Origin of the sequence: Streptomyces sp. NPDC052396, assembly GCF_044593195.1 — a bacterium.
GTDB lineage: Bacteria > Actinomycetota > Actinomycetes > Streptomycetales > Streptomycetaceae > Streptomyces.
Map to the genome: position 1 here is coordinate 10,001 of NZ_JBIUAW010000022.1, position 52,597 is coordinate 62,597.

Annotated in this window: 35 protein-coding genes, 1 other RNA gene and 4 pseudogenes; 27 read left to right on the top strand and 13 right to left on the bottom strand. The window is 72.7% G+C overall.

Annotation, left to right across the window (positions count from 1 at the left end):
• Together ACIHFE_RS32545 and ACIHFE_RS32550 are read left to right on the top strand one after the other, a co-directional pair.
• A pseudogene (locus ACIHFE_RS32545) lies at positions 1–92 on the top strand (DNA-binding response regulator); the annotation flags it as partial.
• 65 nt (positions 93–157) lie between these two features.
• A pseudogene (locus ACIHFE_RS32550) lies at positions 158–274 on the top strand (response regulator transcription factor); the annotation flags it as partial.
• A gap of 17 nt (positions 275–291) precedes the next feature.
• Here the strand turns inward: ACIHFE_RS32550 and ACIHFE_RS32555 are convergent.
• Entirely contained in the window at positions 292–1,515 is a 1,224-nt protein-coding gene (locus ACIHFE_RS32555) for a winged helix-turn-helix domain-containing protein (protein WP_400112403.1), read from the bottom strand.
• 61 nt (positions 1,516–1,576) lie between these two features.
• Positions 1,577–2,161, bottom strand: a complete 585-nt coding sequence (locus ACIHFE_RS32560; RefSeq protein ID WP_400112405.1) for a GNAT family N-acetyltransferase — start codon at positions 2,159–2,161, stop codon at positions 1,577–1,579.
• Between the two features lie 382 nt (positions 2,162–2,543).
• Between ACIHFE_RS32560 and secA the strand changes: the two genes are divergently transcribed.
• Positions 2,544–5,342, top strand: a complete 2,799-nt coding sequence (secA, locus tag ACIHFE_RS32565; RefSeq protein ID WP_400112407.1) for a preprotein translocase subunit SecA — start codon at positions 2,544–2,546, stop codon at positions 5,340–5,342.
• 73 nt (positions 5,343–5,415) lie between these two features.
• Here the strand turns inward: secA and ACIHFE_RS32570 are convergent, their stop codons facing one another.
• Positions 5,416–5,850, bottom strand: coding sequence for an Rv3235 family protein (locus ACIHFE_RS32570; RefSeq protein ID WP_400112409.1), 435 nt, complete (start codon positions 5,848–5,850; stop codon positions 5,416–5,418).
• 239 nt (positions 5,851–6,089) lie between these two features.
• Between ACIHFE_RS32570 and ACIHFE_RS32575 the strand changes: the two genes are divergently transcribed.
• The 3 genes from ACIHFE_RS32575 (at position 6,090) to ACIHFE_RS32585 (ending at position 12,600) form a co-directional block, all read left to right on the top strand.
• On the top strand, positions 6,090–6,593 hold the full coding sequence (locus ACIHFE_RS32575; RefSeq protein WP_400112411.1) for a DUF6912 family protein: 504 nt from the start codon (positions 6,090–6,092) through the stop codon (positions 6,591–6,593).
• 61 nt (positions 6,594–6,654) lie between these two features.
• Positions 6,655–7,329 (top strand): HAD family hydrolase, encoded by a 675-nt coding sequence (locus tag ACIHFE_RS32580; RefSeq protein WP_400112413.1) that lies wholly within the window; start codon positions 6,655–6,657, stop codon positions 7,327–7,329.
• A gap of 318 nt (positions 7,330–7,647) precedes the next feature.
• On the top strand, positions 7,648–12,600 hold the full coding sequence (locus ACIHFE_RS32585) for an NAD-glutamate dehydrogenase (RefSeq protein WP_400112415.1): 4,953 nt from the start codon (positions 7,648–7,650) through the stop codon (positions 12,598–12,600).
• Positions 12,601–12,740: 140 nt separating this feature from the next.
• Here the strand turns inward: ACIHFE_RS32585 and ACIHFE_RS32590 are convergent, their stop codons facing one another.
• The gene (locus ACIHFE_RS32590; protein WP_400112417.1) at positions 12,741–13,289 is read right to left on the bottom strand and encodes a GtrA family protein; all 549 of its coding nucleotides are present in this window, start codon (positions 13,287–13,289) and stop codon (positions 12,741–12,743) included.
• Between the two features lie 118 nt (positions 13,290–13,407).
• Between ACIHFE_RS32590 and ACIHFE_RS32595 the strand changes: the two genes are divergently transcribed.
• From ACIHFE_RS32595 to ACIHFE_RS32620, 6 genes are read left to right on the top strand one after another with little or no spacing between them, the layout of a single operon-like run.
• Positions 13,408–14,487 (top strand): sugar phosphate nucleotidyltransferase, encoded by a 1,080-nt coding sequence (locus ACIHFE_RS32595; RefSeq protein ID WP_400112419.1) that lies wholly within the window; start codon positions 13,408–13,410, stop codon positions 14,485–14,487.
• Between the two features lie 52 nt (positions 14,488–14,539).
• Positions 14,540–15,370: a polyprenol monophosphomannose synthase gene (locus tag ACIHFE_RS32600; protein ID WP_400112421.1), complete on the top strand. Its 831-nt coding sequence runs from the start codon at positions 14,540–14,542 to the stop codon at positions 15,368–15,370.
• Positions 15,371–15,380: 10 nt separating this feature from the next.
• The gene (locus tag ACIHFE_RS32605; RefSeq protein WP_400112422.1) at positions 15,381–16,889 is read left to right on the top strand and encodes a hypothetical protein; all 1,509 of its coding nucleotides are present in this window, start codon (positions 15,381–15,383) and stop codon (positions 16,887–16,889) included.
• A complete protein-coding gene (locus tag ACIHFE_RS32610; RefSeq protein ID WP_400112424.1) occupies positions 16,886–18,112 on the top strand; it encodes a glycosyltransferase 87 family protein in 1,227 nt (408 codons plus the stop codon). The genes ACIHFE_RS32605 and ACIHFE_RS32610 overlap by 4 nt, the downstream gene beginning before the upstream one ends.
• Positions 18,113–18,115: 3 nt before the next feature.
• Complete coding sequence (locus ACIHFE_RS32615; protein WP_400112426.1) at positions 18,116–20,887, top strand: CDP-glycerol glycerophosphotransferase family protein; 2,772 nt, start codon at positions 18,116–18,118, stop codon at positions 20,885–20,887.
• Positions 20,884–22,020, top strand: a complete 1,137-nt coding sequence (locus ACIHFE_RS32620; protein ID WP_400112427.1) for a glycosyltransferase — start codon at positions 20,884–20,886, stop codon at positions 22,018–22,020. The genes ACIHFE_RS32615 and ACIHFE_RS32620 overlap by 4 nt, the downstream gene beginning before the upstream one ends.
• Positions 22,021–22,037: 17 nt before the next feature.
• On the opposite strand, the gene ACIHFE_RS32625 is transcribed toward ACIHFE_RS32620, so the two are convergent.
• The gene (locus ACIHFE_RS32625; RefSeq protein ID WP_400112428.1) at positions 22,038–23,624 is read right to left on the bottom strand and encodes a glycosyltransferase; all 1,587 of its coding nucleotides are present in this window, start codon (positions 23,622–23,624) and stop codon (positions 22,038–22,040) included.
• Positions 23,625–23,786: 162 nt separating this feature from the next.
• Between ACIHFE_RS32625 and ACIHFE_RS32630 the strand changes: the two genes are divergently transcribed.
• Positions 23,787–25,325 (top strand): glycosyltransferase family 39 protein, encoded by a 1,539-nt coding sequence (locus ACIHFE_RS32630; protein WP_400112430.1) that lies wholly within the window; start codon positions 23,787–23,789, stop codon positions 25,323–25,325.
• Here ACIHFE_RS32630 and ACIHFE_RS32635 read toward each other — a convergent pair.
• The 5 genes and pseudogenes from ACIHFE_RS32635 to ACIHFE_RS32655 all read right to left on the bottom strand — a co-directional run.
• On the bottom strand, positions 25,294–26,175 hold the full coding sequence (locus ACIHFE_RS32635) for a carbohydrate ABC transporter permease (protein ID WP_400112431.1): 882 nt from the start codon (positions 26,173–26,175) through the stop codon (positions 25,294–25,296). The genes ACIHFE_RS32630 and ACIHFE_RS32635 overlap by 32 nt on opposite strands.
• On the bottom strand, positions 26,172–27,521 hold the full coding sequence (locus ACIHFE_RS32640) for a carbohydrate ABC transporter permease (RefSeq protein WP_400112433.1): 1,350 nt from the start codon (positions 27,519–27,521) through the stop codon (positions 26,172–26,174). The genes ACIHFE_RS32635 and ACIHFE_RS32640 overlap by 4 nt, the downstream gene beginning before the upstream one ends.
• 13 nt (positions 27,522–27,534) lie before the next feature.
• A complete protein-coding gene (locus ACIHFE_RS32645; RefSeq protein ID WP_400112435.1) occupies positions 27,535–28,923 on the bottom strand; it encodes an ABC transporter substrate-binding protein in 1,389 nt (462 codons plus the stop codon).
• Between the two features lie 198 nt (positions 28,924–29,121).
• Positions 29,122–31,842: pseudogene (locus tag ACIHFE_RS32650) on the bottom strand (FtsK/SpoIIIE domain-containing protein); the annotation flags it as partial.
• A gap of 1,842 nt (positions 31,843–33,684) precedes the next feature.
• Positions 33,685–34,656, bottom strand: a pseudogene (locus tag ACIHFE_RS32655) (FHA domain-containing protein); the annotation flags it as partial.
• Between the two features lie 104 nt (positions 34,657–34,760).
• Here ACIHFE_RS32655 and ACIHFE_RS32660 point away from each other — a divergent pair.
• From ACIHFE_RS32660 to ACIHFE_RS32675, 4 genes are all read left to right on the top strand, one after another.
• Entirely contained in the window at positions 34,761–36,527 is a 1,767-nt protein-coding gene (locus ACIHFE_RS32660) for a protein kinase (RefSeq protein WP_400112437.1), read from the top strand.
• Positions 36,528–36,690: 163 nt separating this feature from the next.
• Positions 36,691–37,980: a serine/threonine-protein kinase gene (locus ACIHFE_RS32665; protein WP_400112439.1), complete on the top strand. Its 1,290-nt coding sequence runs from the start codon at positions 36,691–36,693 to the stop codon at positions 37,978–37,980.
• A gap of 84 nt (positions 37,981–38,064) precedes the next feature.
• A complete protein-coding gene (gene prfB, locus ACIHFE_RS32670) occupies positions 38,065–39,171 on the top strand; it encodes a peptide chain release factor 2 (protein ID WP_400112440.1) in 1,107 nt (368 codons plus the stop codon).
• Positions 39,172–39,394: 223 nt separating this feature from the next.
• Positions 39,395–40,141, top strand: a complete 747-nt coding sequence (locus ACIHFE_RS32675; RefSeq protein ID WP_400112441.1) for a PT domain-containing protein — start codon at positions 39,395–39,397, stop codon at positions 40,139–40,141.
• 84 nt (positions 40,142–40,225) lie between these two features.
• On the opposite strand, the gene ACIHFE_RS32680 is transcribed toward ACIHFE_RS32675, so the two are convergent.
• A complete protein-coding gene (locus ACIHFE_RS32680) occupies positions 40,226–40,417 on the bottom strand; it encodes a hypothetical protein (RefSeq protein WP_400112442.1) in 192 nt (63 codons plus the stop codon).
• A gap of 278 nt (positions 40,418–40,695) precedes the next feature.
• Between ACIHFE_RS32680 and ftsE the strand changes: the two genes are divergently transcribed.
• The 6 genes from ftsE to ACIHFE_RS32710 all read left to right on the top strand — a co-directional run bounded on the left by ftsE (position 40,696) and on the right by ACIHFE_RS32710 (position 45,848).
• The gene (gene ftsE, locus ACIHFE_RS32685; RefSeq protein ID WP_400112443.1) at positions 40,696–41,385 is read left to right on the top strand and encodes a cell division ATP-binding protein FtsE; all 690 of its coding nucleotides are present in this window, start codon (positions 40,696–40,698) and stop codon (positions 41,383–41,385) included.
• Positions 41,386–41,405: 20 nt separating this feature from the next.
• The gene (gene ftsX / locus ACIHFE_RS32690) at positions 41,406–42,317 is read left to right on the top strand and encodes a permease-like cell division protein FtsX (protein ID WP_400112445.1); all 912 of its coding nucleotides are present in this window, start codon (positions 41,406–41,408) and stop codon (positions 42,315–42,317) included.
• Positions 42,318–42,425: 108 nt separating this feature from the next.
• The gene (locus ACIHFE_RS32695; protein WP_400112447.1) at positions 42,426–43,553 is read left to right on the top strand and encodes a S41 family peptidase; all 1,128 of its coding nucleotides are present in this window, start codon (positions 42,426–42,428) and stop codon (positions 43,551–43,553) included.
• Positions 43,554–43,571: 18 nt separating this feature from the next.
• Positions 43,572–44,081, top strand: a complete 510-nt coding sequence (gene smpB / locus ACIHFE_RS32700) for an SsrA-binding protein SmpB (protein ID WP_400112449.1) — start codon at positions 43,572–43,574, stop codon at positions 44,079–44,081.
• A gap of 117 nt (positions 44,082–44,198) precedes the next feature.
• Positions 44,199–44,568: a transfer-messenger RNA gene (gene ssrA, locus ACIHFE_RS32705) on the top strand.
• Positions 44,569–44,690: 122 nt separating this feature from the next.
• Complete coding sequence (locus tag ACIHFE_RS32710; protein WP_400112450.1) at positions 44,691–45,848, top strand: hypothetical protein; 1,158 nt, start codon at positions 44,691–44,693, stop codon at positions 45,846–45,848.
• A gap of 40 nt (positions 45,849–45,888) precedes the next feature.
• On the opposite strand, the gene ACIHFE_RS32715 is transcribed toward ACIHFE_RS32710, so the two are convergent.
• Positions 45,889–46,479: a hypothetical protein gene (locus ACIHFE_RS32715; protein ID WP_400112451.1), complete on the bottom strand. Its 591-nt coding sequence runs from the start codon at positions 46,477–46,479 to the stop codon at positions 45,889–45,891.
• Positions 46,480–46,640: 161 nt separating this feature from the next.
• Here ACIHFE_RS32715 and ACIHFE_RS32720 point away from each other — a divergent pair, with 161 nt between their 5' ends.
• A complete protein-coding gene (locus ACIHFE_RS32720) occupies positions 46,641–47,234 on the top strand; it encodes a CGNR zinc finger domain-containing protein (RefSeq protein WP_400112453.1) in 594 nt (197 codons plus the stop codon).
• On the opposite strand, the gene ACIHFE_RS32725 is transcribed toward ACIHFE_RS32720, so the two are convergent.
• Positions 47,218–48,261 (bottom strand): CHRD domain-containing protein, encoded by a 1,044-nt coding sequence (locus ACIHFE_RS32725; RefSeq protein WP_400112454.1) that lies wholly within the window; start codon positions 48,259–48,261, stop codon positions 47,218–47,220. The genes ACIHFE_RS32720 and ACIHFE_RS32725 overlap by 17 nt on opposite strands.
• A gap of 210 nt (positions 48,262–48,471) precedes the next feature.
• Between ACIHFE_RS32725 and ACIHFE_RS32730 the strand changes: the two genes are divergently transcribed.
• The 3 genes from ACIHFE_RS32730 (at position 48,472) to ACIHFE_RS32740 (ending at position 52,133) form a co-directional block, all read left to right on the top strand.
• A complete protein-coding gene (locus tag ACIHFE_RS32730; protein WP_400112456.1) occupies positions 48,472–49,011 on the top strand; it encodes a sigma-70 family RNA polymerase sigma factor in 540 nt (179 codons plus the stop codon).
• The gene (locus ACIHFE_RS32735) at positions 49,008–49,706 is read left to right on the top strand and encodes an anti-sigma factor family protein (protein ID WP_400112458.1); all 699 of its coding nucleotides are present in this window, start codon (positions 49,008–49,010) and stop codon (positions 49,704–49,706) included. The genes ACIHFE_RS32730 and ACIHFE_RS32735 overlap by 4 nt, the downstream gene beginning before the upstream one ends.
• Before the next feature lie 96 nt (positions 49,707–49,802).
• Positions 49,803–52,133 (top strand): HelD family protein, encoded by a 2,331-nt coding sequence (locus ACIHFE_RS32740; protein ID WP_400112459.1) that lies wholly within the window; start codon positions 49,803–49,805, stop codon positions 52,131–52,133.
• Positions 52,134–52,597: the final 464 nt, after the last annotated feature.

Below are 52,597 nucleotides of genomic sequence, written 5' to 3' on the forward strand. Positions count from 1 at the left end.
ATGTGCGCAACATCCTGGAGAAGTTGCAGTTGCACTCCAGGATGGAGGCGGTGGTGTACGCGATGCGGGAGAAGATTCTGGAGATCCGCTGAGTCGGGCTTGCCCCGGTGCCGCCACCGGCTGGGGGTCCGGGGGTTATCCCCCGGGAGTTGGCAGTATCAGCGAGAACACGGTGAAGAACCATGTGCGCAACATCCTGGAGAAGTTGCAGTTGCACTCCAGGATGGAGGCGGTGGTGTACGCGATGCGGGAGAAGATTCTGGAGATCCGCTGAGTCGGGCCCGGACCGGCTCAGTCAAGGGCGTTGACCAGCGCGGCGGCCAGCCGGGCGTCGTCGCAGCGCTCGACGCGGACCGAGTCGCAGCCCACCCACTCGGCCGCCTCGCGCAGCGCCCGGGCCATCGGGGCCACGGCCTTGGCGCCGTCCAGCGAGACCTGGCGGGCGACCAGGGTGCCGCCCTCCCGTGCCGGATCCACCCGGCCGGCCAGCCGGCCGCCGGTCAGCAGTGGCATGGCGAAGTACCCGTGTATCCGCTTGGGCTTGGGCACATACGCCTCCAGGCGGTGGGTGAAGCCGAAGATCCGCTCGGTGCGCGGCCGGTCCCAGATCAGTGAGTCAAAGGGCGAGAGCAGGGTGGTGCGGTGCCGCCCCCGGGGCTCGTCCGCCAGTGCCGCCGGGTCCGCCCAGGCCGGCTTCTGCCAGCCCGCCACCCGCACCGGCACCAGCCCGGTGTCCCCGATGACCGCGTCCACCTGCTCTCCCTTGAGCCGGTGGTAGTCCGCGAGGTCGGCCCGGGTGGCCACGCCCAGCGCCGCTCCGGCCTGGGCCACCAGGCGCCGTATGCACTCGGTGTCGTCCAGGTCGTCATGGCAGAGAGGATCCGGCACGGCGCGCTCCGCCAGGTCGTACACCCGCTTCCAGCCGCGCCGTTCGGCGCAGACCACCTGGCCGGTGTCCAGCAGCCACTCCACCGCGATCTTGGTCTCGGACCAGTCGTACCAGGGGCCGCCGTTCTTGGCGCCGCCCAACTCCGTTGCGGTCAGCGGGCCTTCGGTGCGGAGCCGGTCCAGGACCGCGGCACACCAGCGCTCGGGGTCCGACAGCTGGTGCCAGCGGTAGCCGCGGGCCCGGAAGGCCCGTCTCCGGAAGGCGAACAGCGGCCACTCCTCGATGGGGAGCACACAGGCGGCGTGCGACCAGTACTCGAAGCCATGCGGCGCGCCCGTGCCGGACGGACTCCAGTACGCCGCCTCCACGGCGGAGCGGCCGACCGCGCCCAGCCGTGCGTAGGGCACCAGTTCATGGGAACGGGCCAGCACCGAGATGGTGTCCAGCTGCACCGCCCCCAGGCGCCGCAGCATCCCCCGCACCCCGGACCGCCGGTCGGGCGCGCCCAGCAGGCCCTGGGCGCGCAGCGCCAGGCGTCTGGCCTCGTCGGCGGAGAGCTCGACGGTGGGCGGGGCGGTGGGCGGGGCGGTGGCCGTACGGCCCCGGGCAGCGGCGGCGGTAGTCATGCCCGCACTCTAGGACCGGGCACTGACAACGCCCGGGCCCGTGGCGGAAGTTGTCCCGCGGTTATCCCGCGTACGGAACGTAGGGCGTCTTGGACGGCAGCCCGAGGTCCCCGGGCAGCAGTGCCGCCCGCCAGGCGTCGTGGCGGACGCCGCCGTGCACGATCAAGGCCCGTACCAGGCCCTCCATCCGGAAGCCGAGCCGGAGCGCGACCTGGCGGGAGGGCTCGTTGCCGGCCTGGGCCACCCACTCCAGCCGCTCCACGCCCAGGTCCTCGAACGCCCAGCGGGCCGCCTCCCGCGCCGCCTCCACCGTGTAGCCGTGGCCTCGGGCCTCACGGGCCGTCCAGTAGCCGATCTCGGCCTGCCGTTCGGGGGCTTCCAGCTGCAGCCGTACCAGGCACATCACCCCGGTGAGACGGTTGTCGTCCCGGGTGAAGACGCCAAAGGTGTAGGCGGTGTCCTCGCGCCAGTACCGGGGGCAGGTCTCCTCGATATAGACCCGGGCGTCCTCATGGGTGTAGGGCGAGGGCACCGGGGTGTACCGGGGGATCTCGGGATCCTGGCAGGCGGCGTGCACGGCGGGAATGTCGGCCGGGGTCAGCGGGCGCAGCAGCAGGCGTTCGGTACGGAGGGATATCGGTTCCATGCGCGGAGTCTGAACGGTCGGCCGGGCGGGAAGCGAACCGATAACGGCCCGGGCGGCCATTCCGGGGGAATCTCACAGCTCCGGGGAGCCGCACGGCGCCGGGGGAAACTCGCGGCGGCGCGGGAATGGCGGCGGGTGAATGACCCCGGCCGCGACAACAATGCGCCGTGGAATTACCCCGGTCGGGCACTTCAGCCGGGCCCGGCTCGTTGATCCGGCGGGTGATACCCGGTCTCCGGGACGACGGACCTCCCGGGGTGGCGGGGTCCTCGCTTACGATGGCCGTTGCGGCGGGGACTGTCCCGTCGTGCCCGCGCACCTTCTCCCCTGCCCGGGGCGGGGGAGCCCAGTGCCAGGCCCGACCGGCAAGGAGTCAGCCTACGTGTCCGTCTTCGGCAAGATCATGCGTGCAGGAGAAGGCAAGATCCTGCGCAAGCTGCACCGCATCGCGGACCAGGTCAATTCCATCGAAGAGGACTTCGTCAACCTCTCCGACGCCGAGCTGCGTGCCCTGACCGAGGAGTACAAGCAGCGCTACGCCGACGGCGAGAGCCTGGATGACCTGCTGCCCGAGGCATTCGCCACCGTCCGTGAGGCCGCCAAGCGCGTGCTGGGCCAGCGCCACTACGATGTGCAGCTGATGGGCGGTGCCGCGCTGCACCTGGGCTATGTGGCGGAGATGAAGACCGGTGAGGGCAAGACCCTGGTCGGCACCCTGCCCGCCTATCTGAACGCGCTGTCCGGCAAGGGCGTCCACCTGATCACGGTCAATGACTATCTCGCCGAGCGTGACTCGGAGTTGATGGGCCGGGTGCACCGCTTCCTGGGCCTGACGGTCGGCTGCATCCTCGCCAATATGACCCCGGCGCAGCGCCGTGAGCAGTACGGCTGCGACATCACCTATGGCACCAACAACGAGTTCGGCTTCGACTACCTGCGCGACAACATGGCGTGGTCGCAGGACGAGCTGGTGCAGCGAGGCCACAACTTCGCGGTGGTCGACGAGGTCGACTCCATCCTGGTGGACGAGGCCCGTACCCCGCTGATCATCTCCGGCCCGGCCGACCAGGCCACCAAGTGGTACGGCGACTTCGCCAAGCTGGTGCAGCGGCTCAAGCGCGGTGAGCCGGCCGAGCCGCAGAAGGGCATCGAGGAGACCGGCGACTACGACGTCGACGAGAAGAAGCGCACCGTGGCCATCCACGAGGCCGGCGTCGGCAAGGTCGAGGACTGGCTGGGCATCGACAACCTCTATGAGTCGGTCAACACCCCGCTGGTGGGCTACCTCAACAACGCCATCAAGGCCAAGGAGCTCTTCAAGAAGGACAAGGACTACGTCGTCATGGACGGCGAAGTCATGATCGTCGACGAGCACACCGGCCGCATCCTGGCCGGCCGCCGCTACAACGAGGGCATGCACCAGGCGATCGAGGCGAAGGAAGGGGTGGACATCAAGGACGAGAACCAGACCCTCGCCACCATCACCCTGCAGAACTTCTTCCGCCTCTACAGCAAGCTCTCCGGCATGACCGGTACGGCGATGACCGAGGCCGCCGAGTTCCACCAGATCTACAAGCTCGGTGTGGTGCCGATCCCCACCAACAAGCCGATGGTCCGCAAGGACCAGTCGGACCTGATCTACCGCACCGAGGTCGCCAAGTTCGACGCGGTGGTCGAGGACATCGCGGAGAAGCACGAGAAGGGCCAGCCGATCCTGGTCGGCACCACCTCGGTGGAGAAGTCGGAGTACCTCTCCCAGCAGCTGGCCAAGCGCGGCATTCCGCACGAGGTGCTCAACGCCAAGCACCATGAGCGCGAGGCACAGATCGTCGCCCAGGCCGGCCGCAGGGGCGCCGTCACGGTGGCCACCAACATGGCCGGCCGTGGTACGGACATCAAGCTCGGCGGCAACCCGGAGGACCTGGCCGAGGCCGAGCTGCGCCAGCGCGGCCTGGACCCGGAGGAGCACATCGAGGAGTGGGCGGCCGCGCTGCCCGCCGCCCTGGAGAAGGCCGAGGCCTCGGTCAAGGCGGAGAACGAGGAGGTCAAGTCGCTCGGCGGGCTCTATGTGCTGGGCACCGAGCGGCATGAGTCGCGGCGCATCGACAACCAGCTGCGCGGCCGCTCCGGCCGTCAGGGCGACCCGGGCGAGTCCCGCTTCTACCTGTCGCTGGGCGATGACCTGATGCGGCTGTTCAAGGCGCAGATGGTCGAGCGTGTGATGGCCATGGCCAACGTTCCCGACGATGTGCCGATCGAGAACAAGATGGTCACCCGGGCCATCGCCTCCGCCCAGTCGCAGGTCGAGCAGCAGAACTTCGAGACCCGTAAGAACGTCCTGAAGTACGACGAGGTCCTCAACCGGCAGCGCGAGGTCATCTACGGCGAGCGGCGCCGCGTCCTGGAGGGCGAGGACCTGCACGAGCAGGTCCAGCACTTCATGGACGACACCATCGACGCCTATGTCCAGGCGGAGACGGTCGAGGGCTTCGCCGAGGAGTGGGACCTGGAGCGGCTGTGGGGCGCCTTCAAGCAGCTCTACCCGGTGAAGGTCACCATCGAGGAGCTGGAGGAGGCGGCCGGCGACCGGGCCGGTCTGACCGCCGAGTTCATCAGCGAGTCCGTCAAGGACGACATCCGCGAGCAGTACGCCGCCCGCGAGGAGCAGCTCGGCTCGGACATCATGCGGGAGCTGGAGCGCCGGGTGGTGCTCTCGGTGCTGGACCGCAAGTGGCGTGAGCACCTCTATGAGATGGACTACCTCCAGGAGGGCATCGGCCTGCGGGCGATGGCCCAGAAGGACCCGCTGGTGGAGTACCAGCGCGAGGGCTTCGACATGTTCCAGGCCATGATGGAGGGCATCAAGGAGGAGTCGGTCGGCTACCTGTTCAACCTGGAGGTCCAGGTCGACCAGCAGCTGGAGGAGGTGCCGGTCGAGGACGAGGTCCCGGCCAAGGCGGACACCGTGCCGGCCGCCCGCCCGGAGATCCGCGCCAAGGGCCTGGACGCCCCGCAGCGGCCGGACCGGATGCACTTCTCCGCCCCCACCGTGGACGGCGAGGCCGGTCTGGACGAGCGTGACTTCGCCGACGCGGACGCGGTGTCCGGATCGGACGGGATGACCCGGGCCGAGCGCCGCAAGGCGCAGAAGAACGGCGGCGGCCGCCGCCGCAAGAAGTAGCCGGAGGCCGACTGGCCCTGACGGTGGCGGGACACCCCGGGTGTCCCGCCACCGTCGTTTTTCCCCGGGCGCCTCAGGCATGTACGCCGCCCAGTTCCACGGCGGCGCAGCGCCAGCGCTGGTCGGGGCAGCGCTCCAGGCGGAAGGCCAGGGCGTGCAGCCGGTCGCCGGCCAGGATCCGGGCGTAGGCCTCGATCACCCCGGGCCGGGGCTGGAACTCTCCGCACCGCTGCACCACCGGGGTGCGTCCGCCGGGCGGGGCCGGGCGCAGGGGCGCCCCGGGCGCCAGCGCGGCGAGGTGTTCATAGGCGGTGGGCAGGGTGTGGCCCAGCAGGCTGTGCACCGGGCGCTGTCCGCTGAGGGCGAGCAGCAGCTGGTCGGCGAACCAGTAGCGGGGGATCCGGGCGCGGGCCCGGTGCCGGGCGGTGGCGTCCGGGCCGGGACGGCGGGAATCGGTGCGCCGTGGTGGTGCCGTGCGGTGGCCGGTGGGTCCGGTGGTCCTGTGCAACGCTGATCGCCCCCTTGGAGTGGGCTGATCTTCTATCGGCGGTGCCGGGGGGCGACAAGGGTGTCCGGGGCGGCCGGGGTGGCGCCGGAGATTCACCTATCCGGGGGAAGCGGTGCTGTTCAGCGGGCGGGTGGCGGAGGCGCGCGGTGCGCCGCCGGTCCGGCCGGTGATCACTTCGAAGGGGGACTCGCCCCTTATCCTGGCAGCACATCAGGTCACTCCTCAGGAAAGCGGCGGTCATGCGCGTCTATGTCCCCCTGACCCTCCCCGGTCTCGCCGAGGCGCACCAGGCGGGTGAGCTGGGCCCCGCTCCGCTGGACGCCTATGCCGTCACCCCCGCGCTGCGCGAGTGGTACCTCTCGGACGATGTCGAGGAGCTGGAGTACGCGGCGCTGGGCCTCGCCGCCCAGGGCTCGCTGCGGCTGCTGGCCGGCGATGCGGCGGCGCCGCGCCGCCGGGTGGTGGTGGCGGTGGACGTGGCCGAGAGCGCCGTCACCCCGTGCCAGGACTCCGGTGCGGACCAGGCGGAGCCGGCCGCGGTCCGTCTCGCCGGTGCGGTGCGGCTGGCCAAGGCGGCGTCGGTGCATGTGGACGCGGATGACGCCGAGGCGGATGTGGCGGCGGCCGCGGCCGCGCTGGACGCCGCCGAACAGGGCGACGAGGACGCCCGGTTCACCGTGGACGGCGCCGACGACCATGAACTGATGTGGTTCGCGGTGCAGGAGATTCCCAACCTGATCTGACCGCGGAAGGCCGCCCGGTCCTGCCCGGGGCGTTGTCGGTGCCTGCCGCTACGGTCATGCCATGACACAGCACGGGGCGCACATCGTCTGGGACTGGAACGGCACACTGCTGCACGACGTCGACGCGGTGATGGCGGCGACCAATGCCTCCTTCGCGGAGATCGGCCTGCCGCCGATCACTCTGGAGCGCTACCGGGAGCTGTACTGCGTGCCGGTGCCCCGGTTCTACGAGCGGCTGCTGGGGCGGCTGCCCACCGGTGCCGAGTGGCAGCGGATGGACGAGGCGTTCCACCGCCACTACTGGGCGCACGCCGCCGATGCCGGTCTGGCCGAGGGGGCCAGAGCGCTGCTGGCCGAGTGGCAGGAGGCCGGGCGCACCCAGTCGCTGTGCTCGCTGGCCCCGCACGACCGGCTGCTCCCGCTGCTGCGCACCCATGGCATAGAGCGGCACTTCATACGGGTGGACGGACGCACCGGCCCCAGTGACACCGGCAAGGCCGAGCAGATGGCCCGCCATCTGGCCGCGCTCGCCGGGGTCCGTCCGGAGCGGGTGGTGGTCATCGGGGACGCGGTGGACGACGCGGTCGCGGCGGCCCACGCCGGCGCCCGGGCGGTGCTCTACACCGGCGGGTCGCACAGCCGGGCCAGCCTGGAGGCGGCGGGCGTGCCGGTGGTGGACAGTCTGGCCGCCGCCGTACGGGAGGCCGGCCGGCTGGTGGCCCGTACCGCCGGTTGATCTGGGGCGGACATCACACTCCCGGAGACCTCCGGGGCCGCGATTGGCGATAGCCTTACGGGGTGATCAGCGCAATACCCAGCAGGGGCGATGACGCCTCTGTCCCACACCCGCTGCGCCACAGCGCGCGGGCGGTCGCTGGTCCGTCTATGAACCGGGTGCGGCCGTTCCTCCTGACGCCGCCGCTGCTCCTGACGGAGAATTGCCCGGTGGAGATCCCTTCCGGCATGCCGTCGAAGACGACCGGTCGACCCGGGTCCCGGCGTGATGCCTTCACCACCTATGTCACGCAACGGCGCGCGACAGGAGCCAGAGGACATGCAGACCAAGCTGGACGAAGCCAAGGCCGAACTGCTCGAGCGGGCGGCCCGCGTCGCTGAGAACGAGAACGGGCTCGACCAGGAAACCCTGATCGCCTACCTCCAGCGCTACTACCTGCACACCGCGCCCGAGGACCTGGCCGGCCGCGATCCGGTCGACGTCTTCGGCGCCGCGCTCTCGCACTACCGCCTGGCCGAGCAGCGGCCGCAGGGCACCGCCAACGTACGGGTGCACACCCCCACCGTCGAGGAGAACGGCTGGACCTCCAGCCACTCGGTGGTCGAGGTGGTCACCGACGACATGCCCTTCCTGGTGGACTCGGTCACCAATGAGCTCTCCCGGCAGAACCGCGGCATCCACCTGGTGATCCACCCCCAGGTGGTGGTCCGCCGCGATGTCACCGGGCGGCTGCTGGAGGTCCTCGGCTCGTCCTGCAACGCCCATGGCGCCGGCAAGGACACCGAGCTGCCGCATGACGCGCTGGTCGAGTCCTGGATCCATGTGGAGACCGACCGGGAGACCGACCGCGAGGACCTCAAGCAGATCGCCGCCGACCTGCGCCGGGTGCTGTCCGACGTCCGCGAGGCGGTCGAGGACTGGGGCAAGATGCGCGATGCCGCGCTGCGCATCGCCGACGGCCTGCCCGCCGAGCCGGTCCCCGGCGACCTGCCGGCCAACGAGGTCGAAGAGGCCCGTGAGCTGCTGCGCTGGCTGTCCGCCGACCACTTCACCTTCCTCGGCTACCGCGAGTACGAGCTGACCAAGGTCCCGGTGGACGGCGGCGAGGAGGATGTGCTCACCGCGATGCCCGGCACCGGCCTGGGCATCCTGCGCTCCGACCCCACCCACACCGCGAACGGCCACCATGAGGGGCACCACGCCCCGCTGCCCCGCCCGGCCTCGTCGTCCTTCAGCCGGCTGCCGGCCGATGCCCGGGCCAAGGCCCGGGAGCACAAGCTGCTGGTGCTCACCAAGGCCAACAGCCGGGCCACCGTGCACCGCCCCTCCTACCTCGACTATGTAGGGGTCAAGAAGTTCGACGCCGAGGGCAATGTCACCGGCGAGCGCCGCTTCCTGGGCCTGTTCTCCTCGGCCGCCTACACCGAGTCGGTGCGCCGGGTCCCGGTGATCCGCCGCAAGGTCGCCAAGGTGCTGGCCGACGCCGGGTTCACCCCCGACAGCCACGACGGCCGCGACCTGCTCCAGATCCTGGAGACCTACCCGCGCGACGAGCTGTTCCAGATCCCGGCCGACCAGCTGCGGACCATCGCCACCAGCGTGCTCTACCTCCAGGAGCGCCGCCGGCTGCGGCTGTACCTGCGCCGTGACGAATACGGCCGCTACTACTCCGCCCTGGTCTACCTGCCGCGCGACCGCTACACCACGGCCGTCCGGCTGCGCCTGATCGACATCCTCAAGGAGGAACTGGGCGGCAGCAGCGTCGACTTCACCGCCTGGAACACCGAATCGGTGCTCTCCCGGCTGCACTTCGTGGTCCGGGTGGAGCCCGGCGCCACCCTGCGCGACCTCACCGACGCCGATATGGAGCGCATCGAGGTCCGTCTGGTGGAGGCCGCCCGCTCCTGGGCCGACGGCTTCGCCGAGACGCTCACCGCCGAGGTCGGCGAGGAGCGCGCCGCGGAGCTGCTGCGCCGCTACGCGCATGGCTTCCCGGAGGGCTACAAGGCCGACCACAGCCCCCGGGCCGCCGTCTCCGACCTGGGTCACCTGGAGAAGCTGACCACGGCCGGCGGCGACCGCGACTTCGACTTCAGCCTCTATGAGCCGGTCGGCGCGGCCCCCGGCGAGCGCCGCTTCAAGATCTACCGCACCGGTGAGCCGGTCTCCCTGTCCACCGTGCTGCCGGTGCTCCAGCGGCTGGGCGTGGAGGTCGTCGACGAGCGTCCCTACGAGCTGCGCTGCGCGGACCGGACCACCGCCTGGATCTACGACTTCGGCCTGCGGCTGCCCGAGCAGGTCATGGGCGAGGACGCCAGAGTCCGTTTCCAGGAGGCCTTCGCGGCCGTGTGGACCGGCCGGGCGGAGAACGACAACTTCAACAAGCTGGTGCTGCTGGCCGGTCTGGACTGGCGCCAGGCGATGGTGCTGCGGGCCTACGCCAAGTACCTGCGCCAGGCCGGCACCACCTTCAGCCAGGCGTATATGGAGGACACCCTCAGCGGCAATGTCCACATCACCCGGCTGCTGGTGAACCTCTTCGAGGCCCGGATGTCCCCGTCCCTGCAGCGGGCCGGCCTGGAGCTGATCGAGGGCCTGCTGGAGGAGCTGGACGGCGCCCTGGACCAGGTGGCCAGCCTGGACGAGGACCGCATCCTGCGCGCCTTCCTCACCGTCATCAAGGCCACCCTGCGCACCAATCACTTCCAGCGTGACGCGGCGGGCGAGCCCCACGGCTACCTGTCGATCAAGCTGGACCCGCAGGCCATCCCCGACCTGCCGGCGCCGCGCCCGGCCTTTGAGATCTGGGTCTACTCGCCGCGGGTGGAGGGTGTGCACCTGCGCTTCGGCAAGGTCGCCCGAGGCGGTCTGCGCTGGTCCGACCGGCGCGAGGACTTCCGCACCGAGATCCTGGGCCTGGTCAAGGCGCAGATGGTGAAGAACACGGTGATCGTGCCGGTGGGCGCCAAGGGCGGCTTCGTCGGCAAGCGGCTGCCCGACCCCTCGGTGGACCGGGACGCCTGGCTGGCCGAGGGCATCGCCTCCTACAAGACCTTTATCTCCGGTCTGCTGGACATCACCGACAACATGGTCGGCGGCGAGGTGGTGCCGCCCAAGGACGTGGTCCGCCACGACGAGGACGACACCTACCTGGTGGTCGCCGCGGACAAGGGCACCGCCACCTTCTCCGACATCGCCAACGAGGTCGCCGAGTCCTACGGCTTCTGGCTGGGCGACGCCTTCGCCTCCGGCGGCTCGGCCGGCTACGACCACAAGGGCATGGGCATCACCGCCCGCGGCGCCTGGGAGTCGGTCAAGCGGCACTTCCGCGAGCTGGGCCACAACACCCAGACCGAGGACTTCACCGTGGTCGGCGTCGGCGACATGTCCGGCGACGTCTTCGGCAACGGCATGCTGCTCTCCGAGCACATCCGCCTGGTCGCCGCCTTCGACCACCGGCACATCTTCCTGGACCCCACCCCGGACGCCGCCACCTCCTACGCCGAGCGCCGGCGCCTGTTCGAGCTGCCCCGCTCGTCCTGGGCCGACTACGACACCTCGCTGCTGTCGGCGGGCGGCGGTGTGCACCCGCGTACCGCCAAGTCCATCCCGGTCAACGCCCATGTGCGCAACGCGCTGGGCATCGAGCCGGGCATCACCAAGCTGACGCCCGCCGAGCTGATGAAGGCCATCCTGCGGGCCCCGGTGGACCTGCTGTGGAACGGCGGCATCGGCACCTATGTCAAGGCCGCCGGCGAGTCGCACGCCGACGTCGGTGACAAGGCCAATGACGCGATCCGGGTGGACGGCCAGGACCTGCGGGTCAAGGTGGTCGGCGAGGGCGGCAACCTGGGCCTGACCCAGCTCGGCCGGATCGAGTTCGCGCTCACGGGCGGCAAGGTCAACACCGACGCCATCGACAACAGCGCCGGTGTGGACACCTCCGACCACGAGGTGAACATCAAGATCCTGCTCAACGGCCTGGTCTCGGACGGCGATATGACCGTCAAGCAGCGCAACAAGCTGCTGGCCGAAATGACCGACGAGGTCGGCGAGTTGGTGCTGCGCAACAACTACGCGCAGAACGTGGCACTGACCAACGCCGTCGCCCAGGCGCCGAGTCTGCTGCACGCGCACCAGCGGATCATGCGCCGGCTGGTCCGTGAGGGACACCTGGACCGCGCCCTGGAGTTCCTGCCCACCGACCGGCAGATCCGGGAGCGGCTGAACGCCGGCCGCGGGCTGACCCAGCCCGAACTGGCCGTGCTGCTCGCCTACATCAAGATCACCACCAGCGAGGAGCTGCTCGCCACCGAGCTGCCGGACGACCCGTATCTGCAGCGGCTGCTGTACGCCTACTTCCCGCAGGCGCTGCGCCGTTCCTACGGCGAGCAGATCGACAACCACGCGCTGCGCCGCGAGATCGTCACCACCGTGCTGGTCAACGACACCGTCAACAGCGGTGGTTCGACCTTCCTGCACCGGCTCCGCGAGGAGACCGGGGCCTCGCTGGAGGAGATCGTCCGGGCGCAGGCCGCGTCCCGCGAGATCTTCGGCCTGTCCGAGGTCTGGGACGCCGTGGAGGCGCTGGACAACGAGGTCGCGGCCGATGTGCAGACCCGTATCCGGCTGCACTCGCGGCGCCTGGTCGAGCGCGGCACCCGCTGGCTGCTGAACAACCGCCCGCAGCCGCTGCAGCTGGCCGAGACCATCGAGTTCTTCCGGGATGGCGTGGCCGCGGTCTGGGCCGAGCTGCCCAAGCTGCTGCGCGGTGCGGACATCGAGTGGTGGCAGGCCATTCACGACGAGCTCACCGAGGCCGGGGTGCCCGGCGAACTGGCGGTGCGGGTGGCGGGCTTCTCGGCCGTCTTCCCGGCGCTGGACGTGGTGGCCATCGCCGACCGCACCGGCAAGGACCCGCTGTTCGTGGCGGAGGTCTACTACGACCTCGGCGACCGGCTGCACATCAGCCAGCTGATGGACAAGATCATCGAGCTGCCCCGGGCGGACCGCTGGCAGTCCATGGCCCGTGCCGCCATCCGCGAGGACCTCTACGCCTGCCACCAGGCGCTGACCGCCGACATCCTCTCGGTGGGCAATGGCACCTCGACACCCGAGCAGCGCTTCACCGCCTGGGAGGAGCGCAACGCCGCCATCCTGACCCGGGCCCGCACCACGCTGGACGACATCCGCAGCTCGGACTCGTTCGACCTGGCCAACCTGTCGGTGGCCATGCGGACCATGCGCACCCTGCTGCGCAGCCACGGCTGAGGGTGAGCTGAGCGGCGGCTGAAAGGCGGCCGAAAGGGGCGGTCCCACCGGGACCGCCCCTTTCTTCATGCTCCCGTTTCCCCGGCTTCCGCCGGCGTTGGCGAGCCGGCTGCCCATGGGTGCTGGGCTGGGGCCGGTCCCTACGGTGGAGGTGCGGTGGTCTCCGGTTGGTACGCGGCGGTGCCGGCTTCCGGCACGGGTGTGCCGTGCAGCGGGTGACCGGGCAGCGCCCGGAAGACCCAGGCCCGGTAGGACCAGAAGCGGAACAGGGTGGCCGTGCCGATGCCCAGGAACTTGAAGAGGTTGCTCTGGAACGGGGCGTCCCAGCCGAACCCGTAGGTGGCGATGTAGAGCACCCCGTTCTCGATCACCAGGCCGACGCAGCTGAACCCGGCGAACAGCAGCACCTCCCGGCTGCGGTGGCTGCGGTCGCGGTCCGGGTAAGTGAAGTAGCGCAGCCCCAGGTAGTTGAAGGCGATGGCGAAGCTGGTGGCGATCACGCTGCAGCGGACCACCGGCAGGCCGGTGATCCCCCGGCAGAGGTTGAAGAACCCCAGGTTGACGAAGATGCCCAGCACACCCACCGTGCCGAACTTCGCGAATTCCCGCCCCAGCGCCAGCAGCCTCGCCGGGCCGCGCGGACGCCTTCCCCCGGGCGTCCTCTTGGTCTTCACCGGTCGCAAGGGCATCTCCCGAAACGGTCGCCACGCATAGCGGACATTGCACGCAGACAGCCGATTGTAGTGTAATTTGCCGCGAAAACTAACGCAGTGCGACGGCGAGACGACCAAGCGCGAGGACAGTGGCATGACAGAGGCGGTACTGCTCGTCGGCGGCAAGGGAACCCGGCTCCAGCCGCTCACCCTCAACACCCCCAAGCCCATGGTCCCGGCCGCTGGAGTGCCCTTCCTCGCCCACCAGCTGGCCCGGGCCGCGGCGGCCGGGGTGGACCATGTGGTGCTGGCCACCTCCTACCTCGCCGAGGTCTTCGAGCCGTACTTCGGCGACGGCTCCGCGCACGGCCTGCGGCTGACCTATGTGACCGAGGACGTGCCGCTGGGCACCGGCGGAGCCATCCGGGGTGCCGCCCCGGCGCTGCGCTCCCGCCCCGGCGACCCGGTCCTGGTGTTCAACGGCGACATCCTCAGCGGCCTGGACATCCGCCGGCTGCTGCGGCGGCACCAACGAGCCCGGGCCGAAGTCACCCTGCATCTCACCCGGGTTCCCGACCCCCGGGGCTTCGGCCTGGTCCCCACCGACCCCGGCGGCCGGGTGCTGGCCTTCACCGAGAAGCCGCAGCACCCGGACCAGATCATCACCGACCAGATCAACGCCGGCGCCTATGTCTTCCGCCGCGAGATCATCGACGCCATCCCCGAGGGCCGGGAGGTCTCGGTGGAACGGGAGACCTTCCCCGGCCTGCTGGCCGCCGGTGCCCATCTGCACGGGGTGGTGGACGCCTCCTACTGGCTGGACCTGGGCCGCCCGGCCTCCTTTGTCCAGGCCTCCGCCGACCTGGTGCGCGGCGTGGTCCGCTCCCCGGCGGTGCCCGGCGAGCCCGGCGAACACCTGGTGCTGCCCGGCGCCCAGGTGGAGCCCGGCGCCCGGCTCGGCGGCGGCACCGTGGTGGGCCGGGGCGCCCATATCGCCGCCGGCACCGACATCGAGGGCTCGGTGGTGCTGGACGGCGCCCGGGTCGAGGAGGGCGCCCGGGTACGCGCCTCCATGATCGGCAACGGTGCCCGGGTCGGCCCGCGCACCGTGCTCGATGGTGCCGTGGTGGGCGACCATGCTCAGGTCGGGGCCGACAACGAATTGCGCGAGGGGGCCAGAGTGTGGTGCGCGACCGTCATCCCCGACGCCGCCATCCGCTTCTCCGCCGTCTGACCGCATCCGATGGCGCCACCACCTGCCGGACCACGATGACGAGGGACAGCCCATGAGCCTTCCGCACACCTCCGCCGTCAGCACACCACTGCCCACCGAGTGGGGCCGCACCGCGATGACCGTGGTGATGCCCACCTACAACGAGGCGGACAACCTGCCCCTGATGGCCGAGGCCCTGCTGGCCCTGCCGCTGGAGGGGCTGCGCCTGCTGGTGGTGGACGACAACAGCCCCGATGGCACCGGCGAGGTGGCGGAGCAACTGGCCGAGAAGTACGAGGAGTCCGGGCGCCGCCGGGTGAGCGTGCTGCACCGCACCACCAAGGAGGGCCTGGGCCGTGCCTACGCGGCCGGCATGGCCCGGGCGGTGGCCGACGGCGCCGCCTATGTGCTGCAGATGGACGCCGACGGCAGTCACCCGGTCGCCAAGGTGCCCGAACTGCTCGGCGTGGCCCTGGCCACCGGCGCCGATGTGGTGGTCGGCAGCCGCTATGTCCCCGGCGGCACCCTCTCCGCCTCCTGGGGCCTGCACCGCAGACTGCTCTCCCGCTGGGCCAATGTGTACGCGGGAACGATTCTCGGCACCCGGCTGCGCGACATCACCGGCGGCTTCAACCTGTGGAGCGCCGCCGCCCTGCGCGAACTGGACCTGGACACCGTGGACAGCGCGGGCTACAGCTTCCAGGTCGAGACCAAATACCGTGCGGTGCGGGCCGGTTGCACGGTGGTGGAGGTGCCCATCCACTTCGAGGACCGGACCGTGGGCGAGTCCAAGATGAACCTGGCGGTGCAACTGGAATCGGCCGCTGTCCCGCTGCGCCTGCGCGCGCGGCGGCTGCGCACCAAGGCCCCGGCCCGTACCCGCCATGGCAGAGGCCCGCGCTGACCGCCGCGCCATGAGCAGCGAAGCCGCCTCCCGCATCCCCGCCGCCGGCCTGTCGTACCGGGTGGTGCCGGTGGCCGCCGGAGCGGCGGTCGGGCTGCTGCTGCTGATGGCGCTGCGGCTGCCCTGGGCCGGGGACCTCGGCATGCATGCCGCCGTCCTGGAACGGCTGCGCACCGACCTGGCCCACCCGGGCAACCCACTGGTGGACGCGGACACCCCCAGCCCCTACTACTCGCCCTGGATGGTGCTGCTGGCCCTGCTCGCCGCGCTGACCGGCTGGGGCACCTTCACCGTGCTCCGCCTGGCCGCGCTGGCCGGTCTGCTGCTGCTGGTCACCGGGGTACGGGCGCTGGTGCGCACCCTCACCCCGCACCGCGCGGCGTTCCCGCTGGCGCTGTTGTGCCTGCTGCTGCTCCAGGGAGTGCGGCTGTTCGCCTGGAGCGGGGTGCCCTCCCTCACCTCGCTGGCGCTGACCCTCGCCTATCCCAGCACTCTCGCCCTGGGGCTGACCCTGCACCTGTGGGCCCTGACCCGCCGGGCGCTGCGGGCGAGCCGGCGGACGCCCGCGTTCGCCGGGCTGGGGCTGCTGTCGGCCGCCGTGCTGCTGTGTCACCAGTTCACCGGCGCGGTGGCCGCGCTGGGCCTGGCCGCCCTGCTGCTGGGCGAGCGGCCCCGGCCGACTCCACGGCTGTGGGCCCGGGTCGGCGTGGCGGCCGGGGTGGCGCTGCTGCCGCTGCTCGCCTGGCCCTACTACCCCTTCTTCGCGCTGACCGGCGCGCCGGGCCTGGACGGCATCCACCAGCCGCTCTACTCCCATCTCATCGGAAAGTTCGGCCTGTTGGCGCCGGGTGTGGCGGCGCTGGTGGCACGGCTGCGGCGGGACCGCCGCGACCCGCTGGTGCTGATGTTCGCCCTGGGCCTGGCCGCCTTCACGGCCGGCGGGCTGAGCGGCCACTGGGCCTGGGGCCGGGTGCTGCCCGCCGCACTGGTCCCCGCCCAGCTGGCGCTGGCCGTGGAGACCGCCGAGGCCACCGGCGCCCGGCGCCGGGTGCTGGGCGCGGTGACCGCGGCGGCCCTGCTGGCCGGCGCCTGGGCGCAGGCCGGGGTGCTGTCCTATGTGCTGCCCCGGCGGGCCGCGGCCGCGGTGCGCCACCGGGTGCCCACGGTGACCCTGTGGCCGGGCATGGGCTGGGCGGCGGACCGGGTACCGGCCGGGGCGACGGTGCTCACCGACGACTACTACGCGCTGCGGATGCTGCCCGCCTACGGCCCGTACACCGTCGCCCCCGCCTACCCCGATGTGTTCCTGCCCGACGAGCGGCGGCGCCGGGAGGCCACCCGCCGCTACTACGCCCCGGCCACCACCCGGGCCGGCCGGCTCGGCGTCCTCAGGGAGTACGGCGTGCGATGGGTGCTCCAGCGGAACGGCGGGCCCGGCCTGCCGGCCGGCGACCCGGCGCTGCGGACACGGGCCCACGGGCCCGGCGGGCTGGCGCTGCTGGAGGTGACCGGCCGGTGACCCAACCCCTCGCGGACCGGGACGAGTTCGGCCGCTGGCTCGGCGGGCGCGCCTCCTGGCCGGTGCTCTGCGGAGCGCTGCTGATCTATCTGCTGAGCGCGGGCCGGGTGCTGGGCGACGACCGCACCGGGATCGACAACGCGGTGGTGGTGCGCGCCGCCCACACCCTGCTGGACGGTGGATCGCCGTACGCGGACCGGCGGTTCCTCTATCCGCCGGGCGCGGTGTTCATGGCCGTCCCCCAAGTTCCGCTGGGTACCCGGACCTTGTTCTATGCGGCCCCCGCGGTCACCGCCCTGCTGGTGCTGGCCGGGGCGCTGCTGGCGCTGCGGATCTTCCAGGTGCGGGCGGACAGCAGGCTGGCCGCCGCGCTGGCCGTGGGACTGGCCTTCTCGCTGCCCTTCCAGAGCATGGTCCACCTGGGCAACTGGACCTGCGCCTCGGTGGTCGCCTTCCCCGGCGCCCTGCTGCTGGCCCGGAGCGGGCGCTGGACGGCGGCCGGCGCGGCGGTCGGCGCGGCGCTGGCGCTCAAACCGATGCTGGTGCCGCTGCTGCTGCTGTTCGCCTTCGCCCGGCGGTGGCGGGCACTGGCGGTGGCGTTGGCGGTGCCGGTCGCGGTGTCCCTGCCGGCCGCGCTGGCCATGCCCCGGCCGGGGCTGTTCCTCACCAAGACGCTGCCCTTCCTGCTGCACGGCCAGGACGCCTACGCCCGGCCCTTTGACGCCTCCTGGCCCGCCGTGCTGGCCCGCCTCGGCGTCGGACAGCCCTATGCGCTGCTGCTGGCGGTGCCGCCGGCGGCGGCCGCGCTCTGCTTCGCCCGGCTGCGCTGGCGGGGCCGGGGCGAGGAGGGCGTGCGGCTGGTGGAGTGCGCCGCGCTGCTGATGCTGGCCGCCTTCCTGGCCTCCCGGCCCGCCTTTCTGCACTACGCGCTGGTGGTGCTGCCCTCGCTGGCCGCCTCGGCGGTGGCCCGGGGGGCGGCGGTGCGCTCGGTGTGGTTCTGGATGGCGCTGCTGCCCCAGCTGTCCGGAGTGCCCTGGCCCGAGCTGGGCAGCGCCCGCCGGCACGCCTTCAAGGACATCGTGATGTACACCGGCCTGGCCGCGGTGCTGGCCCGTACGGCCTGGCGGACCCGCCCGCACCCCCTGGAATCCGTCACTGTCAGTGGTGGCACCTACTCTCTGAGTAGTGGCTCCGGACCCCGGAACCCACCCGGAACGAGGTGACCCATGACCGCTCAGCCCCGCCCCGATGTCAGCGTCGTCGTGATCGTCTACAACGACGCCGAACGGCTGCCGCGCGCGGTGCGGTCGGTGCTCGCCCAGTCGCTGCGCAACCTGGAGGTGCTGGTCGTCGACGACTGCTCCACCGACGACACCTTCACCACCCTGCGCATGCTCACCGAGGCCGATCCCCGGGTGCGCGGCCTGCGGCTGCCCGCCAACAGCGGCGGCTGCGGCACCCCGCGCAACGCGGGCATCGAGTCCGCCCGCGCCCCGTACCTGATGTTCCTGGACAGCGACGACGAACTGCCCTACCACGCCTGCAAGTCACTGCTGCTGGCCGCCGAGCGCACCGGGGCCGACCTGGTGGCCGGCGCGGTCACCCGGCTCTTCGAGCGCACCGGCGCCACCGCCCTGTGGTATCCGGAACTCTTCGCCGAGAACCGGGTGGTGGAGGGCATCCGGCAGGCCCCCGAGTACTTCCTGGACCACCTGTCCACCAACAAGCTCTACCGCGCCGCGTTCCTGGCCCGGCACGGCCTGCGCTTCGCCGAGCGGGTGCACTACGAGGACCAGCTCTTCAGCGCCCAGGCCTACACCCTGGCCCGGCGGTTCACGGTGGTCCCCTGGCCCGTCTACACCTGGCACCTGGCCGACGACCCGGACACCCCCTCCATCACCTCCCGCCGGGACGACATCCGCAATGTCACCGACCGCATCGCCGTCTCCCGGCTCACCGACGCCTTCCTGGCGGAGTCCGGCAACACCGACCTCAGGCCCGCCAAGGACACCGCCTTCCTCCGCCATGACCTCCGTCTCCATCTGGGCGACCTGCCCTTCCGGGACCGGCGGTGGACCGAGGAGTTCGCCGCCGCCGTCGCCCCCAGCCTGGCCGAGGCGGCCCCGGAGGCGCTGGCCGCGATCCCGCATGAGCAGCGGATCTGCCAGTACCTGCTGAGCGCCGGGCGGTTCGCCGAGGCCGCCGAGTGCGCCCGCACCCTGGACCGCCCGCGCATCGCCCCGCGCCGGGTCCTGCGGCAGGCCGGCCGCGTCTACTGGGGCGCCGGCCCGCCGGAGAGCGCCCGGGCCGCCGATGAACTGGACATCACCGACTGGCGCCTGGACGAACAGCCCTTCGCCACCGGCCCGTTGCGCCATGAGGTGGCCTCCCTCACCCCGGACGGCCCCCGGCTGCGGCTCACCCTGCACACCTATGACCCCGCCGGGCTGCTGTCCGGACCCGCCGCGCTGCGCGCCGAGCTGCGGGTCACCACCACCGGGCCGCCGCTGGCGGTGCGGTTCAGCTACGCCCCGGGCGGCGAACTGCGCACCGCCGAACTGCTGCTGGACCCCCGCCGGATCCCCACCGGCCTCAAGGGCTTCCGGGGCCGCCGCCACCCGGTGATCGTCCTGGAACGGCAGGGCCTGAGCCGCACCGATCCGCTGCTGGCCCCGGCGGAGCTGCCGGTGTTCACCGCCCGGCTCAACAGCCAGGTGCTGACCGTCCGTTGTGAGCGCACCGGCGCCGGCCGGCTGGAGCTCGGCTGGGAACGCACCGGGTTGCTGGGCTGTGCCGAGGCGGCGGCGCCCTGCCTGGAGCCGGTGCGGCACCGCGCCCAGCGGCTCACCCGCCGGGTCACCGGACTGCGCGCCAAGGGCCTGGTCTGCCATGAGCTGGGGCGGCTGCCCATCGACGAGCACCTGGTGGTCTTCGAGGCCCTGGAAGGCCGCGGCTATGCCGACAGCCCCCGCTATATCCACGAGGAACTGCTCCGGCGCGACCTGCCCTTGCGCGCCGTGTGGTCCTACGCCGACAGCCGCGAGGGCTATCCCGAGGGCGTGCCGCTGGTCCGGCGTGGCAGCTGGGAGTACGTCCGCACGGTGGCCCGCGCCCGCTACTGGGTGGACACCCATGGCTTCCCGATGCCCTTCCCCAAGCGGCCCGGCACCCGCTACCTGCAGACCTGGCACGGACAGACCCTCAAGCACATGGGCTTCGACGTGCCCGAGCTGCGGCTGGCCGGGCCCGGGCGGCGCCGGCGGCACCAGAGCATGGTGGACCGCTGGGACGCGCTGATCGCCCCCTGCCCGGATTTTGAGCACACCTTTGTCCGCGCCAATGAGTACACCGGCGAGCTGCTGCGCACCGGGCTGCCCCGCAATGACGTCCTGGTCCGCTGGAACGAGCCCGAGCAGCGCCGCCGGGCCGCCGTCACCCGGGAGCGGCTGCAGATCCCCGAGGGGCGCCAAGTCCTGCTCTACGCGCCGACGTTCCGGGACGGGGCGCGCCGCAGCGGCGAGTCCATCCGGGTCGACCTGGCGGAACTGGTGCGCACCGTGGGCGAGGAGTGGACGGTCGTGGTCCGCCCGCACTACTACGAGCGCTTCACGGTGCCCCGCGAGCTGGGCCACGCGGTGCGCGACGGACGGGAGTTCACCGATCCCAACGATCTGCTGCTGGCCTCGGACGCCCTGCTCACCGACTACTCCTCGGTGATGTTCGACTATGCCAATCTGGGGCGCCCGATCCTGCTCTACGCCGATGACTACCAGCACTACCGGAGTTCCCGGGGCACCTACTACGACCTGGCCGAGATCGCCCCCGGGCCGGTGTTCACCGACACCCGCCGGCTGGCGGCGGCGCTGGGCGAGCTCCCGGCGGTGCGGGAGGAGTGGGCGGGGGCCCATGAGCGCTTCCAGGCGCGGTTCAACCCGCTGGAGACCGGGCGGTCCAGCAAGGCCGTGGTCGATCTGTTCTTCGAGGGGGCCCTGCGGTGAGCCGGCGCAATCTCTTCCTGGTCGGCATCGATGTCGACTCCCTGGGCGGCTCCCAGCGGGTGCTGCACACCCTGGCCCAGGGCTTCGCCGAGCGCGGACACCGGGTGGAGCTGATCGGCATCCGGCCCAGCCCCGAGCCGCACACCTACCTGGCCCGGCCCGCCTACCGGCATGCCACCCTCTACCGCTCGCTGCCGCCACCGCCCTGGGAGGCCCGCTCGCTGCGGGAGCGGCTGGACCCGGTGCGGCTGTGTGCGGCGCGGGCCGAGCGGCGGGAGCGGGACCGGGCCCGCGCCCGGCTGGCCCGGCGGTTCGCGGCGGTGCCGCACGGCCTGGTGCTGATGGGCTCGCCCTGGGCGGCCGACTGGCTGGAGCCGGTGGCCCGCCCGCACCTCAAGGGGATCGGCCAGTACCACGAGTCGTTCCTCCAGGCCTGCAACAGCGAGAACCTCCGGCTGATCCTGCGGCACTACCCGGCCCTGGAGAAGTCCGTCTTCCTCAGCGAGGCGGACGCGGCCGAGTTCCGCCGGCAGCGGCTGCCCAACGCGGCGGTGCTGCCCAATCCGCTGCCCTTCACGCCGGGGCCGCCCGCCGCGCTGGAGGCCCGGCGGGTGGGGGCGGTGGGCCGGCTCGACCCGGTCAAGCGGCTGGACCGGCTGATCGACGCCTTCGCGACCGCCGGACTCTCCGACTGGGAGCTGCACTTCTTCGGCGACGGCCCGCTGGAGGGCGAGCTGCGGGCCCAAGCGGTCCGGCTGGGCATCGCCGAGCGGGTGCGGTTCCGGGGCACGGTACGGGATGTCGCCGCCGCGTACCGCGAGCTGTCGGTGCTCGCGCTGACCAGCGAGCGCGAGGGCCGCCCGATGGCACTGGTGGAGGCGTCGGCGGTGGGGGTGCCCTGTGTGAGCTTCGACCTGTCGGGCGGGGTACGGGAGTTGGTGGCGCACGGTGAGACGGGTGTGCTGGTGCCGCCTGGCGATGTGTGCCGCTTTGCCGCCGCGCTGGAGCGGTTGATGACGGATGGGGCGCTGCGTCGTCGGTATGGCGCGGCGGCTCGGGAGCGGGTGGCTCCACTGGCCCTGCCGGAGGTTCTGGACCGGTGGGAGGAGTTGTTCGAGGAGATCGAGCGGTGAGGGGTTCCCGTGGGGTCTCAGGGTCGCGCCCCTTGGCGCCGGCGGCGCAGCCGGCCCCGCAGTACCGCCCACATGCCGCGGGGGCCGGGGGCCATGCGTACGGCCAGGGAGCCGCCGGCCGTTGCGTAGGGCTGTACCAGCAGCAGACCGTGGCGGGGGGAGGGCAGCATGCGTCGCCGGGTCGGCCCGGCTGCCCGGACGGCGGTTCGCAGCGAGCCCTGGCGGCAGCGCAGCCGGACCCGTACGTCCCACACCAGGGGCATCGGCCCGGCCGCCACCGGCTTCAGTTCGAAGGGCAGCCGGGCGGTCCAGCCGGGGCCGGCCGGGATCAGTGGTGCGGAGCGGGAGCGGGTGGTGCCGGTGCCCCGCAGGCGCAGTTCCACCTCGATGGCGGTGGGTTCCGCCTCGGCCAGCCGGTCATACAACTCATGGATGTGCAGAGTGAGTTCGGCGCGTGGCGGCCAGGTGGTCAGCCGCAGGGAGCCGTCCACCGTGACCGGCAGCCGGCGCACCGGTTTGGCGTCCGGGCCGGCCAGCCCGTCCAGTGGGACGGAGGGCAGGTCCGTCGCCCAGACCGGGTGTCCGTCCAGCCGGGCGTAGGGCGGCAGCAGCCGGGCGGGGCGGGCGGCCAGCTGGGCCAGACGGTCCAGGTCACGGGGCCGGTCGGCGGCCAGTACCACCCGGGCGATCCAGCGCGCGGGGGCGCGGGCGGCGGCCAGTTCCTCCGCCGGGTAGGAGGCCAGCAGGTCGCGGGTGAGGTGCCACCACGCCTGCCGGTAGCCGGGGCCGCGCAGGGGCAACTCCCGGGTGTACAGGCGCAGATCGTGGTCGAGAAACTTCACCCGGGCGGCCAGGGCCAGCCGGTCGCGGCCCGCGTCCATGAGGATCCGCACCGCCTGCCGGTGGGCCTGGACTCTGGCCCGCCAGTTGGCCACGCTCTCCCGGTCCAGCGAGATCGAGGGCCGGGCCGCGTCCCGGCGGACGTGCCAGAGGTAGACGCGGTCGGGGACGGTGGCGATACGCGGGGATGCCGCCAGCAGCCGGGCCGTGAAGACGAAGTCCTCATAGCGGAATGGCCCTTCGGGGAAGGTGATGCGGTGCCGGGTCAGGAAGTCGCGGGCGTAGAGCTTGCCCACGCAGAGGGTGTCGTGCAGCAGGGCCGGGCGGTCCTCGGGGCGGCGCAGCAGGGCGGCCTCCCGGTAGAGGGCGGGCTGCCAGTGGGTGTCGTGGCCCCGGGGGAGCTCGCGGCGGACGCACAGGCCGGCCGCGACCGGTGCGTCATGGCGCAGGGCGGCGCCGAGCAGGGTGGACGCGGCCCCGGCGGGGAGTACGTCATCGCTGTCCAGGAACATCACATAGCGCGAACCGGCTGCGCGCAGGCCCTGGTTGCGTGGGGTGCCGCAGCCGCCGCTGTTGACGGACCGGTGGATGACCCGCAACGCGGGGTGTCGGGCGGCGAGTTGGTTCAGGACGGTCCCCGTGCCGTCGGTGGAGGCGTCGTCGACGGCGATCACCTCGGCGACCACCGGCCCCTGGGCCAACGCGGAACGCACCGCCTCGGCGATGTGTGCCGCGTCGTTGTAGCCGATGACGACGATGCTCACCGAACCGGTGGGCGGAGTGCCGGGGGTTCCGGAGGTTCCGGGGGAGGGGGGATGGACAGGGGTTTCGCTTTCGTTCACTGCCACGAAACCCTTTTTATCGGCTAAGTATGGTCAATCAGGGCATTGTCGGCGGGGGTGCGGCCGAACGGCGGGAGGGCGGAGATGAGGCGGTTGTCCCCGGTGTGGCGCCCTCCGGCATGGCTGTCCCCGGCGGTGCTCGCGGTGCTGGTGCCCGCGCTGGTCATGCTCACTCTGGGTCTGTGGGGGCTGGACCGGGGCACCATGTGGCGGGACGAGGGGGCCACCTTCCAGGTGGCCCGCCGCTCGCTGCCGCAGATCGTCCATCTGCTCGGCCGGGTCGATGTGGTGCATGGCCTCTACTACCTGCTGATGCACCCGGTGCTGGCGGTGCGCCCGGACGAGGTCACCCTGCGGCTGCCGTCCGTGCTGGCGGCCGCCGCCACCGCCGCCCTGGTGGGCGCCCTGGGCAGCCGGCTGGTCCGGCCCCGGGCGGGGCTGTGGGCCGGGCTGCTCTACGCGGTCAGCCCGTTTGTCGGCCACTACGCCCAGGAGGGCCGCTCCTACGCCCTGGTGGCGGCGGGCGCGGCGCTGGCCACCTGGCTGCTGGTGCGGGCGGTCGAGCGGGGCTCGGTGCGCGGCTGGGTGGCGTACGGGGCGGTGCTCGCCCTCACCTCGCTGCTGCATGAGTTCGCGGTGCTGCTGGCGGCGGCGCATGCGGTGACCCTGCTGTGGTCCCGGGTGCGGTGGCCGCTGTGGCGGGGCTGGGGGTGTGCGGTGCTGGCGGCGGGCGCGGTGCTGGCGCCGCTGGTGCTGGTGTCCCGGGGCCAGAGCGAGCAGGTGTCCTGGCTGCGGACGCCCGGGCCGGCCGAGGCGGAGGCGCTGGTCCGTTCCTTCGCCGGGCCCGGGCGGCCGGTGCAGGCGGTGAGTCTGGCACTGGCCGCACTGGCCGTGGTGGCACCGCCGCGTGCGCGCGGGCCGCTGGGGCTGAGCGCGGTGGCGCTGCCGCTGGTGGTGGTGCCACCGGTGCTGCTGTATGCGGTGTCCCAGCGGCAGCCGCTGTTCCTGGACCGCTATCTGCTGTTCTGTGCGGCCGGGATGCCCCTGCTGGTGGCCGCCGGGGCGGAGCGGCTGCTGGGAGGGCTGCCCTGGCGGAAGACGGTGGCGGTGGCCGGGGTGCTGGCGGTCGGGGCGGCGTTCGCGGTCCAGTTGCCCGAGCAGCGGCGGGAGCGGCTGCCGGCGAGCCGGGGGGACCAGCCGGCGCTGGTGGCCGCCCAGGTGGGCCGGCTGGCGGGGCCGGGGGACGCGGTGCTGTTCCTGCCGCACTATGAACGCCGGGTGGCGCTGTTCTACCCCCGGGACTTCACCGGCCTGCGGGACCTGGACCTGGCCGTCTCCCCGGCCGCCTCCGGCACGCTCTATGGAGTGGATGTGGGCATGGCTGAACTGCGGTCCCGGCTGGGCCGGTTGTCGCCCGGCGACCGGCTGTGGGTGGTGTGGGACACCACCACCGTGGGCAGCCGCTGGTTCCGTGCCCAGCGCGCCGACTTCGCCAAGTGGCAGGCGCTGCACGGCCGGTGCCGGGAGGAGGCGTCGGTGTTCGTCCACGGCGGCGCGGTGTCCCGCTATATCTGCGGGCGGCAGGGCTCGCCTACTTCACCGCCCCCGCCATCACCCCGCTGACGAACTGCCGCTGGAAGGCGAAGAACACCGCCAGCGGAACGATCATCGACAGAAAGGCGCCCGAGGCCAGGATGTCCACGTTGTCGCCGAACTGGCGAACCTGCTGCTGCAGCGCCACCGTGATCGGCGGGTTGCCGCTGTCCGCGAAGATCAGGGCGACCAGCATGTCGTTCCAGACCCAGAGGAACTGGAAGATGCCCAGGGAGGCGATGGCCGGTCCGCCCAGCGGCAGCACCACCCGGGTGAACAGGCGCAGTTCGCCCGCCCCGTCCAGCCGGGCGGCCTCCAGCAGCTCACGCGGGATCTCCGCGAAGAAGTTGCGCAGCAGGAAGATGGCGAAGGGCAGTCCGAAGGCGGTGTGGAAGAGCACCACGCCCACCGTGGTCTCGAAGATGCCCAGGGCGTTGAAGAGCTTGGCCACCGGGATCAGCGCCACCTGCACCGGCACCACCAGCAGCCCCACCACCACCATGAACCACCAGTCCCGGCCGGGGAACTCCAGCCAGGCGAAGGCATAGGCGGCGAAGGCGCCGATCAGGATCACCAGCGCGGTGGCCGGGACGGTGATCAGCACGGTGGTGAGCAGCGAGTGCATCACCTTGTCGTTGTGGAAGAGCGTGTCATAGCCGGTGGTGGTCAACTGGCCGGGATGGCTGAAGACCTGCCACCAGCCGGAGGCCGCGATGTCCGAGCGGTCCCGCAGCGAGGAGAGCAGCAGCCCCACCGTGGGCAGCAGCCAGAACAGGCCGACGGCGACCAGGAACAGCCGCATCACCGTGCCGCCGGCCCGGGCGGCGATCCGCTCCGGCAGCGAGCGGGTGGCCCGTACGCCCGTGTGCGCGGTGGTCATCGCCGCCGCTCCCTTCGCATCCGCCGGATATTGACGACCACCACCGGCAGCACCAGCAGTAGCAGGAACACCGCGATGGCGCTGCCCACACCCTGGTTGACATCGGTGCCGAAGGAGGACTGATACAGCTGCAGGGCAAGGACGTTGGCGTTGTGCAGGCTGGAGCCGGGGGCGATGATGTAGACCAGGTCGAAGATCTTCAGCACATTGATCATCAGCGTGATCACCACCACGCCCAGTACCGGGGCCAGCAGGGGTACCGTCACCCGGCGGAAGACCTGCCACTCACCGGCGCCGTCCACCCGGGCCGCCTCCAGCAGTTCGCGGGGCACCCCGGCCAGACCGGCCGCGATCAGGACCATCGCGAAGCCGGCCCACATCCAGATATAGGCGCCGATGATGGACGGGGTGACCAGGGACGGGCCCAGCCACTCCACCCCGTTGTAGCGGGCGGCGAAGTTGGCGCCGGGCAGCCTGAGCCGGGCGCCGTCCGCCTTTCCCGGCAGGGTGAAGGTGCCATCGGAGCCGGTTTTCGCCGAGGCCACCGTGCGGCCCTCGCGCACCGCCTGCACCGTGACCCCCGCCAGCGCCTTCTTGCCCGGGCCCAGGCGTCCCGGAGTGCCACCGCCGCCCTTGATGAAGTCCAGCCAGACGGTGCCGGTGACCTTGCCCGGCACCGGCCTGGCGGCCACCGCGTCCCGGGCCCCGCTGACATCGTCCGGCTTCACCGCCACCAGGGGCAGGCCCGCCGGACTCCCGGCCCGGGCCGCCGACCTGGTGGTGTAGGAGCCACCGCCACCGGCGGTCAGGTCCCCGCCCGGCCGGGGGTGCGCGCCGGGGAAGGGGGCGGGCTCGGCGAAGGTGTCATGGACGCTCACCCACACCGCGTTGGCCACGCCCTTGTCCGGGCTCTGCTCGTACACCAGCCGGAAGATGATGCCCGCGGCGAGCATGGAGATCGCCATCGGCATAAAGACCACCAGCTTGAACGCCGTTCCCCAGCGCACCCGTTCGGTGAGCACCGCGAAGACCAGGCCCAGCGCGGTGGCGATGCTGGGGGCGACGATCACCCAGATGACATTGTTCTTCAACGCCGTGCGGATGCGGTCGTCCGAGAAGACCTCGTGGTAGTTGTCCAGGCCCACAAAGCCATGGCCGGAGGCGTCGAAGAGGCTGCGGTAGACGGAGTAGCCGATGGGATAGACGACCAGCGCGCCCAGCAGGGCCAGCGCGGGCAGCAGGAACAGGGCCGCCACCCAGGGGCGGGTGCCAAGTGCGGTGGCGCGCTTGCGTGGGGGCGGTATCGGTCCGGGGGCGGCCGCCGCCCCCGCGGTCGCGGTGGTCATGGCGCCGCGCCCGTCAGCTCTTGAACGCCTTGGCGGCGTCGACTTCGAGCTTGCGCTGGGTGCCCTCGATGTCCGAGGGGTTGCGCAGGAAGTCCTGGAGGTCCTTCCACTCGCCCTGGCCCGGCTTGCCGCCGAAGGCCGCGGGGGCCTGGTCGGACATGTCGAAGCGGAAGCCGTCGCCCGCCGCGACCAGGGCCTTGGCGATGGAGCGCTGGGTGTCGTCCGGGTAGGCGGCCGGGTCCAGGTTCTTGTTGGCCGAGATATAGCCGCCCTGCTTCGCCCAGATCTGCGCGGCGTCCGGGGAGGCCAGGAAGGTCAGCAGGGCCTGGGAGGCCGCGTTGTCCTTGAGGACGGTGCCCACATCGCCCCCGGTGACCACCGGGGCCTTGTCGCCCACCTTGGGGAAGGGGAAGACCTTGGCGTCCGAGCCGATCTTCGCCTTGGCCGCGGTGATGTTGGCGGCCGCGAAGTCGCCCTCGTAGACCAGGGCGGCCTTGGCCTTGTCGCCCCCGCTGAAGGCCTGGGTGACGGAGTTGGGGAACTGGGTCTGCAGCGCGCCCTCGTTGCCCCCGGCCAGCAGCTCCTTCTTGCCGAAGAGCTGGGCCAGGGTGGTCAGCGCGTTCTTGACCGAGGGATCGGTCCACTTGAGCTTGTGCGTGGTGAGCTGGTCGTACTTCTCCGGACCGGCCTGGGAGAGGTAGACGTTCTCGAACCAGTCGGTGAGCGTCCAGCCATCGGCGCCGCCCACCGAGACGGGGCTGACCCCGTAGTCGGCGATGGCCTGCGCGGTGTGCAGGAACTCCGGCCAGGTTTTGGGCTCCTGGACGCCCGCCGCCTCGAAGATCTTGGTGTTGTACCAGACCAGCGACTTGTTGCTGGCCTTGAAGTAGACGCCGTAGCGCTTGCCCTGGTACGAGCCGAGGTCCTGCCAGCCCTGGGGGAAGTTCTTGGCGAGCTCATCGGTGGCGGACTTGGCGAGCGGCTTGAGCCAGCCCTTCTGGGCGAACTCCCGGAGAGTGCCGGGCTGTTGCAGCATGGCGACGTCCGGCGGGTCGCCGCCGGCGACCTTGGAGCCGATGAAGGCGGACATGTCGTCGCCGCTGGGGACGTAGGACACCTCGGCGCCGGTGCGCTTGTGGAACTCGTCCAGCACCTTGGTGAAGTGCTGCTGCTCGGTGCCGGTCCACACGGCGGTGACCTTGATCTTCTGGCCGTCTAACCGGGGGAGTCGGACGGTGTGCGGTATGGAGTCCGACGCCTTGGACGAGGCGTCGTTCTTGGTGTCGTCCTTCTTGTCGCCGCCACCTCCGCCGCAGGCCGCAGCGGTCAGGGCGAGCGTCGCGCTGGTGAACAGGGCCAGCGTGATACGGGTGGTGCGAGTGCTCCGCGAAGTGGTGCGCATGGCCGTCCTCCCCGTGTGCCGTGTGATCAGTCCTACGCCGCCTCGAGGGCGCCCGCAATAGTGCTGGCAGCGCAGGGGAGTTGATCGTGATGGGGATGTGATGTTGGCCGATGCGTTCTCCGGATCCGTTGTGCCCTTGCGGTTCGTCGCGTCCATGCGGCCCGTCGGTGCACAGCCGTCCGCCGGTTCACAGCAGCTTCACAGCAGCGGCGGGGCCGGCTGGGCGGTCGCCGACTGGGCGGCGCGCTGCAGCGCACTGGCCAGCAGCGCCAAGTCGGTGGGGCCGTTGCCCAGTTCGCGCAGCGGACGGCGGGTGGGCGGGTCGCCCATGCGCTGCCAGTCCAGCGGGACGACGGTCGGCCGGAGGGTGGCCGTCCGGGGGATCCGGCCGGTCACCCGACCCGACTGGAAGGGGGTCACCGCATCGTCGTCCGGCCGGTGCAGCCGCCCTCGGCCCGGTGCCGGGCGCCCGGCGGAACCGTCGGCTCCGTCGGCGGTGGGCGGGCTGATCTCCGGCGGTGCGATCTCCAGGGTGGCCCGCAGGCCCGCCCGTTCCACGGCGGCCGTGTCGGCCGTACGCTCCGGCCGGCCGGAGGCGGCGATCAGATGGACGCCCAGCCGCTCGCCGTCCCGGGCCACCGCCTCCAGCGCCCGGACCACCGAACCGGCGGCCGGCCGGCCGGTGCTGCCCAGCGCGGGCGCCACCAGGGCGTCGAAGTCGTCGACCAGGACCACCAGCCGGGGCAGCGCGTTCTCGGCGGTATGGCCCGGCGCGTCGCCGTCCCGGGCGGTGCGCAGCTGGAGGGTGCCGGTCGGGGCGGACTCCAGGTCACCGGTGGTGGTCTCCGGCGGCCGCCGCGGGCCGACCACCTTGGCGGCGGGCGCGGACTGCTGGGCATGCCAGGCGCAGAAGTCCAGCCGGCCCAGCAGCTCGGCGCGGCGCTTGAGCTCCGAGCTGAGCGCCTGGGCGAACTCCCGCATCCGCACCGGGTCGGCGGCGGCCAGATAGGTCGACACATGCGGCAGGTCCGTACACACCCGCAGGCCCTCGCCGCGCTCCGCCGCCGCCCCGTCGACCAGCACCAGGGAGAGCCGGTCCGGGCGGTCGGCCGCCGCCAGGGAGGCCGCCAGCGAGCGCAGCAGCTCCGTCTTGCCGCTGCCCGGGCAGCCCTCCACCAGCAGATGCGGGCCGTCCGCCGCGAGGTCCACGGCGAGCGGGCCATGCGGTCCGGCGCCGAGCACCGCCACCGCGCGGCCGCCGGGCCGGCTGCCCGGGTCCATGGCGGCCGCCCAGCGGGCGGTGAGCGAAGCCGGGGTGGCGCGGGCCAGGCCCAGCTCGTCCAGCAGCCGGGCGGTGCGGGGCAGGGCGGCCACCCGGGCGCCCTGGCCGTGCGGGTCCGCGCCCTCGGCCAGCCGCAGCGGGGCCAGGGCCCGGGCGAACCGCTCGGCCCAGGGCGGGGAGACCGCGTCCAGCGCCGCGATCACGGTGCCCGGGCCACCGGCCGGAGCCCGGTGGATGACCTGCACCGCGGTGGCCACATCCCCGCTGAGCAGGGCCACCGCCCCGCAGTGCGGGAAGGCGGGGGAGCCGCTCTCCGCGATGGCCAGGGTGGCCGAGACGGGAGAGGCGGGAGTGGTCGCCGGAGCCTCGGCGAGACAGACCAGGTGGACCCCGGCCGCCGCGCCCCCGGCCGCCAGCCGGGCGACGGTCTCCCGCAGCGCGGGAGTGCCGGGATCGCCGTCCACGATCAGCACGGTGTACGGGCCGCGATGGGCGGCCGCCGCCGCGGCGATCTCCTCGGGCCGGGCAGCCGGCCAGTTGGGGCCGAGCGGGCCGTCGTCCAGGCGGCGCACCAACTCGGCGGTGCGGGCGGCGGCCTGCTCGCCGTCGTAGGCGACCAGCAGCCGGCAGTCCTGCCCGGCGGACGGGCGCAGATGCGGCAGCCAGCCCAGCCAGGCCCACTCCGCCTGCCGCTCCTCCTCGGGGCGCGAGCGGTCGGCGCTGATCAGCACATACTCCAGCACGGTGGGGGAGTGCAGGGCGGCGAGCTGGGCGAGCACCGAGCGGGCCAGCCCGGACAGCCGGGCCCGGGGCCCGGCCAGGCCCAGCGAACCGGCCTCCCGCAGACCGACGGTGACCGGGACACAGGGCAGCGGGCCGGTGCCGGGCGGCAGGCCCGGCAGATGACGGTCCGCCGTGCCCAGCCGGATGGACAGCAGGTCCGGGTGGTCCGGGCCGCGCTCCCACAGGCGCGGGCCCGGGCCCAGCGCGGTCAGCAGCACGGCCGCCGGGTCCGGCCAGCGCTCCCGCAGCCCGGCCGCGGTGACCTGGGCCCGGGGCTCGGCTCCGCCGTCCACGGCGAGCGGCTGCTGCTCGGCGGCCCCGGCGCGCAGCATGCCGCGCCCACCGGTGAGCCGGCGCGCCCAGGCCGCTATCCCGCGATTGCGCTTGCCGCCGCCCTCGCGCCGGGGTGCCTCGTCCGTGTCTGTGCCTTCCCCGGCTTCCCCGGCTCCCCCGGCCCCGGCCAGTGGGAGGCCGCGGCCGCCGTGCGTCTCGGGGGTGGCGGGGAAGCCGAAGTGGGCGGTGCCGGTGGCTCGTTCGTATCCGGGCGTGGGCGCCGAGGGGTGACCGGCCGTTGGTGAGGGCGGATAACTCATGTCGCCTCGCGGCGAGTTGCTCCGCGGGGACGGCTCGGCGTCGCCGGGGATTCCGGACCTGCCGTAGCCGGAGTGGAGTTGTGCGGCGCCGCTCCGGGCCACACCGGTCGAGCGCGAGGCCGGCTCGGGGTCGCCCTGCGCGCCCGGCATGCCATGGCCGGGTGCGGCGCTTTGGGCGGCAGCCGGGCCGGCTGGGTCCGGTGCCGTCCCGCGGTTGCCCGGGGTGCCGTAGTCGGAGGGGGAGGCGGCGACGGTCGCCGGGTTGTCCGGGCGCGCGGCCGGTCCCGGGCCACCGGGCGTGCGGTGCGGGGCGCTGCCCCCGGTGATCGGCGGGCCGCTGTGGCCCTGGTTCGCGCCGGTGGCCGGGCCTGCCGGGTTCGAGGCGGGTCCTGAGGTGCCGGATACGCCGTAACCGGGGTGAGAGCGGTGTGCGGCGGTGTGGTCCTGGGCGGCGGCCGTCGGGCTGTCCTGCCAGGAGGCCGGTCCGGGGATGCCGGATGCGCCGTGGCCGGGCTGGGCGAGGTGCGGGGCGCCGTCCCGGGTGGCCGAGAAGCCGGCCGCGCCGGTGGTCGGGCCTTCCGGGGCCGCCCCGGGGTCGCCGGGCATGCCGTGGCCGGGCCGCGCATGGTTGGCCGGAACTGTGGACGGCCCGGACTCGCCCGGCGTGCCGTAGTCGGCATGGACCTGGTGCAGCGCGGTGTGCCGCGCGGCCGGTGTACCGGTGCGGCCCCGGTCGGCGTCGGCCGCCGCGCGGGTGGCCGGACCAGAGGCGTGGTGACCGGAGCGGGAGTGGTGTGGGGCGCCGTCCCGGGTGATCGACGGGCCGGCGCTGCCGTTGGCCGCGTCGGTGGCGGGGCCGGCTGGGTCCGGGGCCGTTCCGGAGCCGCCGGGCAGGCCGCTCCGGGTGGCCGATGGGCCGGTGTGGCGGGGGGCCGGGCCCGATCCCGGGGCGTCCGGCGCGCCATATCCCTGGGGCGAGCGGTGTGGAGCGGTGCCCTGGGCGGCTGAGGGGCTGGTGTGGGCCTGCGCGGGGAGCGCGGCCGGCCCCTGGGCGCCGGGCGTGTTGCTGCCGGGCCGGGAGTGGTGGGGGGCGGTGTTCTGGGCGGCTGAGGGGTTGCTGTGGCCGGGGGCGGGGTGTGCCGGGCGGGTGCTCGATCCTGGGGCGCCGGGCGCGTCGTAACCCTGGTGTGAACGGTGGGATGCGGTGCTTTGGGCGGTTGAGGGCACGGTGGGGCCCTGCGCGGCGCCGGTCGGGCGTGCGGACGAGCTGAGTTCGCCGGTCATGCCGTAACCGTCGTAATCGTCGTAACCGGAGGACGAGTGGTGCGGTGCCATGCCTGGGCCGGCCGATGAGTCGGTGGTGCCCTCGGCCGCGTTGGCCGCCGGGCCGGCCGGCCGTGGGCCGGAGCCGGGGTCGCCGGGCAGGCCGTGGCCGGACGGGAAGTGGTGCGGAGCGCTGCCGCCGGTCACCGGTTGAGCTGCGGAGGCCGGTCCGGAGGCGTTCTGCGGGGTGCTGTGGCCGGAGTGGTGTGGGGCGCCGTCCCGGGTGGTCGAGGGGCCGGTGTGGCCGTAGGCCGCACCAGCGTCCGGGCTGGTGGCGTGCGGGGCCGGTCCGGGTTCGCCGGGCGTGCGGTAGCCGGGCTGGGCGGGCTGCGACGCCTTGTTCTGGAGGGGCGACGACGGGTCGGCGGCGCCGACGGCCGGGCTTGCCTGGGCCGCTCCGGGCGTGCGGTAGCCGGGTCGGGCGGGCTGCGGCACGTTGCCCTGGCGGGGCGACGGGTCGCCGGCGGCCCCGGCGGTCGACGGGCGCGGGGCACCGGCCGCCGGGCCAGGTTCCCCGGCCGCGTCCCGCATGCCAGGGCCGGGCTGAGAGCGGAGCGGGCCCGGGCGCCCATGACCGTCGGCCCGGGAACCCGGCACCGTGGACCCGCCGGACCCGCCGGACCCGCCGGACCCGCCCCGCAACGTGGCCGTCCCCTGCCCGGTGGTCGTCGACGCGGTGCCGTCAAGCGGCCGGCCGGTGGTCACCCGGAGATGGCCCTCGCCGTCCGGCGCGGTGGGCAGCGGGCGCGGAACGCCCTCGTCCGCGCCGTGCAGCACCAGGGCGGACTCGCCGACCCGCAGCAGCGGGCCGGGCCGGAACGGGACCGGACGGTCGTCCACGGGGGTGCCGCCGAGCGTGCTGCCGTTGGTGGAGCCGAGGTCATGGAGGGTGACCCGGCCGCCCTCGGCCACCGTCACCGCGCAGTGCAGCCGGGAGACATCGGGGTCGTCCAGCGGGATGTCGGCCGTGGCGGACCGTCCCAGCCGGACCTCGCCGCCGTGCAGCAGGTGCACCCCGCCCGCGTCCGGCCCGGAGATCACATGCAGCCGGGCCGTCGCCTCCGGCAGCCCGGACAGCGGCACCCCCGCGTGCAGCTCGGGATCGGCGGGCCCGCCCAGCGAGAGCACCGCGCCGTCGATCAGCGGCGGCTCGCCCAGCGCGCAGCGCTGCGGGTCCAGTCGCTCGGTGCCCGCGTAGACCACCACCGCCCCACTGCCCAGGTCGGAACCGGCCGCCGCGACGGCGGCGGCCAGGCCGCTGGCCACCCCGGCGAGGGCGGTGCCCGCCGGAGCGGTCACCAGCACATCGCAGGCGGGCGCGAGCCGGCCGCCGAGCGGCCCGAGGACGGTCAGCCGGATCTGCATCGGCGTCAACGGTCCCTTCCCGCCCGGTCGGCGCCGGGGGCGTGCAGCCCCCCGGCCGCGCACGAGCGCTTCGGCACGTACAGGTCCATCACGGAGCGCGGGGCCTCTCGCGTCGCCACCCCGGCGCGCAGCGCCTCCCCACCGCACCGTGCTGCGAGCATCCTCGCACCTGCCACCGACGGCGCGCCCGGCGACAGCCAATTCGTGATCTTGGACGACCATCCGAGCATGCGAAAACGCCAGCTCGTAGCCAGGAAGTGGCTGATTTGTTCCAGGGGGTGCCCACCCCGGAGTCCGTTCGGTGACCGGTATTGACGCCGCGCGGCAACCGAGTGCCCGGAAAGAGCGTCTTTCTCCCAAGCCACACTCAAACAGCAGCCGCGGCATCGTGGATTCGTCAACCGGACGGCCGAGCGGGCGGCACTACAGTGGGCGCGAGGCCGAGCACCCCAGAGGCCATCGACACGGATCACGACCAGGGAGCGCATGACGTGCGGCCGGTAGGCAGCAAATACCTGCTCGAGGAGCCGCTCGGACGCGGAGCCACGGGCACCGTCTGGCGTGCGCGCCAGCGGGAGACGGCCGGTGCCGAGGCGGCGGTCGCCGGGCAGCCCGGCGAGACCGTGGCGATCAAGGTCCTCAAGGAGGAGCTGGCCAACGACGCGGATGTGGTGATGCGCTTCCTGCGCGAGCGCTCCGTGCTGCTGCGGCTCACCCACCCCAATATCGTGCGCACCCGCGACCTGGTGGTCGAGGGCGATCTGCTGGCCCTGGTGATGGACCTGGTGGACGGCCCGGACCTGCACCGCTACCTGCGCGAGAACGGCCCGTTCACCCCGGTCGCCGCCGCCCTGCTGACCGCCCAGATCGCCGACGCGCTGGCCGCCAGCCACGCGGACGGCATTGTGCACCGGGACCTCAAGCCGGCCAATGTGCTGCTGCGCGACGAGGGCGGCCGGATGCACCCGATGCTCACCGACTTCGGCATCGCCCGCCTCGCCGACTCACCCGGCCTGACCCGTACCCATGAGTTCGTCGGCACCCCGGCCTATGTGGCGCCGGAGTCCGCCGAGGGCCGTCCGCAGACCTCCGCGGTGGATGTCTATGGCGCGGGCATCCTGCTGTACGAGCTGGTCACCGGCCGTCCGCCGTTCGCCGGGGCGACCGCGCTGGAGGTGCTGCACCAGCACCTGAGTGCCGAGCCGCGGCGCCCCACCACCGTCCCCGAGCCGCTCTGGACGGTCATCGAGCGCTGTCTGCGCAAGCGGCCCGAGGAGCGGCCCGGCGCGGAGAACCTGGCCCGGGCGCTGCGGGTGGTCGCCGCCGGTGTCGGGGTGCACTCCAGCCCCGAGCAGGCCGAGGCCGCGCTGGGGGTGGCCGCCCTGCTGTCCCCCGACCCGCAGCCCGCCCAGGTGCCCGGCACCGGGCTGGGCGGCGAAGCCGACCCCACCCAGGTGCTGCCCCCGGCCGGCGGCTATGACCCCGCCGCCGCCACCACCGTGCTGCCGCAGACCGGCGGCCCGCACGCCGACCCCACCCAGGTGCTGCCCGCCGGTTCCGGCCCGTACGGGGCCGCGGACCCGACCCGGGCGATGCCGCAGCAGCCGGGGTACGGCGGCGCCGACCCCACCCGGGCCATGCCGCCGGTCCCGCCGGAGCAGCAGCCGGACGGCCCGCACCCCTGGCAGACCCAGCTGCGCCAGGCCCGTGACCGCAATGACCAGACCCAGGCCCAGTACCTGGACCCGAGCCAGGACCCGCTGCGCCGCCGCCCCACCCGGCAGCCGCAGCAGTACCAGCAGCCGCAGCAGCAGCCGTACGGTCAGCAGCCGCAGCAGCCTTATGGCCAGCAGCAGCCTCCGCAGTACCAGGACCCGCGCCAGCAGCAGCTGCCCTACGCGCCTCAGCGCAACCGGCAGCAGCAGCGGCCGCCCCAGTACCAGCAGCCACAGCAGCAGCCACAGCACTACGCCCCCCCGCAGCCCCAGCCGCAAGCCCGGCCTGAGCCGCCGCAGGCGCCCCGCCGGGAGCCCAGGGAGCCCCGGCAGCGCCGGCAACGCAGCGCCAACCCCATGCGCATCCCGGGCCTCGGCTGCCTCAAGGGCTGTCTGTTCATGATCATCATCCTGGTGATCGCGGCCTGGGCGCTGTGGACCTTCACCCCGCTCAAGGAGTGGGTCGCCGACGGCAAGAACTTCTGGGACACCGCCCATGACTGGTTCATCAAGGTCAAGGACTGGGCGTCCAGCCTGGGGTAGGGCCGGTAACCCGCAGGTGCCCCGGCTTCCCCGAAAGGTGTTTTCTGCCCCGGACGGAAGCCGGTCACCGCTCGGTGCCCCTAACATCCCCTCAGCCGCGTAGGTTGGTCGGCGACGCGCCTGTTCGGAAGGACGCGCCTGTCTCAGGAGTCGGGGAACAGTCTTGGCACGGAAGATCGGCAGCCGGTACACCGCCCACCAGGTCCTGGGCCGGGGCAGCGCCGGCACGGTGTGGCTCGGCGAGGGGCCCGAGGGTCCGGTCGCCATCAAGCTGCTGCGCGAGGATCTCGCCTCCGACCAGGAACTCGTCGGCCGCTTCGTCCAGGAGCGGGCCGCCCTGCTGGGTCTGGACCACCCCCATGTGGTCGGGGTCCGCGACCTGGTGGTGGACGGTGCCGACCTGGCCCTGGTGATGGACCTGATCCGGGGCACCGACCTGCGCACCCGGCTGGACCGGGAGCGCCGGCTGGCCCCGGAGGCGGCCGTCGCCATCGCCGCCGACATCGCCGACGGCCTGGCCGCGGCGCACGCCGCCGGGATCATCCACCGCGACGTCAAGCCGGAGAACGTCCTGCTGGACATGCAGGGCCCGCTCGGCCCGGGCGGGGCGCACCCCGCGCTGCTCACCGACTTCGGCATCGCCCGCCTGGTGGACTCCCCGCGTCCGCCCCGGGAGCGCCCGTCCGCCGAGCCGGGCCGCCCCTCCGGCCAGCGCAGCATCATCGGCACCCCCGACTATCTGGCCCCCGAGATCATCGAGGGCCTGCCGCCGCGTGCCTCGGTGGATGTCTACGCGCTGGCCACCGTGCTCTATGAGCTGCTGGCCGGCTTCACCCCGTTCGGCGGCGGCCACCCCGGAGCGGTGCTGCGCCGGCATGTCACCGAGACCGTGGCACCGCTGCCGGGCATCCCCGACGAGCTGTGGCAGCTGCTGGTGCAGTGCCTGGCCAAGGCGCCCGCCTCTCGGCTGCGCGCCTCGGAGCTGGGGGCGCGGCTGCGCGAGCTGCTGCCACAGCTGGCCGGGCTGCCGCCGCTGGACATCGACGAGCCGGACGGGGAGCCGGCCGACGGCGTACGGGACGGGGCGTACGACCCCACGGCCGGCGCGGCGGCGCCCGAGCCGCGCCGCCGGGGCGCGGTCCCGCTGGTGCCCACGCCCACCTTCGACTCCAGCCGGGACACCCACACCAGCATGCGGGTGCCGGGACCTGACGAACTGGCCGGCGGGGCGCATGGGACGGCCCGCGCGCCGCGCGCGGCGGGCGACCACCGCCCGGGCTCGGCCCGGCACCGGGATCCGGTGGAGGAGACCCGGCGCCGCCGGATCAAGCTGGGGGCGGCGGCAGTGGCGCTGGCCACGGTGGCCGGCGTGGGCGGCTGGTTCGCCGTCTCCGGCGATCATGACTCCGGCGATGCCAAGCCGGGCATGCACCGCACCGACCCCGCGCCCTAGCCGTCCGGGGCGGGACGGGCCGGGCGAGGACCGGTCGGGACGGGACTGGACCGGGGTGCGCCGCACACCGGTTAGTCTGGTTGCGTGGCAGTCGTTGATGTATCCGAAGAGCTGAAGTCCCTCTCCTCGACCATGTCGTCGATCGAGGCCGTTCTGGACCTCGACAAGATGAGGGCTGACATCGCCGTGCTCGAGGAGCAGGCGGCCGCCCCCTCCCTCTGGGACGACCCGGGGGCGGCGCAGAAGATCACCAGCCAGCTGTCCCACCTGCAGGCCGAGCTGCGCAAGACCGAGTCGCTGCGCGGCCGCATCGACGACCTCGAGGTGCTCTTCGAGCTGGCCGAGGCCGAGGGGGACGCGGACACCCTGGCCGAGGCCGAGGGCGAGCTGGTCGCGGTGCGCAAGGCGCTGGACGAGATGGAGGTCCGCACCCTGCTGTCCGGTGAGTACGACGCCCGTGAGGCGCTCGTCAACATCCGGGCCGAGGCCGGCGGTGTGGACGCCTCCGACTTCGCCGAGCGGCTGCAGCGGATGTACCTGCGCTGGGCCGAGCGCCACGGCTACAAGACCGAGATCTACGAGACCTCGTACGCCGAAGAGGCCGGCATCAAGTCGACCACCTTCGCCGTCCAGGTCCCCTATGCCTACGGCACCCTCTCCGTCGAGCAGGGCACGCACCGCCTGGTGCGCATCTCCCCGTTCGACAACCAGGGCCGTCGCCAGACGTCCTTCGCCGGCGTCGAGGTCCTCCCGGTCGTCGAGCAGACCGACCATGTCGAGATCGACGAGTCCGAGCTGCGCGTCGACGTCTACCGCTCCTCCGGCCCCGGCGGCCAGGGCGTCAACACCACCGACTCCGCGGTGCGTCTGACGCACCTTCCGACCGGCATCGTCGTCTCCTGCCAGAACGAGCGCTCGCAGATCCAGAACAAGGCGACCGCGATGAACGTCCTCCAGGCGAAGCTCCTGGAGCGCCGCCGTCAGGAGGAGCAGGCCAAGATGGACGCCCTCAAGGGCGACAGCGGCGGCTCCTGGGGCAACCAGATGCGTTCGTATGTCCTGCACCCGTACCAGATGGTCAAGGACCTGCGGACCGAGCACGAGGTGGGCAACCCCCAGTCGGTGCTCGACGGTGACATCGACGGCTTCCTGGAAGCCGGGATCCGCTGGCGGAAGCAGCAGGAAAAGTAGCTCAACTCCCCCCATAACCGGGCGTCACGCCCGAATCTTCCTTGACGCCGTTCCGGAAACTCGGAAGGCTGATGGGTGGCATGCGTATCACTGGGGTGCGTGTGGTGGGGGGTTGCAAGGCCCGGCCTGACGGGCCGGTGTTGCCGCACGCCATCCCCCGAGTGCCACGACCCTGTGTATGGCTGCTCCACTGACGAGTACAGCTACTGGGGGTAGCAGGCAGATGACGAAGAAGACGCGGCTGCGCGCCGCGCGGATCACCGCCGGTGCGGTGATAGTGGCGGGTGCCTCGCTGACGGCCGCCGGTGCGGCCTCGGCCGCCGGGGTCGACGTTCCGCTGAGCGGTCTGTCGAAGACCGAGGCCCATGGCGCGAGCGCCCAGCCCGCAGACGACCCGACCGGTGGTCCGGCCCCGACGCCGACCAGCGACCCGACCTCGATCCCGCAGCCGACCGAGCAGCCCACCGGTCAGCCCACGGACCAGCCGACGAGCCAGCCCACGTCGGAGCCCACGCAGCAGCCCACGACCGAGCCCACTCAGGAGCCGACGCAGCCGCCGACGCACGAGCCGACGCAGCCGCCCACCCAGGAGCCGACGCAGCCGCCGACCCACGAGCCCACGCAGCCGCCCACGGGTGAGCCGACGCAGCCGCCGACGCACGAGCCCACGCAGCCGCCCACCAGCCAGCCCAGCGGTGACCCGACGGCCCAGCCCACCCAGGGCGACCATGGCTCCACCAACGGTGACAACGGCAAGACCTGCCCGGTGGACACCAACAGCGGCAACTGCAACACCAGCACCGATGTCATCAACGCCAAGCCGGTGCAGCAGGCCAAGCCCAAGGAGGAGCTGGCCCAGACCGGTGCCGGGCAGACCGGCTTCCTGCTGGTGGGCGCGGCCACGATGATCGCGGGCGGGATCGGCTTCCGGCTGCTGCCGCGCCTGGTCAACCGCAACACCGCGGCCTGAGCATCCTGACGACGGGGTAGCACCCCGCCGACACCAAGGCCCGGAGCGCACCGCGCTCCGGGCCTTGTCACATCAGGGGATCGTTCAGAGGGCGAAACCGCGGGCGGCCACCGTCACCGCGACCAGCGCCACCAGCAGCGCTATCAGCGTGGCCGGGGTGAGCCCCGGAAACAGGCCCTCCTGTTGCAGCCGCTCCCGGCTCGCCCGGCACACCGGGCACCGGCCCTCACTGACGGGGGCCGCGCAGTTGGCGCACACCAGTCGGTCGCATGTCATGCGATGTCCTTCCTCCGGTACGTCCAACGCGCGGGCGGGCCCTGCGGTTCCCTTACCACTGTGCCAGCTTTCCCGCCGTTCGGCGCGGCCGGCCCCCCGCTGCCCGGGTGGCGTCCCGATTGTGCTGGTTTTGTCCCCGAAGCAGGCGGGAGTAAACGCGCCAACACAGGATGCCGACTGCGCGTGCACGGGTCGTTCGCGTATGGTCACGCACACCGACGGGAGCCGCGAACGCGGCGTTCCGTGCCGCTCCTCAAAGGTCGACGCGTGGTGCACTCGTGATCCGATTCGACAACGTCTCCAAGTCCTACCCGAAGCAGAACCGCCCGGCGCTGCGTGATGTCTCGCTTGAGATCGAGAAAGGCGAGTTCGTCTTCCTGGTCGGTTCCTCGGGCTCCGGGAAATCCACCTTCCTGCGGCTGCTGCTGCGGGAGGAGCGCGCCAGCCACGGTCAGGTGCATGTGCTCGGCAAGGACCTCTCCCGGCTCTCCAACTGGAAAGTGCCGCAGATGCGCCGCCAGTTGGGCACCGTGTTCCAGGACTTCCGGCTGCTGCCCAACAAGACGGTGGGGGAGAATGTCGCCTTCGCCCTGGAGGTCATCGGCAAGCCGCGCGGTGAGATCCGCAAGGCGGTGCCGCAGGTCCTCGAGCTGGTCGGCCTGGGCGGCAAGGAGGAGCGGATGCCCGGTGAGCTCTCCGGCGGTGAACAGCAGCGGGTGGCCATCGCCCGGGCGTTCGTCAACCGGCCGATGCTGCTGATCGCCGACGAGCCGACCGGAAACCTGGACCCGCAGACCTCGGTCGGCATCATGAAGCTGCTCGACCGGATCAACCGGACCGGCACCACCGTCATCATGGCCACCCACGACCAGCAGATCGTGGACCAGATGCGCAAGCGCGTCATCGAACTCGAGCAGGGCCGTCTCGTGCGCGACCAGTCGCGTGGCGTCTACGGCTACCAGCACTGAAAGGCATAGAGAACAACGCCATGCGCGCCCAGTTCGTTCTGTCGGAGATCGGCGTCGGTCTCCGCCGCAATCTCACCATGACGTTCGCGGTGATCGTCTCGGTCGCTCTCTCGCTGGCCCTCTTCGGCGGCTCGCTGCTGCTGCGCGAGCAGGTCAGTTCGATGAAGGGCTACTGGTACGACAAGGCCAATGTCTCGATCTTCCTCTGCAACAAGTCCGAGGCCCAGAGCGGCGGAAGCTGTGCCAAGGGCGCGGTCACCGAGGAGCAGAAGAAACAGATCAAGGCCGACCTCGACAACATGAACATCGTCAAGCAAGTTGACTATGAGTCGGCCGAGGACGCGTACAAGCACTACCAGGAGGAGTTCCGCAAGGCGCCCATCGCCGGTGCGGTCACCCCCGACCAGATGCAGGAGTCCTTCCGCATCAAGCTCAAGGACCCCACCAAGTACGACGTGATCACCAGCGCCTTCGCCCAGCGCCCGGGCGTCCAGCAGGTGCAGGACCAGAAGCAGGTGCTGGAGCCGCTGTTCAACCTGCTCAACGGGATGAACTACGGGGCGCTGGGGGTGATGGCCCTGATGCTGGTGGTGGCGCTGACGCTGATCGTCAACACGGTGCGGGTCTCCGCGTTCAGCCGCCGCCGGGAGACCGGCATCATGCGGCTGGTGGGTGCCTCCAGCTTCTACATCCAGATCCCGTTCATCATGGAGGCCGCCGTCGCCGGGCTGCTGGGCGGCGCCCTGGCCTGTGTGATGCTGGTCTGCGGACAGCACTTCCTGGTGAACAACTGGCTGGCGCACCATATCGACGTGATCCAGTTCATCGGCTGGGGCTCGGTGTTGGCCAAGCTGCCGATGGTGCTCGCGGTCGGTCTGCTGATGCCGGCGCTGGCCGCCTTCGCCGCGCTGTGGAAGTACCTCAAGGTCTGAACGGGGCCCAAGGGGCCCCGGGAAGGCCCCGGATGCGCTCCCGTGCGTGTCAACTCCCGTATGTCAACTGCCCGTACGGCGCCGGTCCGGTGGCCTAGACTCACGCGCATGTCCGGACCGGCCAGGTACGTTCCCCGGCGCCGCGCCCGTTGTGGCGCGGCGCTGACGCTGGTCTTCGCCGGGGTGCTGGTGACCGGCACCGCCGCCGGTTCCTGGAGCGCGGCCGGCCGGACCGGCGCGCGGCCGGTGCCGCTGCGCGCCGTGGACGGCACACCGGCCGGCCGGTCCGCCGACGCGGCGAGCCGGAGCGGCGACCGGTGGGGCGCGGTCTACAGCGCCGAGGAGTACCAGGGTTTCCAGCGCACCCTGGACGGTGCCTATGTAGGGGTGGGCCTCTCGCTGCGGCGCCGGGGCGACGGCCGGATCGAGGTGGAGGGCGTCCAGGCCGGCAGCCCGGCCGGCCGGTCGGAGATCACCGGCGGCGATGAACTGCTGACGGTCGACGGGGCCGGGGCCGCCGGGAGCCCGGTGACCGAGGTGGTCTCCCGGCTGCGCGGCGACTACACGGGGCCGGCCGAGGCCGGCACCCCGGTACGGCTTGTACTGCGGCACCAGGGGCGCGTGCTCCGGCTGACGCTCCGCCGTGAGCGTCTGTACACCCAGAGCGTGATCGCGGACCGGTTCCGCGCCGGCCGGGCGGCCGGCACCCGGATCAGAGTGGGCGCCTTCACCCGGGGCACCGGGGTACGGGTGCGGGAGGCGGTCCGGGAGGCGGCGCCCGGCGAGGGCGTGCTGCTGGACCTGCGCGGGAACTCCGGCGGCCTGGTCACCGAGGCGGTCACCACCGCCTCCGCCTTTCTGGACGGCGGCCTGGTGGCCACCTATGACGTGCACGGCCGGGAGAGAATCCTGCGGGCCGGCCCGGGCGGCGACACCAGACGGCCGCTGGTGGTGCTGGTGGACGGCGGCACCATGAGCGCCGGCGAACTGCTGGCCGGGGCGCTGCAGGACCGGGGCCGGGCGGTGCTGGTGGGCTCGCGCACCTTTGGCAAGGGCTCGGTGCAGATGCCCAGGGACCTGCCCGGCGGCTCGGTCGCCGAGCAGACCGTGGGCCAGTACCGCACCCCATCCGGGCGCCCGGTGGACGGCCGGGGGATCACCCCCGACCTGGAGGTCCAGGGCGATGCCGAGGACCGGGCCCGGACGGTATTGGGTGGCCTCGGGGGCGGGTCGTAGTGCGAGAATGGGTTCCTTATGGCTAAGGCGAACGCGAAAGAGAAAGAGGGCGGGCGCAAGCTCGTCGCGCAGAACAAGAAGGCGCGGCACGACTACCACCTGCTGACCACCTATGAGTGCGGCATGGTGCTCACCGGCACCGAGGTGAAGTCGCTGCGTCAGGGGCGGGCCTCGCTGGCGGACGGCTTCGTCCAGATCGACGGCGGTGAGGCATGGCTGCACAACGCCCATATCCCCGAGTACGCCCAGGGGACCTGGACCAACCACAGCGCGCGCCGCAAGCGCAAGCTGCTGCTGCACCGTGTGGAGATCGACAAGCTGGCCGCCAAGGCCGATGAGTCGGGCCACACCATCGTGCCGCTGGCCCTCTACTTCAAGGACGGCCGGGCCAAGGTGGAGATCGCCCTGGCGAGGGGCAAGAAGGAGTACGACAAGCGGCAGACCCTGCGCGAGAAGCAGGACCGCCGGGAGTCGGACCGCGCCATCGCCGCCGCCCGCCGGCGTCAGAGGGCGCTCGCCGCCCGGTAGCTCGCGGCAGTCCCCGGTAGCTCCGGGGAGGGAATGCGCTGGCCCCGCCGGGCGTTGGTCACGTACGATGGGCGGCGCACACCCGTTGAGGGGGTGCGCTCTTTGAAAACACCACATGGGGATGATCGGTTTCGACAGCGGATGTCGAAGCAGGGGAAGCGAGCCGAGGAAGCGGCAATGATCTCGTAAACCATATGCCGAAACCAATAATCGCCAACACCAAGCGCGATTCCTTCGCCCTCGCTGCCTAAGTAGCGACTTGCGAAGTGTCAGCCCGGGGCTGTTCCCGACCCGGATCCTGGCATCAGCTAGGGGACTAAACCTCTAGGCCCGGTCGCGGGGCCTGGAGGGAAATCAAACAGCGGCTGGGCCCGTCGGAGACTTGTTCGCGTGATCTCCGGGGCCGAGAAAATCGCAGCGAACTGCGCTCGGAGAAGCCCTGGTTCCGCACCGTTGGACGCGGGTTCGATTCCCGCCATCTCCACTCGATCCCATGTGAGGCGAAGGCCCCACCGCTACCGGCGGTGGGGCCTTCGCCGTATACGGCCCGGAAGCGGGCAACCGAGGGGCACCCCGGCCCCTCTTATCCGGTGACAAGGGGGTGGCGCGATGAACTGGACACGGACGGCCGTGGTCGTGGCGGGTACCGGCGCGCTCTTGCTGACAGGCGGCGGCACCGCTCTCGCGGCGGACGGCGGCGACGGGGTGCATGTCCTGCTCAACGGCGCCTTCGACAACCGGCCCGGCGAACTGATCGACATCGATGTGCAGGGCGCCCATGGCGAGGTGACCGTCTCCTCACCGGTCTTTCCGCACCCGGTGCGGCTGGCCCCCTACACCGACCGGGACTCCGGCGGCCGGGGCCACCACGGCCGGCCCGCGGTGGGGACGGATGTACGGCCCGGCTCCTACCCGCTGACCGTGCGGGCCGGCGGCCGGGTGGTGGCCGAGGACCGGGTGGAGGTCAAGGCGCCGCAGCGGCCCGCCTTCCAGGTGACCACCCCGGACGATGTGATCCGCCCCGGTGAGCAGTTCGGGGTCTGGTTCGACGACCTCTACCCCGGGGAGCGCGGCGAGACCTTCACCGTCTCCTCGCCGGCCTTCGCCCGCCCGGTGCGGCTGGCCCACGACCCCGAGGGCAGCCACTGGAACAACCCGCGGATGTTCAGCGGCCTGGTGACCCTGCCGCGCAACGCCAAGGACGGCACCTACAAGGTCACCCTGACCGGGCCGGACGGGCGGCGGATCCAGGAGAAGACGCTGGAGGTCGGGGCCGCCGAGCCGGGGGACAGCGACTATCTGGGCCGGCCGCGGGGCCCGGAGTTCTTCACGCCCGCCGGGCGCCCCGAGTCGGCCCGCGCCCGGCACACGGTGGGCGCCGGCGGAACCGTCAATGTGCTGTGGCGGGACGCCTCGCCCGACCCGGGCGAGGAGGAGCAACTGACCGCCACCTCCCCGGCGTTCGAGCACCCGGTGCTGCTGAAGCGGGACGACAGCAAGGCCGGGGACGGCGACGACCCGCGCTTCTACGGCCCCGCCCGCATCCGCGCGGGCCTGGACCAGGGCAGCTACCCGGTGACCGTGGTCAGCCACCACGGCCGGGTGAAGCGGACCGAGCGCCTGCTGGTCACCGCCGCCGTCAGCGCCACCGGCGACGCGGCCTCCGGGCGGACGGTGCTGCTGGCCGGTGCCGGGGTGGGCGCCGCGGCGGTGGCCGCGCTGGGCGGTGCGGTGCTGTGGCGCCGCCGGTGCCGGGGCGCCCGGTAAGGGCCGCGGCCGGCCACCCGCGGCCCGAAAGCGGTACGGCCTACCGGCTGACGGAGGCGAACAGCCGGTACCACCGGGTCTCCGGCCCGTCCCCCGGAAAACCGGGAGCCGCGTCCTGGGCGGTCCGGTCGGTCCACTCCGAGACCACCACCACCCGGGAGCCGTCCAGGGTCGGGTGGAAGTGCGCGGCCAGCAGCCCGGGCGGCGGCCCGCCCGCCAGCTTCGCCGCCGCCTCGGCGGCCACCGCCTCATCGCCCGGCAGCACGCCCACCGAGGTGACGGCGGCGGCGCGCACGGCGTCCGGCACCACGCCGGGCCCCAGCCGGGTGCGGTTCAGCCCCGGCCGCTCGATGCCGGGCACCAGCTCCTCCACCGGCTGCAGGGCGGCGGCCCGCTGAGAGCGGGCGAACTCCAGATGTGCCTCGGCGCTGGTCCACTGCGAGTAGAACAGCAGGCCGGAGCCGTCCAGGTCGATAAAGATGTGCTGCCAGAGCTCCCCGGCCGGCCGGTTCGGCCAGCCGGCCAGCAGGGTGTCGGCAGCGGTCCGGGAGCGTTCCGGGGTCCCGGTGTCCCAGCGGCTGATCAAGGTGATGCCCGCCTCGGGGCGGTGCATGGTGTGCAGTCGTGGCATGGCTGCGACTCTGCTTCCTCAACCGCGCTTGATGTCAAGGGCCCGGCGCCGGAACCGGCGGCCGCCCCGGGGCTTCCGGCCGGACGCCGGGCCGGGCACCCTGGGGTGCGTACCTCCCAGTAGCGGGCGCCACCGGGAAACCGGGGAAAGGTGACACGCATATGGCGGCGGCCTCCCATGACCTGCGGTTCGACTCCGGGCGGCTGTGTCTGGACCTGGTGGCCACGGTCTCCGGCCGGCCCGGCGAGGAACCGGTGGACCGGCTGGCCAGCCCCGAGCGGCTGCGCCGCTGGCTGCTGGGCTCGGGCGCGGTGCCGGCGGGCACCGGACTGGAGATGGTGGACGCCGGCTGGCTGAGCCGCTTCCACGCGGCCCGCGAGCTGCTGCGCCGGGTGGTGCGGGCCGAAACCGGCGGCCGGGCCGCCGACGGCGACCTGGAACGGGTCAACGCCATCGCCTCCACCGCCCCGCCCGTACTGCGCGCCGTCCGGGGCGCCGACGGCGGCCTGGTACGGACCCTCGCCGGCCCCCCGGACTGCGGTGCCCTGGTGGGGCTGGTCGCCCGGGACGCGGTGGAGCTGCTCACCGACCCCGCGGTGCGCGGACTGCTGCGCCAGTGCGAGGGCGAATCCTGCACGGTGCTCTACCTGGACACCTCCCGAGGCCGGCGCCGCCGCTGGTGTTCCAGCGAGGTGTGCGGCAACCGTGAGCGGGTGGCCCGGCACCGTCGCCGGGCCCTCAACGGGACGCGCTGAGCGGCCGGTTGGCCGCCGGCAGGCTGTTCACAAAGAGGTAGTCCGCCCGGTAGGGCACCGCCAGCCGCGGCTGCCGCCAGGGGTCGCAGGGGCCCGAAGGAGCCTTACCGCCCCGGGTGTTGAGGCGCAGCACTTCTCCGGTGCGCGCCAGCACACCGGTGCGGGCTCCCGACTGGCGGGCAGCCAGGTCGAGTTCGGGCACATCGCGCTCCCCATGGGGCAGTTTTGCCAGCAGCACACCGGTGATCTCGGAGCCGTCCGCCGCCTGCCAGCGCGGCGCGCCGCCCGGCCGGTCGAAGAAGTGGCCGATACCGCCGTCCAGGGTGGCCCGGACGCCGTTCCGTTTGAAGGCGAAGGTGCCGTCCGGCTGCCGGGTGCAGGCATAGAGCTGCCGGCCGTCGACCACCGAGGTCTGGAAGCCGCCCGGGGCGCCGGACAGGTCGGCCGGGCGGCTGAGCCGGTGCACCTGGCCCCGTATGGCGCCGCCCGGGAAGCGGGCGGTGTGCAGGTTGACGTAGGAGTGGCCGGGGTTGGCGATCAGGTCGGTGAGGAGTCTGCCGTCGGTGACCCGGACGGTGCCGGTCGCCGAGGTCCGGCCGTCCGGCAGCCTGGTCAGGAAGAACGGGATCCGCACCGGCCCGTTCTGCCCCCGGACCCCCTGATGGAGATGGCCCATGGTGGGAGCCCCGATGCCGCGGAAGAAGAAGGCGTAGGACACCTGGTCGCCGTGCACCCGCAGCAAGGCGACGGCCCGCCCGCCGCGGTCGCCCGTCGCGGGGCCGCCGGGGACCGGCACCTCCTGGTCGCCGCTGAGAGCGGCGGCGAAGTAGGCGGTGCCGGCGCGCCCGGCGCGTCCGGTGCCTAAGGCCGCCAGTGGGTCGCTGACCTCGGTCAGGGCGCTGTGGTGCGTGGCGGTGCGTATCGCCCTGGTGGAGTCGCCGTCGGGCAGGACATTGCCGAAGGCCCAGCCGGCCGCGATGGCGGCCACACCTGTGCCGATGGCGAAGGCGACACTGCTGCGCTGCATGGAGATTCCCCCTCCGGAAAGCCGGTGCCCCCTGCACCGGCCGTCGGGGAGTCGTACGGGCGCCGGGCGGCTCCCGCTCAGCGGTGCCGGGTGATTTTTCCCGGACGATTTTCCCGGCCCGGCGGCTGAGCGGATTTCCGCCGAGATCCGTATTCACCGGCAGAAGGGCTCCGGGAATCACCGCTTCGCGCTATCGACCGAGGGAAAGACGTGCGCAAGGATTCCGATGTGGCTGACAGGACGGGCCCCGACGAAGAGCTGATGCGGGCCTTGTACGAGGAGCACGCCGCCGCCCTCCTGGCCTTTGTCTCCCGCCTGGTGGCGGGCGACCGGCAACGCGCCGAGGACGTGGTCCAGGAGACCTTGCTGCGCGCCTGGCGCAATGCCGACCGGCTGCGCGGAGCCACCGGTTCCGTACGGCCCTGGCTGGTGACCGTGGCCCGGCGCATCGTCATCGACAACCACCGCAGCCGCCAGGCCCGCCCCCGGGAGGTGGATCCCGCCCCACTCGAGCAGATCCCGGCGGAGGACGAGATCGACCGGGCGCTGCGCCTGATGACGATCTCCGATGCGCTGGACGACCTTTCCCAGGCCCATAGAGAGGCTCTGATCGAGACCTACTTCAGAGGACGTACGGTGAGCGAGGCCGCCGAGGTACTGGGCGTTCCGGCCGGGACGGTGCGGTCCCGGGTCTTCTACGCCCTGCGCTCCATGAGGCTCTCGCTGCAGGAACGAGGAGTGACGGCATGAACGGGTCGGCAGCCCATATGGATGTGGGCGCCTATGCGCTTGGCGTCCTCGACCCGGCCGGGGCAGCCCGCTTCGAGGAACACCTGGCCGGCTGCGACCGCTGCGCCGGGGAACTGGAGCAGCTGCTGAAGGTGACCCCGCTGCTGGCCGAGCTCAGGGAGACCGGCCCGCCGCAGCCACCACGGGCGGAGGCGCTGGGCGATCTGCTCCGGCGGGTGAGCGTGGTCCGCTCCGCCCAGCGCACCCGCCGCCGCTCGCTGGCCGCCGCGGCCGCCGCGCTGATCGTCGCCGGGCCGCTGGCCACCTTCGCGTTCACCGGACAGGAACAGCCGCACCCCACCACGGCCCAGGAGATGTACGAGCACGGCGACAAGTACCGCGCCGTGGACCCGGCCACCAAGGCGGAGGCCACCGTCTCCCTGGAGGGCAAGCCCTGGGGCACCCGGGTCGCCCTTAAACTCACCCATGTCAAAGGCCCGTTGACGTGCCGGCTGGTGGCCGTGAGCAAGAGCGGACAGGAGCAGACGGTCACCACCTGGGCCGTACCCGCCTCCGGCTATGGCACCGACAAGGGCGACAAATGGAGCCATGAGCCGCTCTACACCCATGGCGGCACGGCCTTCCCGGTCAATGACATCGCCCGCTTCGAGATCCGCACCCTCAATGGCCAGCATCTGGCCACCGTCAACGTCTGACTTGGGTGCCATACCTCTCATGTCCTGACAGGTGCGCTCGGTACCCCGGGTCGCGTACGGTTGAAGGCTGCCCTACGCACACAGAAGGGGGCCTGGGTGGCCGCGCAGAACGCCACACGCGCGCAGGTGGCGACGGATACCGGGAGCACCGAGCACCCGGACGGGATCCGGGACCGGGAGATCGGTGCCGAACAGCACCATCTGGACCGGGTGTACCGGCGTCTCGAGGAGAAGATCCACGAGGCGGAGTTCCTCATGGACGACGCCGCCAAGCGCGGCCAGGTGGGCACGCCGGGGGCGCTCGCCGAGCGGGACGCCCAGGTGTTCCGCGCCGGGGTCCATCTCAACCGGCTGAACAGCGAGTTCGAGGACTTCCTCTTCGGCCGCATCGACCTGCTGCGCGGCAAGGACGGCAAGAAGGGCCCGGACGGGGCGTACACCTCCGTCGACCCCGCCGACGACGCGGTGCGGGACGAGCGGGCCCAGATCGCCGAGACCCTGCACATCGGCCGGCTCGGCGTGCTGGACTCCGACTACTCCCCGCTGGTCATCGACTGGCGGGCGCCCGCCGCCGCGCCCTTCTACCGGGCCACCCCGGTGGCGCCCGGCCGGGTGGTGCGGCGCCGGGTCATCCGCTCCAAGGGCCGCCGGGTGCTGGGCGTGGAGGACGACCTGCTGCGCCCGGAGCTGACCACCACGCTGGACGGGGCCGCGCTGCCGGTGGTGGGCGACGGCGCGCTGATGGCCGCGCTGGGGCAGGCCCGCAGCCACACCATGCGGGACATCGTCTCCTCCATCCAGGCCGAACAGGACCTGGTGATCCGGGCGCCCGCCGCCTCGGTGACCGAGGTGGAGGGCGGGCCGGGCACCGGCAAGACCGCGGTCGCCCTGCACCGGGCCGCCTATCTGCTCTACCAGGACCGGCGGCGCTACGCCGGCGGCATCCTGATCGTCTCGCCCACCCCGCTGCTGGTCGCCTACACCGAGGGCGTGCTGCCCTCGCTGGGCGAGGAGGGCCAGGTGGCCATCCGGGCCCTGGGCTCGCTGGTGGACGGTGCCGAGGCGGACACCTATGACGAGCCCGCCGTGGCCCGGATCAAGGGTTCCGCGCGGATGCTCAAGGTGCTGCGCAAGGCGGTGCGCGGGGCGCTGGAGACCGACCGGCTCCCCGAGCGGCTGCGGGTGGTGGCCTTCGGTGCCCGGGTGGAGCTGGACGCCGCCGAGCTGGGCCGCATCCGGCAGACCGCGCTGGGCGGCACCGCCCCGGTCAACCTGCTGCGCCCGCGGGCCCGCCGGCTGATCCTGGACGCGCTGTGGTCCAAGGCGGGTGGCCCCCGCCGCTACACCGACCCGGAGCTGGCCGCCGAGGCCCGTTCCGCCTTCGACGAGGACATCACCGGCGAGGACTCCTTTATCGAGTTCCTGGCCGACTGGTGGCCGGAGTTGACGCCCCGTCAGGTCATGGTGGTGCTGGCCGACGAGCGGCGGCTGGCCCGCTTCGCGCGCCGGGTGCTGGTGCCCCGCGAGGTGCGGCTGCTGGCCCGTTCGCTGTCCCGGCTGGACGCGGCCGGCCGCGGCCCGCTCTCGGTGCACGATGTGGCGCTGCTGGACGAGCTGCAGATGTTGCTCGGCGCCCCGGCCGTACCCCGCCGGCCGCGCGAGCTGGACCCGCTGGACCAGCTCACCGGCCTGGAGGAGCTGATGCCGGTGCGCCAGGAGTCGCGGCGCGAGCGCGCCGAGCGGCTGGCCCAGGAGCGCCGGGACTACGCCCATGTCATCGTGGACGAGGCCCAGGACCTGACGCCCATGCAGTGGCGGATGGTGGGCCGCCGGGGCCGGCACGCCACCTGGACCGTGGTGGGCGACCCGGCCCAGTCCTCCTGGTCCGACCCTGACGAGGCGGCCGTCGCCCGGGACGAGGCGCTGGGCACCCGCCCGCGCCGCCGCTTCCGGCTCACCGTCAACTACCGCAACCCGGCGGAGATCGCCGAGCTGGCGGCCCGGGTGCTGGCGCTGGCCATGCCCGGCATGGAGTCCCCGGCCGCGGTCCGCTCCACCGGTGTGAAGCCGCGCTTCGCGGTGGCGGGCGCGGAGCTCGGCGACTCGGTGCGCGCCGAGGTGCGCCACCTGCTCGCCGATGTGGACGGCACCATCGGCGTGGTGGTCCCGATGGGCCGCCGGGTCGAGGCGCGCGGCTGGCTGGCGGGCCTGGGTGACCGGGTGGTGGTGCTGGGCAGTCTGGAGGCCAAGGGCCTGGAGTATGACGCCACGGTGGTGGTCACCCCGGCCGAGATCGCCGATGAGTCCCCGGCCGGCCTGCGGGTGCTCTATGTGGCGCTCACCCGGGCTACCCAGCGGCTGACCGTGCTGGCGGGGGAGCGGGACGACCCGGACGAGCACGGCGTGCCGGACCTGCTGCGGGACTGACTCCGGCGCCGGTTCCACCACCGGGGCGAATCGTTCTCCCCGGCGGGAATCCCTTTCGCCGACGGTTTGTTAGCCTGGGTACGACACCGGCTCGATCCAAGCCCCCGGGCCCAACCTTCGTCGCTTCGAGCGACCACTTGCCGCGAGGCGAGCATGGCGGGTCGGTGTCATTAACGGCGCGAAAGGGCGCCCTCCTCAAGGGGAGGGCGCCCTTTCGTCATGGGTGCGCAAAGTCCTGCCCGTATGGCGAAAGCCACTTTCCGGAACCCGGGCCCGGTTACCGCCTACCCATCGGTAGGTGGGACGATCGAACATCGCGCGGAGCCGCGCACCAGCACAACATGATCAGGGAAAGCAGGGGAAAGCGGCCATGGCAACGGCGCCTAGCGTCTCGTACTCGATGACGGTCCGACTGGAGGTTCCGGCGGGGGGTACGGCGGTCAGCCAGCTGACCACGGCTGTGG

Coding starts and splice junctions, on each gene's coding strand:
- ACIHFE_RS32555 (WP_400112403.1), bottom strand. CDS start 1,515: ATGACTACCGCCGCCGCTGCCCGGGGCCGTACGGCCACCGCCCCGCCC.
- ACIHFE_RS32560 (WP_400112405.1), bottom strand. CDS start 2,161: ATGGAACCGATATCCCTCCGTACCGAACGCCTGCTGCTGCGCCCGCTG.
- ACIHFE_RS32575 (WP_400112411.1), top strand. CDS start 6,090: ATGCGCGTCTATGTCCCCCTGACCCTCCCCGGTCTCGCCGAGGCGCAC.
- ACIHFE_RS32580 (WP_400112413.1), top strand. CDS start 6,655: ATGACACAGCACGGGGCGCACATCGTCTGGGACTGGAACGGCACACTG.
- ACIHFE_RS32585 (WP_400112415.1), top strand. CDS start 7,648: ATGCAGACCAAGCTGGACGAAGCCAAGGCCGAACTGCTCGAGCGGGCG.
- ACIHFE_RS32590 (WP_400112417.1), bottom strand. CDS start 13,289: ATGCCCTTGCGACCGGTGAAGACCAAGAGGACGCCCGGGGGAAGGCGT.
- ACIHFE_RS32595 (WP_400112419.1), top strand. CDS start 13,408: ATGACAGAGGCGGTACTGCTCGTCGGCGGCAAGGGAACCCGGCTCCAG.
- ACIHFE_RS32600 (WP_400112421.1), top strand. CDS start 14,540: ATGAGCCTTCCGCACACCTCCGCCGTCAGCACACCACTGCCCACCGAG.
- ACIHFE_RS32605 (WP_400112422.1), top strand. CDS start 15,381: ATGAGCAGCGAAGCCGCCTCCCGCATCCCCGCCGCCGGCCTGTCGTAC.
- ACIHFE_RS32615 (WP_400112426.1), top strand. CDS start 18,116: ATGACCGCTCAGCCCCGCCCCGATGTCAGCGTCGTCGTGATCGTCTAC.
- ACIHFE_RS32630 (WP_400112430.1), top strand. CDS start 23,787: ATGAGGCGGTTGTCCCCGGTGTGGCGCCCTCCGGCATGGCTGTCCCCG.
- ACIHFE_RS32635 (WP_400112431.1), bottom strand. CDS start 26,175: ATGACCACCGCGCACACGGGCGTACGGGCCACCCGCTCGCTGCCGGAG.
- ACIHFE_RS32640 (WP_400112433.1), bottom strand. CDS start 27,521: ATGACCACCGCGACCGCGGGGGCGGCGGCCGCCCCCGGACCGATACCG.
- ACIHFE_RS32645 (WP_400112435.1), bottom strand. CDS start 28,923: ATGCGCACCACTTCGCGGAGCACTCGCACCACCCGTATCACGCTGGCC.
- ACIHFE_RS32675 (WP_400112441.1), top strand. CDS start 39,395: ATGACGAAGAAGACGCGGCTGCGCGCCGCGCGGATCACCGCCGGTGCG.
- ACIHFE_RS32680 (WP_400112442.1), bottom strand. CDS start 40,417: ATGACATGCGACCGACTGGTGTGCGCCAACTGCGCGGCCCCCGTCAGT.
- ftsX (WP_400112445.1), top strand. CDS start 41,406: ATGCGCGCCCAGTTCGTTCTGTCGGAGATCGGCGTCGGTCTCCGCCGC.
- ACIHFE_RS32695 (WP_400112447.1), top strand. CDS start 42,426: ATGTCCGGACCGGCCAGGTACGTTCCCCGGCGCCGCGCCCGTTGTGGC.
- smpB (WP_400112449.1), top strand. CDS start 43,572: ATGGCTAAGGCGAACGCGAAAGAGAAAGAGGGCGGGCGCAAGCTCGTC.
- ACIHFE_RS32710 (WP_400112450.1), top strand. CDS start 44,691: ATGAACTGGACACGGACGGCCGTGGTCGTGGCGGGTACCGGCGCGCTC.
- ACIHFE_RS32715 (WP_400112451.1), bottom strand. CDS start 46,479: ATGCCACGACTGCACACCATGCACCGCCCCGAGGCGGGCATCACCTTG.
- ACIHFE_RS32720 (WP_400112453.1), top strand. CDS start 46,641: ATGGCGGCGGCCTCCCATGACCTGCGGTTCGACTCCGGGCGGCTGTGT.
- ACIHFE_RS32725 (WP_400112454.1), bottom strand. CDS start 48,261: ATGCAGCGCAGCAGTGTCGCCTTCGCCATCGGCACAGGTGTGGCCGCC.
- ACIHFE_RS32735 (WP_400112458.1), top strand. CDS start 49,008: ATGAACGGGTCGGCAGCCCATATGGATGTGGGCGCCTATGCGCTTGGC.